Source organism: Verrucosispora sp. WMMA2044, from assembly GCF_027497155.1.
Taxonomy (GTDB): Bacteria; Actinomycetota; Actinomycetes; order Mycobacteriales; family Micromonosporaceae; genus Micromonospora; species Micromonospora palythoicola.
Window position 1 is genome coordinate 342,675 of the sequence record NZ_CP114913.1, and the last position, 57,170, is coordinate 399,844.

A 57,170-nucleotide genomic window follows, 5' to 3' on the forward strand; every position below is an offset into this window, starting at 1 on the left:
ACCGGGGTGTGGCACCCGATGCGACCCTGCTCTCCGGCAAGGTCTGCGAGGAGTACGGGTGCACCGAGTCGGCGATCCTGGCCGGCATGCAGTGGGCCGCCACCGAGGCCGAGGCCGACGTGGTCAACCTCAGCCTGGGCGGGACGGACACCCCGGAGGTGGATCCGCTGGAAGAGGCGGTGAACACGCTTACCGAGCAGACGGGCGCCCTCTTCGTGATCTCCGCCGGCAACGCCGGAGGGACCGGCACGGTCGGCTCGCCGGCCAGCGCCGACGCCGCGCTCGCCGTCGGCGCGGTCGACCGTGACGACCAGCTCGCCGATTTCTCCAGCCAGGGCCCCCGGGTCGGTGACGACGCTCTCAAGCCGGACATCACCGCGCCGGGAGTGGACATCGTGGCTGCCCGGGGGCAGGGCACGCAGCTCGGTGAACCGGTCGGCGAGCAGTACGTCTCGCTCTCGGGCACCTCGATGTCCGCACCTCACGTCGCCGGTGCGGCGGCGCTGCTCGCCCAGCAGCACACCGACGCGACGGCCCAGCGGCTCAAGGCCACCCTGATGGCCTCGGCCCGGCCGCATCCCGAGCTGACCGCGTACCAGCAGGGCGCCGGCCGGGTGGATCTGGCGCGAGCCATCACCCAGTCGGTGGTCAGCGAGCCGGCCAGCGTCTCGTTCGGCCGGACGCTGTGGCCGCACGACGACGACGAGCCGATCCAGCGCCAGGTGACCTGGCGCAACACGGGAGCGGCACCGCTCACCCTGGAGCTCGGCATCGAGGCCACCGGCCCGGACGGGGAACCCGCGCCGGCCGGGGTGTTCACGCTCGGCACCCGGCAGGTCCAGGTGCCGGCCGGTGGCACCGCGTCCGCCACGGTCACGGTCGACACCAGCGTCGACAGCCCGGACGGCCACTACACCGGCCGGGTGGTCGCCCGCGCCGGCGACCTGGTGGCGGTCATCCCGCTGGCGGCGCACAAGGAGGTGGAGAGCTACACGTTGACCGTGCGACACCTGAGCCGCGAGGGTGCCGTGCCGGACGACTACGCGACCTTCCTGCTCGGGTTGGACGACTTCACCGACATCTTCGTGGCCGACCCGGACGGTACCGCCGAGGTGCGCGTGCCCAAGGGCCGGTACGGGCTGGTCAGCTTCGTGCTGGACGTGGAGAGCGAGAGCCTGACGTTGATGAGCCGGCCGGAACTGGTGGTGCGGTCGGACGCCGAGATGGTCGTCGACGCGCGTACGGCGGGGCCGGTGCGGATGACCGTGCCGGATCGGTCGGCGACGCCGGCGCTTGTCGCTGTGGACGCGACCTTCCTGCTCGACGAGGGGTCGGCCGGGTTCGGGGCGCTCGCCGACGACTTCGACGGCATCTTCACCGGGCAGGTCGGCGGGCGGACCGCGGCGGACCACTTCTCTGCCGTGTTCAGCAGCCAGTTTGCCGACCTGGAGGCGGCCAGCAGCCCGTACCTCTACGCCCTGGCCGAGATGGTCCCGGGCCGGATGCCCAACGGGTTCACCCGGCACTATCGCGGCAGTGACCTGGCCACCGTCAAGCAGACGTTCCGGGACGGCTACCCGGGCACCCTCGCCGAGCGGATGTCCTTCGCCCTGTTCGAGCCCGACCTGGGTGGCTGGGCGGTCGGGCTGCCTACCACGGTGCCGGGCCAGCGGGTCGAGTACTACAACACCAGGGCGGTGCGCTGGAGCACCGAGCTGTGGTTCGGCACGCGCAGCGATGACGTGCCGTGGCTGGAACCGGTGGCCGTGCTCTTCTCGGAACCGACGGCGTACCGGGCCGGGCGGACCTACCGGGAGGTCTGGAACGGTGCGCCCCACGGACCGTCGTTCCCGGTGCCGCGCTGGCCGGAAGACGGCCTGACCCGGCAGGGTGACCTGATCACTCTGTCCGTGCCGCTGTACAGCGACGCGGCCGGACACCTGGGTAGTTCGCTCACGGACGCCGGACGTACCGCCCTGTACCGCGACGGCAAACTGGTCGGTGAGTCCGAGGAACCCGGCTGGGGCCAGTTCGAGGTGCCTGCCGGGCCCGCCAGGTACCGGCTGGAGATGTCGGCGAAGCGCAGCGTCTCCGACCTGAGCACCGAGGTCGCCACCGCCTGGACCTTCCGGTCCCGGCACGTGCGGGGCGACGACCCGGTCCGGCTGCCCGCCGCCGCGATCCGGTTCGCGCCGCGACTGGACGAGCGGAACGCGGCCCCGGCCGGCCGGGCCTTCGTGATTCCGGTGGCGGTGCAGCGCCAGCCCGGTGCGCCGGCGGCGAAGACGGCGTCGTTGACCGTCGAGGTCTCCTACGACGGCGGCAAGCGCTGGCAGCGCGCCAAGCTGCGCAAGGTCGGCAAGGGCTGGGCGGCCACCGTGCAGCACCCGCGTGGTGCCGGCCACGTGTCGCTGCGGGCCACCGCCCGCGACACCGACGGCAACACCGTCACCCAGCGGATCATCCAGGCGTACCGCCTGCGGTGACCCGCACCGGCGGGGCGGGCCCGATCAGGGCCCGCTCCCGCCGGGGGGTCTCAGTCGTTGGCGTGCAGGGCGGCGTTCAGCTCGATCCCCCGGCCGGTACGGGGACGGGCCTCAAGGGCGCCGGAGACCGAGTTGCGCCAGAACAGCAACCCGTCGACGCCGGACAGCTCGCGTGCCTTGACGACCCGGCCGTCCGGGAGAGTGATCTTCGAGGCGGCGGTGATGTAGCAACCCGCCTCGACGACGCAGTCGTCGCCGAGTGAGATGCCGACACCGGCGTTGGCGCCGACCAGGCTGCGCTCACCGATGCGTACCTTGTCGGTACCGCCACCGGAGAGGGTGCCCATGATGGAGGCACCGCCGCCGATGTCCGAACCGTCACCCACCACCACGCCCTGCACGATGCGCCCCTCGACCATCGAGGCGCCGAGCGTGCCGGCGTTGAAGTTGACGAAGCCCTCGTGCATGACGGTGGTACCGGAGGCGAGGTGTGCGCCGAGGCGGACCCGGTCGGCGTCGGCGATCCGCACCCCGGAGGGCACCACGTAGTCGGTCATCCGGGGGAACTTGTCCACCCCGTACACCCCGAGGTGGCGGCCGGCGGCCCGCTCGATGACCCGCAGCTCGTCCACCCGTTCCGGTGGGCACGGCCCGGCCGAGGTCCAGGCCACGTTGGCCAGCTTGCCGAAGATGCCGTCGAGGTTGATCTCGTTGGGCCGCACCAGGCGGTGGGAGAGCAGGTGCAGCCGCAGGTACGCGTCCGGCGCGTCCTTGATCGGATCGTCGAGCGAGCCGATGACGGTGACCACCTGGACGGTACGCAGACCCGGCAGGGCCCGGTCGCCGATCGCGCCGGGCGGCAGGTCCAGCACGTCGGCCTTGTCCTCGCCGGCGACCAGCGGCAGCTCGCCGAGGCCGAGCTTGCCGGTCGGGTACCAGGTGTCGAGCACCTGGTCCTCGGCGGTGACGGTGGCCAGGCCGATGCCCCACGCGGATTGTGTGGACGTCACTTACTCACCTCTCGTTCCCCTGCGGGCTGGCTGCTGCTCGCGACTGCGGCTCGCCGGCCCACTCCTCGCGCTTCGCCGAAGGGCTCGCGTCTCGCGGTCGCCGGTTGTGACGGTACCGTGCGGACCATGGAGAACCCGCTTACCCCCGAGGTCCTCGCCGATCCGGTGGCGTTGACCCGCGCGCTGGTCGACATCGAGTCCGTGTCCCTCAACGAGAAGGCCATCGCCGACTGCGTGGAGGAGGTTCTGCGGGTGGTCCCGCACCTGACCACCTACCGGCACGGCAACACCGTGATGGCCCGTACCGACCTGGGGCGGGCCTCGCGGGTGGTGCTCGCCGGCCACCTGGACACCGTGCCGCTTAACAACAACTTCCCGTCGACGCTGCGCGGCGACCTGATGTACGGCTGCGGCACCTCGGACATGAAGTCCGGGGTCGCCTACGCGCTGCATCTCGCGACCACCCTGCCCGAGCCCCGCTACGACGTGACGTACTTCTTCTACGAGGCCGAGGAGATCGAGTCGAGGTACAACGGCCTGCACCTGGTCGCGCAGGCGCACCCGGACTGGCTGGAGGCCGACTTCGCGCTGCTGTTGGAGCCGACGTACGGCATCGTCGAGGCCGGCTGCCAGGGCACCATGCGAGCCGTGGTGGTGACCACCGGGGTCCGGGCCCACTCGGCCCGTTCCTGGCACGGGGTCAACGCCGTGCACGGGGCGGGGGAGGTGCTCCGCCGACTGTCGACGTACCAGGCCCGGCGGGTGACCATCGACGGGTGCGAGTACCGGGAGGGCATGAACGCGACCCGCATCCACGGCGGGGTCGCCGGCAACGTGGTGCCGGACCGGTGCGAGATCGAGGTGAACTACCGCTTCGCGCCGGACCGTACGCCGGCCGAGGCCGAGGCGCACCTGCGCGAGGTCTTCGCGGACTACGAGCTGACGGTGACCGACTGCGCGGCCGGTGCGCTGCCGGGCCTGGAGGCCCCGCCGGCGCGGGAGTTCCTGGCGGCGGTGGGTGCCGCACCCATCGGCAAGCTGGGCTGGACCGACGTGGCCCGGTTCGCGGCGATGGGGATCCCGGCGCTCAACTTCGGCCCGGGTGATCCGAACCTGGCCCACCACCCGGACGAGCACGTCGAGATCAGCAAGATCCGCGACGGTGCGGCGACGCTGCACCGCTGGCTCGCCCCGGCCTGACCACCGACGGCGTGGCCGGCGGCGGCGCGACCAGCGGTGGCGTGGCCGGCGGTTCGGTGCGGGGTCAGACGGTGGTCAGGTGGGACTCGGCACCGGGATCGGCCGGCGGCTCGGGTGGCTTGTCGAGCAGCCGGGCGCGGCGGCGCTCGGCCACCACGTCGCGGATGCGCCGCTGCATCTGCCGGCGGATCCGGACCCGTTCGTCGTTGCTGATCACGCTGTCTCCTCCCCCGAAGTCCGCGTGCCGGGGCATACCCGGTATGTGAATAGTAAGACGTACGGGAAAGCGATTTGGTTGCACAAGATCACGAAGTGTTTGCCGGGTTCTCCGGTCCGACTCCACTACGGTTGCTTCCATGACCCAGAGCAACGGGCGCGAACGAGGACAGGAGCGGCATCGCGGCGCCGTCACACTCCGTCGCCAATCGATCACCAGTAGTACTGCGGACCAGCGGTTGCTGGATTCCCGGGCGCGGGCCGACTGGAAGACGAAGGACGCCTGGCGGGCGCTGCGCATCCTCTCCGAGTTCGTGGAGGGCTTCGACACCCTCGCCGACCTCCCGCCCGCGGTCAGCGTCTTCGGCTCGGCGCGCAGCAAGCCGGACAGCCCCGAGTGCCAGCTCGCCGAGGCGTTGGGCGCGGCGCTGGCCCGCGCCGGCTACGCGGTGATCACCGGGGGCGGGCCGGGTGTGATGGAGGCGGCCAACCGGGGGGCCAGCGAGGCCGGCGGCCACTCCGTCGGCCTGGGCATCGAACTGCCCTTCGAGCAGGGCATCAACGAGTGGGTCGACCTGGCCATCGACTTCCGTTACTTCTTCGCCCGCAAGACCATGTTCGTCAAGTACGCCCAGGCGTTCGTGGTGCTGCCCGGCGGGTTCGGCACCATGGACGAACTCTTCGAGGCGCTCACCCTGGTACAGACCGGGAAGGTCACCCGGTTCCCGGTGGTGCTGATGGGCGTGGACTACTGGCAGGGCTTGCTCGACTGGCTGCGTGACACGATGGCGGCCGAAGGCAAGATCGGCCCGGTCGACCTGGAGCTGATCTGCGTCACCGACGACGTCGCCGCGGCGGTGCGGCACATCGTGGAGGCCGAGGCCGCCCTCAACGCCGAGCAGGAGGCCGTACGCGAGGAAGCGGTCGCCCGGGTCGCCGCCGACCAGCAGGCCGCCGCGGGGTCGACCACCACCGGGCCGGTCGCCGACGATGAACCGGGCGCTGTCAACGAGCGGGCCGCTGCCAACGGACGGGCCGCTGCCGGCGGGCAGGCTGCCGCCGACGCGCAGGCCGCTGCCAACGGACGGGCCGCTGCCGGCGGGCAGGCTGCCGCCGACGCGCAGGCCGCGACCGACGACCCTGCGGGGCGCTGACCGGTGGCCGCGATCTGCGTGTTCTGCGCGTCCTCCCGCACGCTCGACAAGCGTTGGCTCGACCTGGCGGCCGACACCGGCGCGGAGATCGCTCGACGCGGGCACACGCTGGTCAGTGGGGGCGGCTGCGTCGGGATGATGGGCGCGTTGGTCAACGGCGCACGCGCTGCGGGAGGCCGCACGGTCGGCGTGATCCCGCAGGCGCTTGTCGACCTGGAGGTCGCCGACCTCGCCTCGGATGAACTGCTGGTCACCGAGTCGATGGCCAGCCGGAAGATCCTGATGATCGAGAAGTCGGACGCGTTCCTCACCCTCCCCGGCGGGCTCGGCACGCTCGACGAACTCTTCGAGGTGTGGACCACCGCGACGCTCGCCCTGCACCACAAGCCGATGGTGCTTGTCGACACCGACGGCTTCTACGACCCGCTGCTGGCCTGGCTGCGCGACCTGACCGACCAGACATTTCTCAAGCCCGCCGGCTTCGATCTGCTCCGGTCGGTCGACACCGTCCCCGCTGCCCTCGACCTCATCGAGTCCCAGCTCACCTGAACCGCTTGGCCGGGCCCTGGCACCCCGTCGACGCGGTCTGTGGGCGGATGATCGGCTCCGGATGCGGCGAACCGGGCCTTCCCGCCGAGCGCAAGCCCCGACTTGCCGCATGTCGAGCGCGGGTGCTGACCGGACCCGGGTGTGGCGGGTCGGGCGGTGTCGCAGGGCCGTGATGGGATGGCGGGATGCAGGCGTACCGGTTGGTGCGTCGGCCCGCCGGGCCGACCGAGGGGAACGGCCCGTCCGCCGGGTCGCCCTCGGCTGCCGCCCATCCGCAGGCCGCACCGGGTTCCCCGCCGGGTCAGGCGGCCCCGGGTCAGGTCGCGTCGGGTCAGGTTGCGTCGGGCCAGGTCGCGCTGGGTCAGGCGGCACCGGAGCAGGCACCCCCAGGTCACGCCGGGCCGGGGCTGGTCGATCCGCGACAGGCGGAGGTGGTCGCGCACACCGCCGGTCCGATGCTCGTCCTGGGCGGCCCGGGCACCGGCAAGACCTGGACCCTCGTCGAGGCGGTCGCTGCCCGTGTCGCCGAGGGAGTCGACCCGGAGCGGATCCTGGTGCTGACCTTCAGCCGACGTGGCGCCGCCGACCTGCGGCACCGAATCGAGGCGCGGATCGCCGCGACCGGTCAGCGGGTGCTGCGCGAGCCGCTGGTGCGCACCTTTCCGGCGTACGCCTTCGGGCTGCTGCGGCGGGCCGCCGCCGAGCGCGGCGAGCCGTCACCCCGGCTGCTCACCGGCCCGGAGCAGGATCTGATCATCCGCGAGTTGCTTGACGTCGTCGGTGCGGAACCCGACGGGGAGCCCGACGACGACCCGGTCGGTTGGCCGGCGGACCTGCGGCCGGCGCTGGGCACCCGGGCGTTCGCCGCCCAGCTGCGCGACCTGCTGATGCGTGCCGCCGAGCGGGGTGTGGGCCCGGTCGAGCTGGCCCGGCTCGGCGAGCGGCTCGGCCGCGCCGACTGGCCGGCCGCCGCCCGGTTCCTCCGGCAGTACGTCGCCGTGCTGGCCCTGCGCGACGTGGCCAACCGCGGCTCGGTCGCCTACGACCCGGCGGAGCTGGTCCGGGCCGCCACCGGAATGCTGCGCGACGATCCGGAGCTGCTGGCCGCCGAGCGACGCCGGCTGGCGCACGTCTACGTCGACGAGTTGGCCGACACCGACCCCGCGCAGCTGGAGCTGCTGGACACGGTGGCCGGCGGCGGCCTGCCTCTGGTCGCCTTCGCCGACCCCGACTCCTCGACGTACGCCTTCCGGGGCGCCGACCCGGGCGGCGTGACGTCCTTTCCGCACCGGTTCCGCACCGCCTCCGGCGCGCCGGCCGCCCAGGTGTTGCTGAGCACCAGTTACCGCGCGGGCGAGCGGCTGCTGGCCGCCACCGCGCGGCTGGCCCGGCGGCTGCGCGGGCCGGCCGCGCACCGGCGGCTGCGACCGCTGCCGGACGCTCCGGCGGGGACCGTGGAGGTGCGCACGTTCTCCTCGACCACGAGCGAGGCGGCGTGGCTGGCGCACGCGCTACGCGCGGCGCACCTGCTCGACGGCGTGCCGTGGTCGCGGATGGCGGTGCTGGTCCGCTCCACCGCCCGGCAACTGCCGGGGCTGCGTCGGGCGCTGCACGCGGCCGGCGTGCCGACCGTGGTGCATGGCGAGGATCTGCCGCTGCACCTGCAACCGGCGGTCGCGCCGCTGCTGCTCCTGCTGCGCTGCGCGCTGGAGCCGGAGCGGCTCGACGAGGAGGCCGCCGTGGCGCTGCTGCACTCACCGCTCGGTGGTGCCGACCCGCTGGCGGAGCGACGGCTACGGCAGGGCCTGCGCGCCCTCGCCCTGGCGCGGGGTGACCGTCGGCCCTCCGGGGAGCTGATCATCGAGGCGCTCCGCGACCCGGACGAGCTTTCCGGAGTCGAGCGGCGTTGGGCGGAACCGGCACAGACAGTGGCCGGGCTGCTGGCCGTGGCCCGGGAGGCGGCCGACCGGCCGGCCGCCACCGCGGAGGAGGTCCTCTGGGCCGTGTGGCGGGCCAGCGGCCTGGCCGAGCTGTGGTCGGCCGCGCTGACCCGGGGCCCGGCAGTGGCCGGCGAGGGCGATCTCGCCCGGCGTCGCCGGGCCGAGGCGGCCGACCGTGACCTGGACGCCGTGCTGGTTCTCTTCGACGCCGCCGCCCGGTTCACCGACCGGTTGCCGGGCGCGCGTACCGAGGTGTTCCTCGACCACGTGCTCGGTCAGGAGCTGCCGGCCGACACGCTCGCACCGACCGCCGACCGGGGCGACGCCGTGCGGCTGCTCACCGCGCACGCGGCCAAGGGACTCGAATGGGATCTGGTCGCGGTGGCCGGGGTGCAGGAGGGCGTCTGGCCGGATCTGCGGCTGCGTGGCAGCCTGCTCGGCTCGGAGCGCCTGGTCGACGTGCTGGCCGGCCGAGGGGACGGCGCGGTGGCGGTGGCCACCGTGGTCGGGCAGACCTCGGCGTTGCTCGACGAGGAGCGGCGGCTGTTCCACGTCGCGGTGACCCGCGCTCGGCGGCGGCTGCTGGTCAGCGCGGTCGCCTCCGCCTCGGTCGGCGGCGACGACCACGAGGAGCAACCCAGCCGCTTCCTCTACGAACTGGGCCGTACCGACGACCCGGGCGACGCCGTCGACGGGTCCGCCGGTCCGCCGCCACCCCGGCCACCGGACGAGCCACCTCCGGATCACGAGGCCGGCGTCGACGGCTCGCCGGACCCCACGGAGACCGGGCCGCCCGGATCGGGCCGGCTGCCGTTGAGCCGGCCGCCCCGGGCGCTCACGCTGCCCGCGCTGGTGGCGGAGCTGCGTACCGCGGTCGTCGATCCGGCGGCGCCGGTCGCCCGGCGGCGCGCGGCGGCGGCCGAACTGGCGCGGCTGGCCGCCGCCGGAGTGTCCGGTGCGCATCCCGACGACTGGTGGGGGCTGCGCCCGCTCTCCGACGACCGACCGCTTGTCGACGACGGCGAGCCGGTGCGGGTGACCCCGTCGGGAATGGAGAGCGCGCTGCGGTGCAGCCTGCGGTGGCTGCTGGAACGGCACGGCGGCAGCGCACCGGCCAGCACCGCGCAGGGTGTCGGCAACCTGGTGCACGCGGCGGCGATGCTCGCCGAGGACGCCCAGGCGGACCGGGAGACGCTGCTGGAGTACGTGGCCGCGCGCTTCGACGCGATCGAACTGGCCGCGCGGTGGATGGTCGGTCCGGAGCAGGCCCGCGCCGAGGCGATGGTCGACAAGTTGCTGCGCTGGCTGGCCGCCAACCCGCGCCGGTTGCTCGCCATCGAACAGGAGTTCGCGGTACGCCTCGACGATCCGCACCGGCCGGTCGAGCTGACCGGCCGGGTCGACCGGTTGGAGGTCGACGCGGACGGCCGGCTGGTGGTGGTCGACCTCAAGACCGGCAAGTCCACCGCGGTCACCGAGGGAGAGGTGGCCGAGCACCCGCAACTGGGTGCGTACCAGGCGGCGGTGGAGGCCGGCGCGTTCGCCGAGTTCGGCGACGAGCCCGGCGGCGCGGCACTCGTGCAGCTCGGCACCGGCGCGAAGGACGCCCGCGAGCAGGCCCAGCCACCCGCCACCGACGGGCCCGAGGCCGGTTGGGCGACCGCGCTGGTGCGTCGCACCGCCGAAACCATGGCCGCCGCGACCTTCGCGGCGGTCGCCAACTCGAAGTGTCGGGTCTGTCCGGTCCGCAGCAGCTGTCCGGTGTCGGGTCAGGGTCGGCAGGTGGTCGAGCCGTGACCCAGCCCACCCTGTTCGAGCCGGTCCCGCCGGCGCCCCGGGCCGCCGACGCGGGCCCCCGGTACACGCCGGTGGAGCTGGCGAAGCTGCTCCGGCTGCCCGCTCCCACCCGGGAACAGGCGGCGATCATCGCCGCGCCGGTGGAGCCGCTGCTGGTGGTCGCCGGTGCGGGCTCCGGCAAGACCGAGACGATGGCCGCCCGGGTGGTGTGGTTGGTGGCCAACTCGTACGTCCGGCCGGAGCAGGTGCTCGGCCTCACCTTCACCCGCAAGGCCGCCGGTGAGCTGGCGCACCGGGTACGCGTCCGACTCGACCAGCTGGTCCGCCGGTTGGGTCGCCGGGAGCGCAACCCGCTCGACGACCCGCTCACCGGCGAACCGACCGTGGCCACCTACCACTCGTACGCCGGGCGGATCGTCACCGAGCACGGTCTGCGCGCCGGCTACGAGCCCTCCACCCGGCTGCTGACCGAGGCCTCCCGCTGGCAGCTGGTCGACCTGATCGTGCGTAACTACGACGGGGACATGTCCGAGGTGGACCGGATGCCGAGCACGGTCACCGACGCGGTCCTGGCGCTCGCCGGCGAGTTGGACGAGCACCTGGTCGACCCGGACGAGCTGGCCGCCTGGACCGGCCGGTTCTTCGCCGACGTGCAGTCGCGTCCGGGGCGGGTCTACGCCGGGGTACGCAAGGCCCTCGCCCTGCAGCAGACCCGGTTGAAACTGCTGCCGCTGGTGCGCGGGTACGCCCGCCGCAAGGACGATTTCGAGGCGATGGACTTCGCCGACCAGCTCGCCCGGGCCGCCCGGGTGGCCCGGGACCATCCCGGCGTCGGTGAGATCGAGCGCAGCCGTTACCGAGTGGTGCTGCTCGACGAGTACCAGGACACCAGCCACGCCCAGGTGGTGCTGCTCAAGGCGTTGTTCGGCGGCGGACACCCGGTGACCGCGGTGGGTGATCCCTGCCAGTCGATCTACGGCTGGCGGGGAGCCAGCGCCGGCACCCTCGACCGTTTCCCGACCGAGTTCGCCCGGGCCGACGGTGCACCGGCCCGGGTGCTCGGGTTGACCACCAGTTGGCGCAACCGACCGGAGATCCTGGCGGTGGCCAACGCGCTCGCCACGCCGCTGCGCGCGGCCGGGGCCCAGGTGCCCGAGCTGCACGCCGCGTTCGGCGTCGACGACCCGATCCCGCACCGCAGCCCGCGTGGAGCCGCCGCCGGCACGGTGCACTGCGCGCTGCTGCCGACGTACGCCGACGAGGCCGAGTGGATCGCCGACAGCCTGCTGGCCGCCTGGCGGGGCGCGGCCGGCACCCCGGGCGTGCTACCCGAGCAGATCCCGGTGACCCGACGGCCGACCACGGCGGTGCTGGTCCGGCTGCGCAGCCAGATCCCGGCGATCGCGGCGGCGCTGCGCGAACGCGGCCTGCCGGTCGAGGTGGTCGGGCTCGGTGGCCTGCTGGACACTCCCGAGGTACGCGACGTGGTCTGCACCCTGCGGGTGCTGGCCGATCCGACCGACGGTGCCGCGTTGCTGCGGTTGCTGACCGGTGCGCGGTGGCGGATCGGGCCACGGGACCTGGTGGCCCTGCACCGCCGGGCCCGGGCCATCGCGGCGGCGCGTCGCCGGCTCGCCGACGACGGCGCTCCGGAGATCACCCCCGATCGCCTCGACGAGGCGACCCTGGTGGAGGCGCTCGCCGACCTGGGGCCGGCGCAGGCGTACTCGGCCGAGGGCTACGCGCGACTGCGCGCGTACGCGCGGGAACTGGGCCTGCTCCGCTACCGGTTGGACCAGACCCTGCCGGAACTCATCGCGGACGTGGAGCGGACCACCGGGCTGGACGTGGAGGTGGCGGTGCGGGCCGGCCGCGACGGTGCGGGTGACGCCGGACTGGCCCGGGGCCATCTGGACGCGTTGGGTGACGTGGCCGCCCGGTTCAGCGGCGAGTCACCGGCCGCCACGCTCGCCGGGTTCCTGGCCTATCTCGCCGCCGCCGAGGACGAGGAGCGCGGTCTCGCGCCAGGCGAGGTGGAGGTGGTCGAGGGGGCGGTGCAGATCCTCACCGCCCACGCCGCCAAGGGACTGGAGTGGGACGTGGTGGCGGTGGCCGGGCTGAGTCGTGGCGTGTGGCCGGGACCGGTCCGCAACTCGGACCACTGGCTCGGCGGCCTGGGCGTGCTGCCGTTCCCACTGCGTGGCGACGCCGACGGGCTGCCCGAGCTGGCCCTGGCCGAGGTGGACGACCAGCGTGGGGTGGCCCGGGCGGTGGAGGATTTCGCCGACGCCTGGCGCGCCCACGACGAGCGGGAGGAGCGACGGCTGGCGTACGTGGCGGTGACCCGGCCTCGGCGCCTGCTGCTCTGCTCCGGCCACTGGTGGGGTGAGGGCACCAAACGGCCGCGCGGCCCGTCGCCGCTGCTGCGCGAGGTGCACGACGCCTGCCTGACCGGCGGTCCCGGTCACCTGGTCGACGAGTGGACCCCGGAACCCGCGCCGGACGCGGCCAACCCGACCACCGAGGTGGTACTGCGGGCCGAGTGGCCCGCCGACCCGCTCGGTCCCCGCCGTCCGGTGTTGGCCGAGGCCGCCGCGCTGGTCCGCCGTTTCCTGACCGACGGCGACGCCGACGACGAGGACCGGCCGGACGACCCGGCCGAGGCGGATCCGGAGGTGCTCCGGTGGCGGCGGGAGGCCGATCTGCTGCTGGCCGAGCGGGCGGAGTTGAGCCGGCTCGCCGGCCCGGTCGAGGTGTCGCTGCCCGAGCAGCTGTCGGTGACGCAACTCGTCGCGTTGCGCCGGGATCCGGCCGGGCTGGCCCGGGCACTGCGCCGCCCGATGCCGACCGAGCCCAACCCGTACGCCCGCCGGGGCACCGCGTTCCACGCCTGGCTGGAGCAGCGGTTCGGTGCGGACCGGTTGCTCGACACGGACGAACTGCCGGGGGCGGCGGACGCCGACGCGGCGCCGGACGAGGAACTGGCCGAGCTGCAACGGCGCTTCCTGGCCAGCGAGTGGGCGGACCGCACCCCGGCCGAGGTGGAGGTGCCCTTCGCCACGGTGATCGGCGGGGTGGTGGTACGCGGCCGGATGGACGCCGTGTTCCGCCGGCCCGGCGACCGCTTCGACGTGGTCGACTGGAAGACCGGCGCGCGGCCGGAGGGCACCGCCGCCGAGGTGGCGGCGGTGCAGCTGGCGGTCTACCGGTTGGCCTGGGCGGAGCTGGCCGGTGTGCCCGTCGACCGGGTAGGCGCGGCGTTCCACTACGTGCGGGACGGGGCGACCGTTCGGCCGGCGGACCTGCTCGACGTCGAGGGACTGACCGCGTTGATCAGATCGGTTCCCGAGTCGACGTGAAACACTGGCGTGTCGCCGGATCCGTGGTAGGGTTCCCTCGTTGCAGTTTCGGTTACCAGCTCTGTTTGCGCCTGGCGGAATGTGGCCCCAGGCGCTCTTTGTTATGTCCGGACTTCTCCGGGCGGGGCGACCAGCAGCGACAGGCGTTCCGGGCAGGTTCGTCCGGGACATTCCTCTTTCAACTCCGCAACAGGTGCGGAGTTGACGTTCCGTCAAGGAGACGAAACAAGCATGGCTATTGGCACCGTCAAGTGGTTCAACGCTGACAAGGGCTTCGGCTTCATCACCCCGGACGGCGGCGGCGCGGACGTCTTCGCCCACTTCTCGGCAATCCAGTCCTCCGGCTACCGCAGCCTCGACGAGAACCAGCGGGTGGAGTTCGAGGTCGTGCAGGGCCAGAAGGGCCCGCAGGCGGAGAACATCCGTCCGCTCTGACCTTCGGTCACCCGGTGTCGGCCGGGTCGTCGCCGTGCTCTGCGCACCGGTGGCGGCCCGGCCGTCCGTGTTCTCCGTGCGGGGCCGGTTCCGGCGCGCCCGGATGGTTCAGGTCCGTCTCCTCTGACGCGCGCCGACCAGCGCCACGACCCTGAGTCGGTAATCAGCCTGTCGTCCGTCGGGTGGGTGACTGTCTTCCTCGCCCGGCTCCGCGACCCTGGCTGCGGGGCAGGGCCGGGGGCCCCTGATCGCGCGGGGGAGGACGACCATGGTGGGCTCGGCGACTCGTGAGCTGCTCCTGGTGATCGCGGTGGCGGCGGTCGGGCTGTTGCTGGCCACGGCGGTGACGTTCGCGCCGTGGCCGGTCACCCCGGGTGGGTCCGCTCCGTCCGGCCTGGTGGAACTGCACGGCCCTGCACCGACCGACCGCACCGGCAGCGCGTCCGGCTGACGGGCGGGCGCGCCGGGCGGGTGCGGGCCGACCGACCCGCGTGCGCTTCCTCGCCCGCCGGCACCGGCGGGCGTGTCGAGACGTTAGGGTCGGATCCGTGCCGACCCGCAGAGCGAGAATCCCAGCGACGAGGTATCCGGTCGAACGGTTCACCCTCGACAACGGCCTACGGGTCGTCCTGACCCCCGACCGCAGCGCCCCGGTCATCGGTGTGGCGGTCGTCTACGACGTCGGCATCCGTTCCGAGCCGGAGGGACGTACCGGCTTCGCGCACCTCTTCGAGCACCTGATGTTCCAGGGCTCGGAGAACCTGGAGAAGCTGGCCCACTTCCGGTACGTGCAGGGCGCCGGCGGCACCTTCAACGGCTCCACCCATCTGGACTACACCGACTACTTCGAGACCCTGCCGAGCAACGCCCTGGAACGGGCGCTGTTCCTGGAGGCCGATCGGATGCGCGGTCCTCGACTGACCGAGGAGAACCTGCGCAACCAGGTCGACGTGGTCAAGGAGGAGATCCGGGTCAACGTGCTCAACCGGCCGTACGGCGGGTTTCCCTGGCTGACCCTGCCACCGGTGCTCTTCGACACCTTCCCCAACGCACACGACGGGTACGGCTCCTTCGACGATCTGGAGTCGGCCACCGTCGCCGACGCCGCCGACTTCTTCCGGCACTACTACGCCAGCGGCAACGCGGTGCTCGCGGTGAGCGGGGACATCGACACCGCAGAGGCGGTCACGCTCATCGAGCGACACTTCGGTGACGTACCGGCCCGCCCGGCACCCGACCGGCCGGACTTCGCCGAGCCGGACCTGACCGTCGAGCGGCGCACCACGTACCCCGACAAGTTGGCTCCGCTGCCGGCGGTGGCGTCGGCGTGGCGGGTGCCCGACCCGATCGACGACTTCGCCGCCTACCTGCCGTACGTGGTGCTGGCCGAGGTGCTCACCGACGGTGACGCGTCGCGGCTGGTGGAGCGGCTGGTGCGTCGGGACCGCACGGTGACGAGCGTCGGTGGTTACCTGGGCTTCATGGGCGACCCGTTCGACGTGCGCGACCCGACCGCGCTGCTGCTCCAGGCGCATCTGCCGCCCGGTGGCGACGTCGACAAGGTGCTGCGGACCCTGGACGAGGAACTGGACCGGCTCGCCCACGACGGGCTCGGCGACGGCGAGTTGGCGCGTACCCAGGCGCGGATGGCCACCCACCTGCTCCGCGACACCGACGCGGTGCTCGGCCGGGCGCTGCGGATGGCGGTGCTGGAGCAGCAGCGCGGCGAGCCGGGGTTGCTCGGCGAACTGCCCAGTCTGCTCGGCGAGGTCACCGACGAGCAGGTCCGGGCCGCCGCGGCCACCCTGCGCCCGGAGCGCCGCGCGTCCGTCGAGGTCCTCCCCGGAGGTGGGTCCCGGTGAGCGCGAGGAGTGAGCCGGGTTTGCGAGCCCCGCAGTCGCGAACGGAGGGTGGCCGGTGAGCGCGAGGAGTGAGCCGGGTTTGCGAGCCCCGCAGTCGCGAACGGAGGGTGGCCGGTGAGCGCGAGGAGTGAGCCGGGTTTGCGAGCCCCGCAGTTGCGACAGTTGCCGCCGCTGGGTCCGACCCGCCGGCTCAAGCTGCCCCGGCAGGCCGAGCGCACCCTCGGCAACGGACTCACCGTCATCGTGGTACGCCGGCCAGCGGTCCCGTTGGTGGAGCTGCGGCTCTGGATGCCCTTCGGGCGGGCCCACCTGGCCCGGGGGCACCTGCTCACGCAGACGCTGCTCTCCGGCACCGAGACGATGAGCAGCGTGCAGATCGCCGCGGAGCTGCAGAAGATCGGCGGCGGGCTCTCCGCCGGGCTCGACCCGGATCGGCTGATGATCTCCGGCACCGGCCTGGCCACCGGGCTGGACCGGATGCTGGAGATCCTCGCCGAGGTCCTCACCGGGGCCAACTATCCGGCCGGGTGGGTGGGCGTCGAGCGGAACCGGCTCGTCGACGGCATCCAGGTCGCCCGGAGCCAGCCGGCGCACCTGGCCCGTACGGCACTGCTGCGGCGGATCTTCGACGGCCATCCGTACGCCGTGCAGACACCGGAGCCGGAGCAGGTCGCAGCCGTCCGCCCGGCGGCGTTGCGGTCGCTGCACGCCCAGCGGGTGCATCCGGCGGGCGCGGTGCTCGTGCTGGTCGGCGACCTGCGCCCGGAGCGGGCGTTGGACGCGGCCGAGAAGGCCCTCGGCGGCTGGAACGGTGCCGGGCACGCGGCCGACGTGCCGCCCGCCCCACCGCTGGAACCGGGCCCGCTGCTGCTCGTCGACCGGCCCGGATCGGTGCAGTCGTCGGTGCGGGTCGCGTTGCCGGCGGTGCCGCGTACCCATCCCGACCACGCCGCCCTGCAACTGGCCAATCTGATCTTCGGCGGTTACTTCTCCTCGCGCTGGGTGGAGAACATCCGGGAGGACAAGGGCTACACCTACGGTCCGCATTCGTTGATCGAGCACGCGGTGGCCGGTTCGGTACTGGTGGCCGCCGCCGAGGTGGCCACCGAGGTGACCGCGCCGGCGTTGCTGGAGACGAGTTACGAGCTGGGTCGGCTGGCCACCGTGCCGCCCGCTCCGGACGAGCTGGAACAGGCCCGGCAGTACGCCCTCGGCACGCTCCAGCTCGGCATCTCCACTCAGGCCGGGCTGGCGTCGCTGGTCAGCGCCTACGCCGGCAACGGGCTGCGGCTGGACTTCCTGGCCGAACACGCGGCCCGGCTGGCGAAGGTGGGCGTCGACGACGTCACCGAGGCGGCTGCTCGCTATCTCGCGCCGTCACGAGCGGTGACGGTCGTGCTCGGCGACGCCGAACGGATCGCCGCCGCACTGGCCACGCTGGCCCAGGTCGAGACCGTCCCTGTTCCGTGACGGACGTGCGTCGCGCGGTGGTCGCCGGGTGCCGGGATCACGCGCCGTGGTGAGCGGGCGTGGGGACAGCAGCCCGCCGTTGGCCCGGTCCACGCTGGACCGGGTGGCGCACCGGCGTACCGATCCGCAGTGGCTGGCTCAGGCCTGGGCCGGTGCGCGGGTGTTGGTGCTGGACGTCGAGGCGGGCGGGCGGGCGCTGGTCCGCACCGACACCGCCGTACCGGAGTTGGTGCTGGTGGGTGCCGACGGCCTGCCGCCGGCCCTCGCCGCCGGGGCGATGTTCCTCGGCGTCGAGCCGGACGGGACGGCGGTCTTCTGTGTCCACGGCACCCTGCCGACGGTGCCGGAGACCCGGCCGGCTCAGCTGCGGAGCATCGGGCACCTGCTCAGCGACCGGGACGCTGGACTGTTCACCACCGCGCTGGCGTTGACCAACTGGCACCTGCGGCATCTCTACCACCCGGTGACCGGTGAGCCGACCCGGGCCGACGAGGCGGGCTGGAGCCGGGTGGACCGTACCGGTGAGCGGGTGTGGCCGCGTACCGACCCGGCGATGATCGTGCTCGTGCACGACGGGGTCGGTGGCGGCGAGGGCCGGTGCCTGCTCGGCAACAACGCCACCTGGCCCACCACGACGGGCGGACGGCGGTTTTCCTGCCTGGCCGGTTACCTGGAGCCCGGTGAGTCGGCCGAGGCCGCGGTGCTGCGCGAGGTCCGCGAGGAGGTCGGCGTCGAGGTCCGCGACATCACGTACGCGGGCAGCCAGGCGTGGCCGTTCCCCGGCTCGCTGATGCTCGGCTTCCTGGCCATCGCGGACCCGGCGCATCCGCTGCGGCTCGATCCGGCCGAGATCGCCGAGGCGCGCTGGTTCTCCCGGCAGGAGATCGAGGCGGCGCTCGTCGGCCGGCCGGTCGAGGTGGGTGACGCCCGCCTGCTGCTGCCACCGCCCTCGTCGATCGCGCTGTTCCTGGTGCATCGCTGGCTCGACGAACGCTGCTGATCGGCCTGGCGCGGTGCGGCCCCGGTCCGTGACCGTCGTTGCCGCGGCGGTCACGGACCGGGGACACGGGCCGTCGTGGTCGGCTGGGTGAGGAACTCGGCGGGGGAGCCGGTCGACCACGACGGACGTGCGGTGGATCAGGTGCCGGGCCAGTCCGCGACTGCCCGGTGGTGGCGTGGGTCGTCCAGCGGCAGCACCTTGACCCGTTGCTTGCCGGAGCGGACGGAGCCCACGGTGGCGAGCGCGCGGGCCAGCAGCAGTGCGGCGTCGCGGTCGTCGGCGTGGACGACCTGGCGGCGTGGTTCGGGCCGGGCGGTCTCGTCCCGCAGGCGCTGACCGTCCGCCCAGGCGGCGGTGATGTCGGCGTCGGCGGCGGCGCGGATGTCGGTGCGAACGATCAGGAACCGCATGTGGGTCTCCGGATGTGTCGCGACGGGTGGAAGCGTGGAAGTTCCACGTCACTATGCGCCATCGTACGCCCGGTGCTCGTCCCAGCAAGTGAAACGCGCCCATCGGTCGGCAGACCCGACCGATCATCCGATCCCTGCTCAGCGTCGGTGGGACAGACGATGACGGGGCCGCCGGCTGCTGCCGGCGGCCCCGCGGGATGTCCGCGTGCTAGGGCTTCTCGAACTGCCCGTTACTCGCACCGGAGATGAAGCCCTGCCATCCCGCCCGGCCGAACAGCAGCACCGGGCCGCTCCGGTCCTTGCTGTCGCGTAGCGCCACTGCGGCGGGACCGTGGGAAAGCGGCGCGACCTCCACGCAGTTGGAGGTCTGGCTGCGGGTACTCGTGCGCCAGGGTGCGTCCGCGAGTTGGGCGAGGACGGACGGCGTGTTGCGGAACTCGTTCATCGTTGCGCTCCTGAGGTGAACCGATGGACCGAGTGGCACCGCACGTCCCGACGGCGGGCCGGTGCTGGTCACCGTTCCGTCAGGCGCCCGGAGGATCTGCGGCGTTGGGTCGGCGCCGTTGCCGGACCACCCGCCACGGTGGGCGGGATCGCCGCGCCGGACAGCCGTCCCGACGCATCCATCAGCCAGGAGAGGGTGTCCGTTGCGGAGAGTGCCGCCGTGCATAGCCACTCGAACACCACTTTATAGCGATTTAGGGTGATTACCTCGGTCGACATGACGTCGGTGAAGCCACCTTCGATGGCGAGCGTCTCCGGATCGAGGGGATCGGCGAACCGATAGACCGAGAACGCGGTCGGCGGGAGGTACCACTGGCCGATCGGAGTGTCCCGGGGCAGCACGTGCAGCGTGACATTCGGCAGCATGGCCAGCTCGCAGAGCTGCGTCAGCTGCTCCCGCAGCACCTCGGGCGGCCCGGCTCGGCGGCCGAGCGCGGACTCCTCGAGCACCGCCGTGTAGCGGGGCGGGTCGGTCTCCCGGGTGAGCGCCGACTGACGCGCCAACCGGGCCCTGATCTCGGTCTCGATCTCGTCCTCGGCCTCTGGCGCACCGGCGGCCTGGTCGACCTGCCAGGCTGAGGAGATGCGCATCCGCGCGTACCCGGTGGTCTGCAACAGCCCTGGCACCAGCACCGGGTTGTACTCGGAGATCTCGGCGCAACCCGCCTCCAGTTCGGCGAAGCCGCGCTGCTGCTGGGTCATCGCCGGGTACCGCTTCAGCCAACCACGCATGTCGCCGGCCTCATGGGTGATGCCGAGCAGCTCCAACCGGAGGGTGTCGTCGACGTGGTACAGGTCGAGCAGATCCCGCACGTCACCCGGATCGGGTCGGCTGCGGCCGTTCTCCAGCCGGGACAGTTTGGACGCGGAAGCCCAGCCGATGCGTTCGATGACCTGGTCGCCGGTGAGCCCGGCGGCCTCCCGCAGGCGGCGCAGTTCGCCGCCGAGCCGACGGCGGCGCAGGATCGGGCTGGGTACGGCAGGAGGCACAGTGTCCTCTTTTCCGTCGACCGCCGCGGACGCGACGGTAACTGTATGAAATTCGCCCCCCACGGTCAGTATGGACGTCGCGACCGGCGCCGGAGGTACCGGCGGCGGGCGTGTCACCAGAAATACGCAGACCCGACAGCGACTCCGGTCGGCGCGATGAAGCGTCGCCGGCTCCGCCGAACCCGCCGCACCCGAGTCGCGCCACCGGAGGATCAATGCGCACCGTCCTGAGTCGCCCGGACTTCCGTCTGCTCTTCGGCGGACTGTTGGCCAGCATGACCGCGGAGTCGATCCTGCTCCTCGCGCTCGCCGTCTGGGTGAAGGACCTGACCGGATCGGACGGCCTCGCCGGTGCCACGATCTTCGTCGTCCTCGCGCCACGCATGCTGGCGCCGCTGGTCGGGTGGTTCGTCGACAGGTATCCGCGGCGCCCCTGCTTCGTGGTCACGAACCTCGCGACGGCGCTGCTGCTCACCCCCCTGCTCGCGGTCCGCGACGCGGCAGATCTGTGGCTCATCTACGCGGTGGCCGCGGCGTACGGGTTGTCGAACCTGACCGTCGGGGCGGTGCTCAGCCGCCTGGTACGGGAACTGGTGCCACCGGACCTGCTCGGCGAGGCGAACGGGGCGTTGCAGACGGCCCGGCAGGGACTGCGGTTGATCGGCCCGCTCGCCGGCGCCGGCCTCTACGTGGCACTCGGTGGCTGGCCGTTGGCCGTGGTCGGAATGGCCGGGTTCCTCGTCGCCGCCGTGGTGGTCGGCGCGCCTCGGGCGACCACCCGGCCGGGCACGTCGTCCGCGCCGCACCCCGGGCCCGGCCCGTCACCCGCACCGGGCCCGTCGGCCGTCCTGCCCGGGGACGGCGTCGGGCACCGACCGCGTTGGGCGTCGGAACTTCTCGCCGGGCTGCGCCACCTGGTGGGCGAGCCGGCGTTGCGGCGTGCGCTGCTCGGATACGGTCTCGGCTCGCTGGTGATGGGCTTCACCGAGTCGCTGATCTTCGCTTACGTGGACCGGGGGCTCGGTCGGGAACCGGCGTTCGTCGGCGTGCTCTTCACCGTGCAGGGCATCGGTGGCCTGGTAGGCGGGCTGCTCTCCGCCACCGTCCTGCGACGGGTCGGTGAGCTGGGTGCGCTGGCCGTTGGTGTGGCGCTGTTCGGACCCGCCGCGCTGCTGCTGGCGTACCCGAACCTGTGGCTCGGTCTTGCCGCGGTGCTGATGGCGGGTCTGTCGCTGCCGCTGGCCCTGGTCGGGCTGCACACCCTGATCCAGCGGCGGACCCCGCCGGAACTGCTCGGGCGGGTGGCCGCCGCCGCCGAGGCGGCGGTCAGATGCCCGCAGGCGTTCTCGATCGGCCTGGGTGCGCTGGTCGTCGCCCTGCTCGACTACCGGTTGGTGTTCGCGTCGGTCGGCCTGGCGACCCTGCTCGCCGGCAACTACCTCTGGCGCGGTCGCCACCTGAGCCCACCGCCGGGGCCGCCGACCGGACCCCGGGTTCCCGCTCAACGCCGCGCATCCGAGCAGCGGCAGACCGAGGTCGATGCCCGCACCCGAACCCCCGACGCGCTCCGGCACAGTTGACCATGAAGGGTGTCGCCCGGGTAAGCGCTACCTGGGCGACACCATCATGATCGACGCGGGCGTGGTCAGGCGGCGATGCTCGCCAGGTGCTGCTTGACCTGGTTGATCGACGGGTTGGTCAGCGCGCTGCCGTCGGCGAAACGCAGCGTGGGCACCGTCTGGTTGCCGCCGTTGACCTGCATCACGAACGTCGCTGCCGCCGGATCCTGCTCGATGTCGACCACCTGGTAGGCGATGCCCTCCCGGTCGAGCTGCGACTTCAGCCGGTGGCAGTAGCCGCACCAGGGAGTGGAATACATCGTCAGCATGGTCAGATCCTCCAACGTCGCGCCCGGTGGCTTGCCGATCAAGCACAGGCTATCCGCTGCAACGTCCGGGGAAGCTGCGACAATTCCCCGCTGTGGTGGTTAACTCCGCGTCCGTTCGCGTGCTCGCCGGGCTCGATCCGGAGCAGCGCGCTGCGGTGACCGCCCCGGCCGGCCCGGTCTGCGTGCTCGCCGGCGCCGGTACCGGCAAGACCCGGGCCGTCACGTCCCGGATCGCGTACCGGGCGTTGACCGGTGAGATCTCGGCCCGACACGTGCTCGCGGTCACCTTCACCGCCCGGGCCGCCGCGGAGCTGCGCCAGCGGCTCGCCAGGGCCGGCGTGGCCGGCGTGCAGGCACGCACCTTCCACGCGGCGGCGCTGCGCCAGGTGCGCTACTTCGCGCCCCGACTGCTCGACGGTCGAGCCATGCCCGAGCTGCTGGACAGCAAGGTCCGGCTGGTCACCCTCGCCGCGGCGCGAGCCGGGCTACGGGCCGACCGGACGGCCGCCCGGGACCTCGCCGGTGAGATCGAGTGGGCCAAGTCCTCCCTCGTCGAGCCGGGCGACTACGTGGTGGCCGCAGCCAAGGCGTTGCGGGAGACCTCGCACGAACCGGCGAAGGTGGCTGAGGTGTTCGCGGCGTACGAGCGGCTCAAGCGGACCGGCGGAGTGATCGACTTCGAGGACGTGCTGCGCGCCGCGGTCTGGGGGATCGAGGAGCATCCGGACGTCGCCGAGCAGGTCCGCAACCAGTACCGACACCTGGTCGTCGACGAGTACCAGGACGTCAACCCGCTACAGCAGCGGCTGCTGGACGCCTGGCTCGGCGGACGCGACGACCTGACCGTGGTCGGCGACGCCTCCCAGACCATCTACTCGTTCACCGGGGCGACCTCGGCGTACCTGGTCGACTTCCCGCGTCGGCACCGCGCGGCCACCGTGGTCCGGCTGGTCCGCGACTACCGGTCGACGCCGCAGGTGGTCGGGCTCGCCAACGCGGTCATCTCGCAGGCCCGGGGCACCGAGGCGCGGCTGCGCCTGGAACTGGTCGGGCAGCGCCCGGCTGGTCCGGAGCCGGAGCGGCGGATCTTCACCGACGAGCCGGCGGAGGCCGCCGCGGTCGCCGCCCGCTGCCGGGCGTTGATCGACGCCGGCACCCCGGCCCGCGAGGTCGCCGTGCTGTTTCGTACCAACGCGCAGTCCGAGGCGTACGAGAAGGCGCTGGCCGAGGCCGGCGTGCCGTACCAGGTCCAGGGGTCGGAGCGGTTCTTCGAACGCGCCGAGGTACGCCAGGCGATGGTCGCACTGCGTGCGGCGACCCGGTCACTGCCGGGTGAGACCCCGCTGCGGGTGGCGGTGGTCGAGGCACTGGCCGGCGTCGGATGGGCACCCGACGCTCCGCCGCCGGGCGGCGCCGCGCGCGAGCGGTGGGAGGCGCTGGCCGCGCTGGTGCAACTGGCCGAGGAGTACGCGGCCACGCCGGAGATCCTGCCGCTCGGCGTGGCCGCCACGGTGGAGCGTCCGGTCACCCTCACCGACTTCACCGAGGAACTGGCCCGGCGCGCGGCCCAGCAGCACGTGCCGACCGTGGACGGGGTGACGCTGGCCTCCCTGCACGCCGCCAAGGGACTGGAGTGGGACGCCGTCTTCCTGGTCGGCCTGGCCGAGGGCACGCTACCCACCACGTACGCGCGCACCACCGAGCAGGTCGAGGAGGAACGCCGACTGCTCTACGTCGGTATCACCCGGGCCCGGCACTGGCTCTGGCTGTCGTACGCCTCGGCACGCTCGCCGGGCGGCCGGCCCCGGCGGCCGTGCCGTTTCCTGCCACAACTGTCGCCCACCTCGCCGACCGAGCGGGTCGCCGGGGGGCGGACGGTGCGAACCCCGCAGCGGCGGGCCGCGACTCGGATCGTGTCCTGCCGGATCTGCGGCACCACCCTGCTCGCCGGGCCGGACCGCAAGTTGGGCCGATGCGCCACCTGTCCCTCCGACATCGACGACGAACTGCACGAGCGGCTGCGTGAGTGGCGGTCCCGGGTGGCCGGCACGCAGAAGGTGCCCGCGTACGTGGTCTTCACCGACGCGACGCTCGTGGCCCTGGCCGAGCGGCGGCCGGGGCGGGCGGAGGAGCTGGTCGCGATCGCCGGGATCGGACCGCGCAAGCTGGGCCTGTACGGGGAGGCGGTGCTGGCGTTGGTGGGGGGCGCGACCGTCGACGAGATCTGCCCACAGAAAAGTTTCTGAATCTGGCCGTTAATTCGTTTGCCCTCGCCCCACCGGCCGGCATAGCCTCAGGGCACACCTCGGAAGGGGGCCCTGTTCGGGCTGCTCACGGGGTCTGTGTCCGGGTCGACCACGAGTGAACGTCAAGGAGGTGGCACCAATGGAGAGCTACATCTACCAGCGTCCGACGGCGCTACCCGTTGCCGTCGCTCCGCTGTCGGCTGCCCCGACGACCGTCGCCGTGCTGGCGGACGTCCGGGCCACCGTCGTCGCTGCGCGACCGTGGGCTCCGCAGGTGCACCGGGCCGAGATTCAGGCCGAGCTGATCCTCGCACCGGTCACGAACGGGCTCCAGGGGAGCAGTGGCTTTACGGGCAAGGGCGTCGATGGCGCCAACAAGCGGATGGACGTCCGCGGTGTTCCACCTCGAGGTAGACCGGTCTGACCACAGACCACCGGCTCACCTCGAGGCCGCGGAACCCGCACACCGGGATCCGCGGCCTCAGTTTTTTTTGCACCGCCGAAGTACGTCGGAACAGCGATCCACGAGATCGCAGCGAGAGAGAGGTGACCGGGCGATGAGTCTGGCGCTGGCCCCGCTCGACCTGAGCGTCGAGATGGAGGCGAACCTGCCCTGCCGGAAGTTCGACCCCGACCTGTGGTTCTCCGACTCGCCCACCGAGCTGGAACTGGCCAAGTCGCTCTGCGGGGACTGCCCGCTGCGCGTCGAGTGCCTGGCCGGCGCGGTCGAGCGGGCCGAGCCGTGGGGCGTCTGGGGCGGCGAGATCTTCGAGCGTGGCGCGGTCGTTCCGCGCAAGCGGCCCCGTGGTCGTCCGCGCAAGGAGGACCTCGCCCGTGACGCCGAGCTGCGGGTCGAGGCCGAGGCGCGACTGGCGGCCAATGGTCTCGCCCCGTCGCGCAGCGCTGTCCGGCTGGCTGCCTGACATGTTCCCGATCCGGACCAACCCCGCCGGTGTCGCACCGGCCGACCGAAAGCTGACCACCATGCTGCACCTTCCGAACGGAGCCGAGATGTACCTACTCCACGAAGCGTTGTCGAGGGCTCGAATGCTCCGGCCTCAGGCCGGTCGCACCACCACGAGCACTGAGGCAACCCGATCCGCCCGCACCATCGCCATGACCGGCCGTGCCCGGTCAGCCCGCGAGCTGGGCGTTCTGTAGGACGAACACCGCAGACGGCGGGCGGGGACCGATGTGGTCCCCGCCCGCCGTCGTCATGTCCGGGTCAGCCGACCGGGGCGAATCCCGGCAACCAGCGCTCCAGGATGCCCCGGTAGGGCGCCTTGGCCTCCAACTGGCACAGCACCCCGATCGACCCGAGCGTCACCCGATGGATGAGCAGGTAGGACGGCGGCAGGTTGAGCTGTCGGCTGAACTGGTACGCCGGGGAGCGCGGGCTGGCCAGCCGGGTGGCCTCGGCACGCAGCCAGGCCCGGGTGAACCGGAACTCGTCGGCGGCGATCGGCTCCAGCATCGGACGGAGGAACTCCAGCAGCGCGTGGGCGTCGATCGGCTCCGTGCCACTGACGAAGCCCTCGGCCCGCAGCCCGGCCTCCACCTCGCCGGCGTCACCGCGCAGGGCCAGTCCGGCGATGCGGCCGATCGGCTCGGGCGTACCGTCCGGCATCCGGGCCACCGCGCCGAAGTCGATCACGCCGAGTCGGCCGTCGGGCAGCAGGCGGAAGTTTCCCGGATGCGGGTCGGCGTGCAGCAGCCCGGTCCGCGCCGGCGCGGAGAGGTGCAGGGTGGCCATCAACCGACCCGCCTCGTCGCGCTGCTCCTCGGTGCCGGACCGGATGATGTCGGCCAATGGGGTGCCCGTTATCCACTCGGTGACCAGGACCCGAGGCGAGGCGTGGAAGACATCCGGCACGTAGATCTCCGGATCGTCGGCGTATCCGGCGGCGAAGGCTCGCTGTGACTCCGCCTCCAACTCGTAGTCCAGCTCCTCGGTGATCCGCTCCCGCAGCTCGGCCAGGAGGGGCTTGATGTCCAGCCCGGGCTGGATGGCCCGGAACATGCCCCCCAGCCGGGAGAGCTGCTTGAGGTCGGCGAGGAGGGCGTCGCCCGCGCCGGGATACTGGATTTTCACGGCGACGTTCCGGCCGGTGCCGTCCGGCAGCCGCCACACCGCCCGGTGCACCTGCCCGATGCTCGCCGCGGCGGCCGGGGAATCGTCGAAGCTCACGAACCGGTCCCGCCACGCCGGCCCCAACTGCTCGGCCAACACCTTGTGCACGCTGGCGGCAGGCAGCGGCGGCGCGGCCTCCTGGAGTTTGGTGAGCGCCTGCCGGTAGGGCGCGGCTATCTCCTCCGGAAGGGCGGCCTCGAACACCGACAGCGCCTGACCGAACTTCATCGCCCCACCCTTGAGCTGGCCGAGGACGCTGAACAACTGCTCGGCCGTGCGTTGCTGGATCTCGGCGGAGATCACGTCGGAGGCGAGCCCGGTGACGCGCTTTCCCATGCCGAGGACGGTCCGGCCGGCGAAGCCGAGCGGCAGAGCGGCGAGCTTGGCGGTACGGGACACGGCCCGGCGCGGGATGTCGGTCACTTGCTCATTGTTACCGACTCGGCCGGCCCGCTGCTGCCGTCAGCCGTACCCGCGCTACCTGTGCACCGACTCACCCGCCGCACCGGCAGCGCGGGTGCGGCGGCCAGTAGCGTCGCCGGAGGGTGCCCGGGGCCACCACCTCGACCGACCCGCCGAGGGTTTCGGGGGTGCCGCCGTCGAGCTGGCTCAGTGCCTCGCCGACGGCGTACCCGGTCGCGGTCAGCAGCAGACTCACGGCGCAGGCCGTGGCGGGCGGGGTGCTGGCGAGTTGGGCCGCGAGCGCCGGCCAGCCGGGATCCCGGTCGGCCCGGTGCAGGTCGAGACAACGCAGACAGGGACCGACCGGCGGACGGACCAGCGGGCCGACCGCCGGAACCCCCTCGTGGACGTCCACCAGCAGGTGCGGTTGTCGCCGTTGGGCATGCCCCGCGGCCAGCAGCGCGGCCGGCCGGTCGGAGCCGAGTTGCACGACCAGGTCGGGACGGGGTCGCCGCAGTGGGCCGGTGCCGGTGCCCGGGGCGGCCCGCTGGACCGCTGCCCGGGTCGCCGCGTCGAGCGGACGCCCGATCTCCGTGGCGGCGATCCCGGTGCCGACGAGATCGAGCGGACGGACCGCTCCGGGCAGGTCGGGGTGGACATGACCGACGCCCGCCTGGGCCAGCGCGACCGCGATGGCGGGACCGAGCGGACCGCCGCCGGTGATCGTCACTCGGGCCGCCAGGCGGCGTCGGAGCAGCTGGGCAGGGGTGCCCGGAAGTCGGGCGGTTGCCATCGCCAGCGCACCGGCCTCGGCGGCGAGCCGCGTCCGTCGTGGTCCGGTGAGATCCCGGGGCAGGAGGGTGTGCGCCGGCACCACCAGACCGGCGGTACGCAGGGCGTCGAGCAGGGCACGAGCGTGGTCCGGGCGGACGTCCGTTCCGGCCAGCACCTGCCGCTCGCTGCGGGTGCCGTCGAGCAGGTCGAGCAGCCGGACCGCCCGGGGGTCGGCCACCTCGACCAGGACCGCCCGCTCTCGGCCGAGGCCGAGCTGAAGGGTGTGCCGGTCGCGCCAGAGACGGGCGAGCCCCGGTAGTAGACAGGGACGGGGAGACGGCGGAAGTTCGGCGGTTCGCGTCATGGACACGAATAGTGACCGCATCCGCGCTGTCCGTCGATCGTTGTCCACAGGTGGTTGAACCCAGATCCTGGGTTGTCCACAGGATTCGGCGAGTTATCCACAGCCTACGAGTGGTGCTGTCGGTGGGCTGACAGTCACCGCGCGCACGGACGGGGGGTGGCCGCAGGCCACCCCCCGTCCAGGTACGTGTTCGTCAGACCTTCGCCTTGCCCAGGATGCGGTTCACTGTTGTGCCACATACCGGACACTTGCCCTTGGCCATGTTCATGCCGGTCTTCGAGACCTCGACACGGCCCTCGAAGTCCCGCTTCTCCTTGCACTTGACGCAGTAACCGTTGTAGGTCTGGGCCTGGTCGGCCACGGTGTGCCCTCCTCGTGTCGTCCACCGGTCGATAACGACCCGGTGGGTCTCCGGTGGCGGTCGCTCAGGGCGCCCGGCGCCGGTCCTGTCCGGCGGCCACCTACGTGACCACCGGTTGGCGGACCCTACCCAGGTGTGGGCGGTTCCATGTCAGCTGCGCATTGCCACTGTGAGCAAGGCGACGTCGAGAGTGTGCACGTCGAATTGGGTTAGATAGGTCAGTTTGCCGGGGACACGCCGACCGGTACCTCGCAATTGCGCTGGTGGTGCCGCCGAGGCGGGTGCGGGACCTCGATTTGAGCCGCCCGACGATGATCACTTACCGTGTTGGTCGGTCCGGGTGTGACACCTCCCCGGCCACCACGAAGGGTGACCGTGACGGCCACCCCGGGTTTGGCAAGAAATTTTTCTGGACTCCTGGCGACCAATCCCCATTTTCCGGACGCGTGTCGGGGGGTTGACTCTTGCGGACCCCTGGTCACAACGCATTAGCTTGCCATCGTGACAGCAAACCGAGGCTGCGCGGTCCACTGATGGCTGGGCCGCGGAAGCCGGTCGTCGAGGTACGGCGCAGCCAGCGCCGGCGACGCACGGTGTCCGCCTACCGCGACGGGGAGCGGGTCGTGGTTCTCATACCCGATCAGTTCTCCCGGGCCGAGGAGAGCGAGTGGGTCGACCGGATGCTCGCCCGGCTGGCGGCCCGCGAGGGGCGCCTGGTCCGCTCCGACGCCGAACTGCTGGCCCGCGCCGGTCGGTTGATCAAGCTGTATCTCACCGAGTACGGCGACCAGGCGCTGCCGGCCAGCGTCCGGTGGGTGAACAACCAGAACGGGCGGTGGGGCTCCTGCACGCCGGCGGACCGCTCGATCCGGTTGTCCCACCGCATCCAGGAGATGCCCGACTGGGTGATCGATTACGTGCTCCTGCACGAGCTGGTCCACCTCATCGTGCCCAGCCACAACACACAGTTCTGGGCGCTGGTCGGCAGGTACCCGAAGACCGAACGGGCGCGTGGTTACCTGGAGGGTGTGGCGGCCGTCGCCGGCACCCCCTGAGCGTCGAGGTATCGCGGCGGTAGGGTCGGTGAATGGCTCGACGTGTGGTGGTGGCGTTGCTCGCGCCGATCGCCTGGGCGCCACCCGGTGTCGACCCGGTGCGGTGGCGCAGCGCGCTCGCCGAGGACGTGGTGGATCTGCTCGCCATGCTCAACGAGGTGGACACCGCGGTGGCGGTCACGAGCGCCGACCGCTGGCTGGCCGACGAGGTGATCTGGCCCGGCACGAGAGTGTACGAGGTGCCCGAGCCGAGCCCGAACGCGGTGTTCGCCGCTCTGTCCGCCGCCCGGACCCCGTTCGGCACGGACCCGCCGCCCGGCGCCGGGCCGGCGGGCGAACCAACCTCGGCGACGAACGACGGCTACGAGCAGGTGGCGGTCGTCGCGGGGGACGCACCCGACCTGCCCGGACTCACCGTCGGCAAGCTGCTTCGACCGCTGACCAGCCGGCCGGTCGCCCTCGCCCCGGCCGAGGGTGGTCTGCCCGGCTTGCTCGGAGTGGCGGCCCGGCTACCGGTGCCGTCCTGGTTGCCGCCGCTGGACATGGACGCCACGGTGCCGGCGACCGTTCGGGCGGCGGCACCCCGCCCGGGCGACCTCGCGGTGACCCCTTCCTGGCACCGGCTGCGCGGCCCGGCGGATCTGGCCCGGCTCGATCCGGCCCTGAGCGGCTGGGAGCACACCCGGTCACTGCTGTCCGGTGCCGGCCACAGCGGCTGACACCGGCGCACCATTCCCGCGACCGCCGATCAGCTGCGGCCCTCGCCGCCCTCGGCGTCGTCGGGGCGCTCCGTGTCGCCCGGAGCCTTCTCCTCCGGGCCACCCGGCGCGGAGAAGTCGAAGTTCTCCAACTCGGTCATCAGATCCACGTCGGCCATGGCGAAGGCCACCGGGTCGGCGAAGTCGTCGTCGGAGGGAAGCAGGTCGGGGTGCCCCCACAGCGCGTCCCGGCCGGCGATCCCCCGGTGCTCGGTGAGCGCCGCCCAGAGCGCCGCGGCCTCGCGCAGCCGACGGGGCCGCAGCTCCAATCCGACCAGGGCCGCGAAGGTCTGCTCGGCCGGTCCACCGGCCGCCCGGCGGCGGCGGAACGCCTCGCCCAGCGCCACGACGTTCGGCAGCCGGCCGGCGGCCGCCCCGTCGACCACGTGGCAGACCCAACCCTCCACCAGGGCGAGGGCCGTCTCCAGCCGAGCCAGCGAGGCCTTCTGGGTCGGGCTGTCCTCCGGTGTGAAGATCCCTTCCAGGGCGATCGCCTGCATCGACTCCGGGTCGGTCGGGTCGACCCGCCCCATCGCCTCCTCGATCGCCTCCCGATTCACCCGGATGCCGGCGGCGTACGTCTCGACGGCGTTGAGGACGTGCCCCCGCAGCCACGGGACATGCTCGAAAAGCCGCTGGTGCGCCGCCTCCCGCAGGGCCACGTAGAGGCGGACCTCGTCCTCGGGCAGCTCCAGACCCTCGCCGTACGCCTTGATGTTGGCGGGGATGAGCGCGGCCGTGCCGGCCGGTCCGAGCGGCAGACCGATGTCGCCGGCGGAGAGCACCTCCGCGGCGAGCGACCCGAGGGCCTGACCGAGCTGGCCGCCGAAGAGCGCGCCACCGAGGGTGGCGACCATCGACTGCATCGGGCCGAGCTGGGCCCGGGCCTCCGGCGGGACCAGGTCACCCATCGCGCCGACCATCCGGCTGGCCACCGGGTCGCACAGCTTGCGCCAGACGTCGAGCGTTCTGAAGATCCACTCGTTGCGGTTCCAGGACACCGTGTTCCGGATGCCCGAGGGCAGCGCGGAGGCCGGCTCCAGCCAGAGGTCGGCGATGCGCAGCGCCTCCTCGACCGCGTGGCGCTCGTAGGGGCTGACCGCCGGGTCGCCCGCCGCGGCGAGCTGGCTGGCCGCCACCTGACGGGCCAGGTCCCAGTTGACCGGCCCGCTGCCCGACGCGGAGAGCAGGTGCTGCAACTGCGACATGAACTGCTGCATCTGCGCAGGGTCGTTGGGGTCGGGCGGCTGCCCACCCGGTAGCGCGAAACCGAACGGAATATCAGGCACGACGTCTACGGTACGCGCGCTCGGCCCCGGGCCGCCGTCACCGCGGTTGCGCTGAGGGCGAAGTCGTGCCTCGTGCCGGCCGGGCGCCGCGACCGGGATCGGTACGCTCTGCCGCATGAGACGTCGCGGCCTGACCGTCCTGCTCGGTGCCCTGCTCACCGCACTGCTCAGCATCGGGGTGCTCGGCGCGCCCGTTCCGTACGTGGTGCTCGGTCCCGGCCCGACCGTCGACACGCTGGGCCAGGCGGACGGCAAGGAGGTCATCCAGGTCACCGGCCGGGAGACTTCGACCTCCGCCGGCCAGCTGCGGCTGACGACGGTGGGGGTGCAGCCCGGCGTCAAGCTCCGCTCGGCGATCCAGGGCTGGCTCTCCGACGATCAGGCCGTGGTGCCGCGAGAACTGGTCTACCCGCCGGGGGAGACCCAGGAAGAGGTGGAACAGCGCAACGCCGAGGACTTCCAGGTCTCGCAGACCAGCGCGGAGACCGCCGCGCTGCGGGAACTCGGGTACGAGGTGCAGGTCGTGGTCAAGACGGTGGCCGCCGACGGGCCGTCGGCCGGCGTGCTGCGCCCCGGTGACGTGGTCACCTCGGTCGACGGTGAACCAGTGCCGTTCGCCTCCCGGCTGACCGACCTGGTCCGGGCCAGGCCGGCGGGCACGGCGCTGCGGATCGGGTACACCCGGGACGGCACCGCGCGGACCGACACCATCACCAGTCAGGAGCAGGACGGTCGGCCCCGGATCGGCATCGAGATCGAGCAGCAGCAGCCGCACCCGTTCACCCTCTCCTTCGACCTGAAGGACATCGGTGGTCCGAGCGCGGGGCTGATGTTCGCCCTGGGCATCATCGACAAGCTGACCGCGGACGACCTGACCGGCGGTCGGATCATCGCCGGCACCGGCACCATCGACGACGCCGGGCAGGTCGGCCCGATCGGCGGGATCCCGCAGAAACTGGTCGGCGCGAAGCAGGCCGGCGCGACCACGTTCCTGGTACCGGCGGCCAACTGCGCCGAGGCGGTGCGTAACCGGCAGCCGGACCTGCCGTTGGTGAAGGTGGGCTCGCTCGACGAGGCGTTGGACGCGCTGGAGACGCTGCGTTCCGGGGGCGAGCCGACGTACTGCTGAGCCGCGCGGCATGACCTTGCGCTCACGCTTTCAGGAACACCCCGTACTCTGGGTGCCTGGTCGGAGCCGATCATAACGAGCGTGCGGAGCCAACAGTGGTCATGCGTAGCAGCAGCCCCCTGCCGAGGATGAGCCGACGCGGACGCGTCACGATCGGGGTCCTGATCGGGGTGTTCGTGCTGTTCACCCTGCTCGGCTGGGGAGTGCAGGCCTGGACGGACTGGCTCTGGTTCTCCGAGGTCGACTACACCGAGGTCTTCCGGGGCGTACTGGTCACCCGGCTGCTGCTCTTCCTGGGCGCGGGTCTGGCGATGGCGGCGATCGTCGGCGGCAACCTCTGGCTCGCGCAACGGTTGCGCCCACGGATGCGGCCCCACTCGCCGGAGCAGGCCACCCTGGAGCGGTACCGCATGCTGCTCGGCCCCCGTCTGGGCCTGTGGATCACGGCGGTCGCCGCCGTCGTCGGCCTCTTCGCCGGCCTGTCGGCGCAGAGCCGCTGGAACCAGTGGCTGCTCTTCCTGCACGGCGGTGACTTCGGCGTGGACGATCCGGAGTTCGGCGTCGACGTCGGCTTCTACGTCTTCCAGTTGCCGTTCTGGCGGTTCCTGCTGGGGCTCGGCTTCACCGCGGTGGTCCTGGCGCTGCTCGGCGCGCTGGCCGTGCACTACCTGTTCGGCGGGGTACGCCTGCAGGGCGTCGGCGACCGGATGAGCAACGCCGCCCGGGCTCACCTGAGCACGCTGGTCGCGGTCTTCGTCCTGCTCAAGGCCGTCGCGTACGTGCTGGACCGGCGGGCGATGCTGTTGGAGTACAACGACGGCGTGAACGTCTACGGCGCCGGCTACGCCGACATCAACGCGCTGCTGCCGGCCAAGGAGATCCTCGCCTACATCTCCGTGGTGGTGGCGATCGCGATCATCATCTTCTCCAACGCCTGGATGCGGAACCTGGTCTGGCCGGGCATCTCGTTGGCCCTGCTCGGCGTCTCCGCGGTGGCGATCGGCGGCATCTACCCGTGGGCGGTGCAGACCTTCGAGGTCAAGCCCAGCGCCCGGGACAAGGAGGCGCCGTACATCCAGCGCAGCATCGACGCCACCCGCGCGTCGTTCGGGCTGGACATCACCCAGAGTTCGGCGTACTCGGCGAGCAACCTGAACCCACCGGAGAGCCTGGCCACCGACACGTCGGTGGTGCCGAACGTCCGGCTGCTGGATCCGCAGCTGGTGAGCGAGACCTACACCCAGCTCCAGCAGGTCCGTGGCTTCTACGACTTCGGCCCCAAGCTCGACATCGACAGGTACACGCTCAACGGCGCGACCCAGGACTACGTGGTCGGCGTACGTGAGATCAACTACGGCGAGCTGACCGATCAGCAGAACAACTGGATCAATCGGCACACCGTCTACACCCATGGCTACGGGGTGGTGGCCGCACCCGCGAACCGGGTGGTCTGCGGTGGGCAGCCGTTCTTCGTCTCCGGTTCGCTCGGCGAGCGGTCGCAGGAGTCCTGTGCGGCACCGACCGACCTGATCCCGGCGAGCCAGCCCCGGATCTACTACGGCGAGCGGATGGCGGCCGGAGACTACGCGATCGTCGGCAAGCCGAGCGAGGACGCCAACCCGGCCGAGTTCGACCGCCCGGCCGGCGAGAGCGGCGAGGACGGCGAGGGGCCCGAGTCGTACTACACCTACACCGGCTCCGGCGGCGTCGAGATCGGCTCGTTCACCCGGCGCCTGCTCTACTCGATCAAGGAGCAGGAGGCGAACTTCCTGCTCTCCGAGGCGGTCAACGACAACTCCAAGCTGCTCTACGTGCGTAACCCCCGGGACCGGGTGGAGAAGGTCGCGCCGTTCCTCACCCTGGACGGTGACCCGTACCCCGCCCTGGTCGACGGCCGGGTGCAGTGGATCGTCGACGGTTACACCACCGCCGCGACCTACCCGTACGCGGAGCGGGTCAACCTCCAGCAGGAGACCACCGACGAGCTGACCGGCCGGGGCACCATCCAGCTTGCCCGGGAGAACGTCAACTACATCCGCAACTCGGTGAAGGCGACCGTCGACGCGTACGACGGCACCGTCGTGCTCTACGAGTTCGACGAGAACGACCCGGTGCTCAAGGCGTGGAACAAGGCGTTCGGTGGGGATCTCATCACCCCCCGCGCCGAGATCCCACCGACGCTGGCCGACCACTTCCGGTACCCGGCCGACCTGTTCAAGGTGCAGCGAAACCTGCTCACCCGGTTCCACGTCACCAACCCCGGCGACTTCTACTCCGGCCAGGACTTCTGGCAGGTGCCGAACGTGCCGGACGCGCCGGACAGCGGGCAGAAGCAGCCGCCGTACTACCTCTACACGCAGTTCCCCGGCCAGGAGGCGCCGCGCTTCCAGCTGACCAGCGCGGTCACCCCCAACGGTCGACAGAACCTGGCGGCGCTGATCTCCGGGTCGTACCAGGACGGCAGGCCCACGTTGCAGGTGCTGGAGCTGCCGGACCAGACGGCGATCTCCGGGCCGGTGCAGGTGCACCAGCGGATGACGAACACCAACGCCACCATCCGGCAGCAACTGAACCTGCTCTCCTCCAACCAGGCCCAGGTGCAGTACGGCAACCTGCTGTCGCTGCCCTTCGGCAACGGGATGCTCTACGTCGAGCCGGTCTACGTCAAGAGCAACCAGCAGGACGCATATCCGCTGTTGCAGAAGGTGCTGATGTCGTACGGCGACGGTGGTTCCTACGTCGTGCTGGCCGACAACGTCGCCGACGGCATCAAGCAGCTCGTCGAGCAGGGCAAGCAGGCCGCGGCCGGTAACCCGCCGCCGACCGGGGGCGAGGAGCCACCGCCCGAGGGCGAGGAGCCGCCGCCGCCGTCGCCGTCGGCCACCCCGTCGCCGGGTGACGCTCCGCCGCCCACCGGCGAACTCGGTGCGGCCGCCGAGCGGGTACGGGCCGCGATCACCGAGGTGCGGGCCGCGCAGGCGTCCGGCGACTTCGAGCGGTACGGTCGTGCGCTGGCGGCACTGGACGAGGCGCTCACCGCGTTCCAGCAGGCTCAGCAGGCGTCGGGCGGCAACGGCACGCCGAACCCGCCGGCTCCGTCCGGCAGCCCCTCACCCACCGGCTGACCGACAACCACGATGCGGCCCGCGGCCCCGGCGTTCCTCGCCCGGGGCCGCGGGCCGCACCGTGTCCGCGGGGCGACCCGCCCGGACGCCGACCGGAGATCGGCGCGGCGGTGCGCCGGCACGAGGCGTTCCGTGGGTCGTTTTGCGGGCGACGCGGGTGGTGCGCTACGGTGGATCTACCGACGCGGGGTGGAGCAGCTCGGTAGCTCGCTGGGCTCATAACCCAGAGGTCGCAGGTTCAAATCCTGTCCCCGCTACTGCACGGAAACGGCCCCGGAGATTCCTCCGGGGCCGTTTCCGTTTGTCGGCCGGGTCCTCGGGCCCGCTGGGCCGTGGCCGGGCGCCCGCGTGTTTCCAGGGCCGTCCGGCTCGGTACCGACACCCGCTGACCCGGAGATCAGCTGTCGGGCGGTGGGGCCGACAACCGGTCGGGGCGGTACGGGTGGGGCTGCCGACGCGGACGATTACCGATGGGGTAGGCTGGTTCTACCGACGCGGGGTGGAGCAGCTCGGTAGCTCGCTGGGCTCATAACCCAGAGGTCGCAGGTTCAAATCCTGTCCCCGCTACTGCTACGACAGCGGCCCCGGATCCGTCCGGGGCCGCTGTCGTTTGTCCGGCACCGTCCCCGACGTCGACACGCGCGGTCGTTCGGACGGCCAGGGTTGCACCTCTCGGCAAGGATGAACGCATGTCTTCCTTCGGTAAATGGTGGGGGCGGCTCGGCACGCTCCTTGGCACGGTCGTGCTGACGGTCTTCGTTCCGGTCGCGGCGTGGGCGTCGACCGGCACCGGCGAACTGGTGGTGGAGGCGGCTCGCCGGCGCGGGCGCGGCGTCGGCGTCTTCGGCTTCCTGAGTCTGCTCTGCTGCCTGGCGGTGGTGGCTGTGATCGTCCTACTGGTGATCCGGATGACCCGCCGCCGGCGCTGACCGGCCCGGGCAGCCGGTTCCGGCGGGACCGCTCGCGCCGCTGGCGGTCGCGCTGCGTACCGCCAGCGGCGGTACGCCCCGCGCGTGGTCTACTTGTCCGCGTGGAACTTCTGCACTCGGGCAAGGTGAGGGACGTCTACGCCGAGGGCGATGACCTGATCCTGGTCGCCTCCGACCGCATCTCCGTCTACGACGTGGTCCTGCCGACTCCGATTCCGGACAAGGGCAAGCTGCTCACCGCGCTGTCGCTGTGGTGGTTCGAGCAGCTGGCCGACCTGGTGCCCAACCACGTGATCTCGGCCACCGACGTGCCGCCGGAGTTCGCCGGCCGGGCGATCCGGTGCCGCCGGCTGGAGATGGTCCAGGTCGAGTGCGTCGCCCGTGGCTTTCTCACCGGCGGCGGCCTGAAGGAGTACGAGAGCACCGGGAAGGTCTCCGGTGTCGAGCTGCCGCGCGGGCTGGTGGAGGCGTCCATCCTGCCCGAGCCGATCTTCACGCCGTCCACCAAGGCGCCGGTGGGTGAGCACGACGAGCCGATGACCTTCGCCGAGGTGGCCGACAAGGTCGGCGCCCAGACCGCCGACCGGTTGCGGCAGGTGACCATCGACGTGTACTGCCGAGGCGCCGAGCTGGCCGCCGATCGGGGCATCCTGGTCGCCGACACCAAGATCGAGCTTGGCTGGGCGCCGGACAGCACCCTGGTCCTCGGCGACGAGCTGCTCACCCCGGACTCGTCCCGGTTCTGGCCGGCCGAGTCGTACCAGCCCGGACGTGCCCAGTTCTCCTACGACAAGCAGTACGTGCGGGACTGGGCGGCGCGCAGCGGGTGGGACAAGCGGCATCCGGCACCGGAGGTGCCCGCCGACGTGGTCGACGCCACCCGGGCCCGTTACGTGGATGTCTACGAGAAGCTGACCGGCAACCGCTGGTAGGTTCCGCCGCTGTTACTCGCCGCTGCGGTGGCGGCCGACGTGCTGCTCGGCGGGGACGGTCGCGCTGGTGATGCGTACCGTGGTGCCGGCCGATCCGGTCTCCACGTCCATCGCGTCGGTCAGCTCGCGGGCCAGCCAGAGACCCCAGCCACCGGCCGTGTCGGGCGCGGGTCGGCTGCGGTTGCCGAGGTCCTGCGTGCTGATGCCGGGACCGTGATCGGCGACCTCGCACAACACCAGGCCGGGCTCTTTCCACAGCCGCAGCCAGCCCCGTCCGCCGCCGTGCCGGACCGCGTTGGTGATCAGCTCGTTCACGGCGAGCACGTAGTCGTCCAGTCGCTCGTCGCGCAGCCCGGCGGCGCGCGCGCAGGCGGCGACCGAGTGTCGGAGCTCGGTCACCTGGGCCTGGTCGAAGGCGTCGGCGATCAGGAGGGCGTGTTCGATGGGCACCACCGTACGCGGTGGGGGAGATCCTGCGTTCGTCATGGCCCCGTCCCGACAGAGATCGCAGAGTTTTACGCGGCTTTTACCACCGTACGTCAGGGTTGTTCGAGGTGCATCGGCCGTCGGGGGCCACGGCGGCCTGTGGCATCGTGGCGCACGTGCCTGCTGCCGGTGGTTTCGCGGTGCCGCTCTGGCGGGCCGTCGCGGTCTTCCGGGTGGCGTCCCTGGCGTACGTCTGCGTGGTGTTGATCCGCGACGGGGACCGCTACGCACATCCCCTCGCCGCCGGGGCGTTGGTGCTGGTCATGGCGGTCTGGACCGGCGTCACCGCCATCGGGTACGCGGTCCCGGCCCGGCGCGGCTGGCCACTGCTCCTGACCGATCTGGGCGTGGTGGTGGCGATCCTGCTGGCCACTCCGTGGGTGATGGGCCGACCGGCGCTCGACGCCGGGCTGCCGACCCTGCCGGTGGCCTGGCTGAGCGGGCCGGTGCTGGCCTGGGCGGTCGCCGGTGGGCGGCGGCGCGGCGCGGTCGCGGCGCTGGTGCTCGGCGCGACCGACCTGAGCACCCGGGGCATGGTCACCCCGAGCGCGTTCAACGGCGCGATCCTGATGCTGCTGGCCGGCGTGGTGGTCGGGCACGTCGCCCGGCTCACGGTGACCGCCGGGGAACGGCTGCACCGGGCGGTCGAGTTGGAGGCCGCCACCCGGGAACGCGAACGGTTGGCCCGGGACATCCACGACTCGGTGCTCCAGGTGCTCGCCCTGGTCCAGCGGCGTGGTGCCCACCTTGACGGGGAGGCGGGCGAGCTGGCCCGGCTGGCCGGCGAGCAGGAGGTGGCGCTGCGGTCGCTGATCTCCGGTGCCGCAGCGGTCCCGGCCGCTGCCGCCGACGCACCGGTGGATCTGCGCACCCTGCTCGGCCGGCACGCCTCGGCCACCGTCTCGCTGTCCGCACCGGCGGGCCCGGTGCCGCTGCCTGCGGCGGTGGCCCGCGAGTTGGCGGCGGCCGTCGCCGCGGCGCTGGACAACGTGACCCGGCACGGCGGCGGTCGGGCCTGGGTGCTGGTCGAGGACGAGGGGTCGGCGGTCACCGTGTCGATCCGGGACGAGGGGCCGGGTTTCCCGCCCGAACGCCTGGCCGAGGCGGCGGCCCAGGGGCGGCTGGGCGTCGCGCAGGCCATCCGGGGCCGGCTGACCGACCTGGGCGGTACCGCCCGGATCAGCTCGACGCCGGGTGCCGGCACCGAGGTGGAACTCACCGTGCCGAGGAGGCAGCCGTGAACGGCGTACGCGTGATGGTGGTGGACGATCACCCGATGTGGCGGGAAGGGGTGGCCCGCGACCTGGCCGAGGCTGGTCACGAGGTGGTGGCCAGCTGTGGCGAGGGCCGCCAGGCGATCCGGGTGGTCGCTGCGGCCCGCCCCGACGTGGTGGTGCTCGACCTGCAACTGCCGGACATCTCCGGCGTCGAGGTGATCCACGGCCTGCGAGCGGCGCACGCCGGGGTGCGGGTGCTCATGCTCTCGGCCAGCGGTGAGCAGCAGGGCGTGCTCGACGCGGTGAAGGCCGGTGCCACCGGCTACCTGCTGAAATCCGCCGGGCTGGCGGAGTTCCTGGCGGCGGTGCGGCGCACCGCGGCGGGCGAGCCCGTCTTCACGCCGGGCCTGGCCGGGCTGGTCCTCGGCGAGTACCGCCGACTGGCCGCCGGCGGTGGCCACGCGGCGACCGGGGCCCGGGCGGCGGCGGCACCCCGGCTCACCGACCGGGAGACCGAGGTGCTGCGCCTGGTGGCCAAGGGGATGTCGTACCGGCAGATCGCCGAGCGCCTCGGGCTGTCGCACCGTACGGTGCAGAACCACGTGCAGAACACGCTCGGCAAGCTTCAGCTGCACAACCGGGTCGAGCTGACCCGGTACGCGATCGAACGCGGCCTGGACGACTGAGCGCCGGCGCCGGCTGCTCAGACCGAGTGCGGCGGCCGGGTCTCGTGCACGGCCAGTTCCTCGGCGCTGGCACCGCCACCGGCGGCCCCCGCGTCGTACGCGATCGAATCGGTCTCCTGATCGGTGTGCGCCCCCTCGTCCGGTTCGACCAGCCGGCCCACGGTCGCGTCCGCACTGGTGCCCAGCCGGTCGTGGTCGTAGAGCGAGACCGGGGAGTTCGGGTCGGAGGTGGGGCCCGGATCGATCACGTCGGCGTCGAGCTGCGCCTGCGCCGCCTGCTCCCGGCTGTCCGCCTCGGCCGCGATGTCCGGATCGACCGGACCGGCCAGCGGGTCGTCGACCGGCAGCTCGAACCGTTCCCGGCTCAGCTTGTAGTCCAACGACTCGCCGTCGAGCTGCTCCTCGGCGGTGGTGCCGAACTCGTCGACCGCCACCGGCGTCCGGTCACCGGGCAGCTGAGCCGGCGCCGGGCCGTCCGCTTCCCGACCGGTCAGCACGTCGTCCCCGGCCGTCGAATCGTCGTCGGCGGTGTCGGGCAGGCCGTCGGCCTCGGGATCGGACACGGGGGTCGGGTACTCGTCGTCGCGCATGACTGACCACTACCCGCTGCCCTCCCGCCGTAACCGGCCCGGCCGGGCGAGGTCGCCACGTCCCGTCCTCAGCGGGTCAACCGCCGGGCCAGCGCGGCGGCGGTGCCGACGGCGGTGCCGGCGGCGGCCAGCCCGAACGCGGCGGAGATCCGGACCAGTTGGCGACGCCGGCCGTGCCAGCCGCCGTCGGTGCTCGCCGCGGCGTCGGGGCGGAAGACGTTGCCGGTGGTGTCGGCCGTCGGCGGCGGCCCGAACTGGGTGTACCGGCCATACCAGCCGAGGACCCGTTCGGCCAGTGCCGGCGCCAGCCGCCACTGCATGCCGATCAGGCGGGCGGCACCGCCGGCGTACGCCTCCCGGCGGGGTCGCCTGAGCAACCGGACGATCGTCTCCGCGACCACCTCCGGCGGATAGACCGGTGGTGGCGGCAGGACCTGCCGGCCGCTGTGGTTGGCGGCGTGCCGGAAGAACGGGGTGTCGATGGTGGCCGGCAGCACGGTGCAGATCGAGACCGATCCCCGTCCGGTGGCCCGCAGTTCCTGGCGAACCGTGTCGGACAGTCCCCGCACGGCGTGTTTGGCGGCGTTGTACGGGGACTGGTATGGCATCGCCACCTCGGCCAGCACTGAGGCGTTGTTGACCACGACGCCGCCACCGGCAGCGCTGAGGTGCGGCAGCGCCGCCCGGATGCCGTTCGCCGTACCGAGCAGGTTGACCTCCAGCACCCGGCGGAACTCCGCCACCGGGATCTCGTCGAACAACCCGATGGTGCCGACGGCGGCGTTGTTGATCCAGGCGTCGATCCGGCCGAACTCCGCCACCGCGGTCGCGGCGAGCCGGCGCATGGCGTCCGCGTCCGTCACGTCGGTGGGCACCACCAGGGTGCGACCGCCCAGCTCGCGACAGTGCCGGGCCACCTCGCGCAGAGCCGGCTCGGAGCGCGCGGCCAGCACCACGGTGCTGCCGTGACGCGCCAGGGCGTACGCGGTCGCGGTGCCGATGCCGCTGGACGCGCCGGTGATCACGATGGTGGCGTCGGCGAGGTTTCGGGCGAGGGGCATTCCTCATCGGTACCCCGTCGGGTGCGGGTCATGCCGCCGAGTGTGTTCCCGATCTGCGAGGTTTCGGCTCTTCGGAGGCCGGTTAATGGGACGCTCTGACCGGAGAGCACCGCCCCATCCGCATGGAGGTGACCCATGCGCGTCGGCCTTGTCTGTGCCCACGCCGCTGCGCCGCCGTTCGGCGACGGAACCGTCGTCGGCACCTACCAGCACATCGCACGGGTCGCGGCCGAACTGGCCGGGCGAGGACACGACGTGCGGGTGTACATCCGCCGGGACGACCCAGAGGCCAGCGAAACCGACATCCTGGACGGCTACCGGGTGGAACGCGCACCGGTGGGCCCGGTCGCGCCGATCCCCACGGCCGAACTGGTGCCCTACGTGTCCGCGTACGGCGAATGGCTGGCCGACCGGTGGGCCGGCGACTGGACACCCGAGGTGGTGCACGGTCACTACTGGATCGGGGGCCTGGCCGCCGCGCACGCCGTGCGGGAGACCGACATTCCGATGGTGCAGACGTTCCACTCGATCGGGATGGAACAGCTGCGCCACCTCGGTGCCCAGTACGACGGGCCGGGCACCCGGATCCCGCTGGAACGGGCGCTGACCCGGGCGGTGGACATCGCGGTCGCCCAGTGCAACGACGAGGTCGACGAGTTGACCCGGATGGGCCTGCAACGTGCCTCGGTCGCGATGGTCCCGACCGGGGTGGACACGGAACGCTTCCATCCCGACGGTGAGGCCGCCCCCCGCGAGCAGCGCCCCCGGATCCTCTCGGTGGGCGGGCTGGGGCGAGGTCACGGCCAGGAGGACCTGATCCGGGCGATGCGACTGGTCGGCGACGCGGAGTTGGTCATCGCCGGCGGGCCGCCGACGGACCAGCTGGCCAACCACGCCGAGGCCCGCCGGCTGCGTGAGCTGGCCGACCGGGCCGGGGTCGGCGACCAGGTGCACCTGGTGGGCGCGGTGCCGCACGAGCAGATGGCCACCTGGTACCGCTCGGCCGACGTGGTGGCCTGCACCCCGCACTACTCCTCGGCGGGGCGGGTGTCGCTGGAGGCGATGGCCTGCGGCGTCCCGGTGGTGGGCTACGCCATGGGCGGCATCGCCGACGCCGTGGTCGACGAGGTGACCGGCAAGCTGGTGCCACCGGGCGACGTACGCACCCTCGGGATGACGCTGCGTCGGCTGCTCGCCGACAACGCCAGCCGCTTCGCGTACGGGCACGCCGCGGTCGACCGGGTGCGGTGCAGCTACACCTGGGAACGCACGGCCAGTGCCCTGGAACGCCTCTACGAGCGGGTGGTGGGCCGGCGCAAGCCGGTCGAGGCGGCCTGAGTCAGCGGATCACCCGCGCCACCGGCCGCGGCGACCTCGCAACCCGCGACGGCGGAATGCGGCACGAGCGGCGGCCGGGGGCCCACCACCGCCCGGGTGGTCTCCCGGGCGACGGCGTGGTGGTGCTGCGGCTCCGCGTACCGGGTGAGCCCGACGACAGCGGCGAGGGTGACCAGGAAACCGATCCCGGCCAGCCACTCCCGGCCCGGCCAGATCTTGTCGTTGAGCAGCAGCAGCCCGACGATCGCGGCGGGTACCGCGCCGGCAGCGTCCATGGCGGCCACCGCAGCCGTGGTGGAACCGCGCTGCATCGCCAGCCCGAGCAGCAACTGGCCGACCACCGAGTGGCCGACGAGCAGGTAGAGCAGCGGGTCGCTGAGAAAGGCGTCCCAACCCGGCGCGGAGGCCAGTGGGCGGGCCGCCACCGCGGCGGCGGAGAAGGCCAGCCCGGCCAGCGACCCGAGCGCCACCGACCCCGGCGCGCCGTGCAACCGGACCGCGAAGAACCCCAGCACCGCGATCACCGCCAGGGCCACCAGCAGGGCGACCGTGCCCCCGGTGCCGAGCCCCTTCGACGGTGCCGGGCGGGCGGCGAGCACCAGCGCGGTGATGCCGGCGAAGAGCAGCACCAGCAACGCGACCTCGGCCACCGGCAGCCGCCACTTCAGCAGGATCACGCCGAGCAGGGCGGTGACGCCGAGCCCAGCAGCCACGCTCGCCTGCACCAGGAACAGTGGCAGATCCCGCCGGGACAGGAAGGCCAGGACGAAACCGGCCACCTGACAGGCCAGCCCGACCAGGTAGGTGCGGTGCCCGGCCAGGCGCAGCAGCAACCCGGGATCGAAGGTGCGGTGCACCGTGGTGCGGGCGGCGGCGACCGACTGCAACAGGTTGGCGACGCCGTACGCGACGATCATCGCCGCCAGGAAACACCAACCGGAGGTAGCCACCTGGCGAGGATAGAGGTTACCGGGCGTCAATGCGCGGCGGGCTACCGAGGCGCTGGAGGATGTCGGGATGCAGCGCGCCGTTGCTGGCCAGGGTGCTGTTGTCGCCGCCTGCCGGGGCCGGGTGGCCGGCCAGATCGGTGATCGTGCCGCCCGCTTCGGTCACGATGGGTACCAGTGCGGCCACGTCCCACAGGGACAGCTCGGGCTCGATCATCACGTCCAGCGCGCCCTCGGCCAACAGCATGTAACCGTAGAAGTCGCCGTAGGCCCGGCTGCGCCAGGTGTCCCGCATCAGTTGCAGCACGGCGTCGAGCCGGCCGGCCTTCTCCCAGCCCTCCAGCGACGAGTAGCAGAGGCTGGCGTCGGCCAGCCGGGTCACCCCGGAGACCCGGATGGGCACGCCCCGGGAGGCGTCCGGTCCCGCGTACGCCCCGGTGCCTCGTGCTGCCCACCAGCGGCGCCCCAGGGCCGGCGCGGAGACCAGCCCGGCGACCGGACGGCCGTCCTCCAGCAGGGCGATGAGCGTGGCCCAGATCGGCACACCCCGGACGAAGTTCTTGGTGCCGTCGATGGGGTCCACCACCCACTGGCGCGCTCCGGCGGTCGGCGTCGCGCCGTACTCCTCGCCGAGCAGCCCGTCGTCGGGCCGGTGCTCGGCGAGCAGGGCGCGGATCTCGCGCTCCACGGCGGTGTCCGCGTCGGAGACCGGAGTCAGGTCGGGCTTCGACTCGACCCGCAGGTCCAGGGCCCGGAACCGGGCCGTCGACAGGGCGTCGGCGGCGTCGGCGAGCCGGTGGGCGAGGGTCAGGTCAGCGGCGTACCCGGTCATGCCGGACACGGTAGCGACGCCGGTACCGCGTCGACGCCGGGGGCCGGGCTACGGCACGTCGGCGGCGCGACCGCGCCGCGCCGGCGGACCCGCGCACCGCCGGGTCACTCCGGGCGTCCGCGTGGGTCGGGCTCGGTCCGTTGGTCGGTCTCCCCGGCGCGGGAGGCCAGCAACCGGCGGTACGAGGCCAGCCGGCGCGGGTCGGCCCGCCCGGTCGCCACCCAGGCGTCGAGTGCGCAGTCGGCCTCGTCGGCGGTGTGCGGGCAGTTCGCCGGGCAGTCGGCGGTGGCCTCGACCAGGTCCGAAAAGCCGTGCAGCAGACTCTCGGCCGAGACGTGGGCCAGCCCGAAACTGCGTACGCCCGGAGTGTCCACGATCCAGCCGGGATCCTGGTCCGCGTCGGGTGGCGCGGGTAGCCGCAACGCCACCGCGCTTGTCGACGTGTGCCGCCCCCGGCCGATCGCGCTCACCGTGCCGACCGCCCGTTCGGCCTCCGGCACCAGGCGGTTGACGAGCGTCGACTTGCCCACCCCGGAGTGACCGACGAGCACCGAGACCCGGCCGGTCAACAGGCTGCGCAGCGCGTCCAACGAGGAGTCCGGACGGATGAGCAGATACGGCAGTTCCAGCTCGGTGTAGTAGTCGAGCACCGTCTCCGGCCCGGCGAGATCGGCCTTGGTCAGGCAGAGCAGCGGTTCGATGCCCGCGTCGTACGCGGCGACCAGGCAACGGTCGATGAATCCGGTGCGCGGCGGCGGATCGGCGAGCGCGCTGACGATCACGAGCTGGTCGGCGTTGGCGACCACCACCCGCTCCAACCGGCCCTCGGCGGTGCTGGCGTCGTCCTCGGCGGTGCGCCGGAGCACGGACCGCCGTGGTTCGATCCGGACGATGCGGGCCAGCGCCCCGGACGAACCGGAGGTGTCACCGACCAGCCCGACCCGGTCACCGACCACCACCGACTTGCGGCCCAGCTCGCGGGCGCGCATCGCGGTGACGGTCGGGTCGTCCGGCCCGGCGCCGGGCAGTACGCAGGTGTAGCGCCCGCGGTCCACCGCGATGACGAAACCGTCCTTGGCGTCGGCGTGCCGGGGTCGGGTCCGGGTACGCGGGCGGGAGGACCTGCCGGGCCGGACCCGGACGTCGTCCTCGTCGTACTCGCGCCGCCTGGTCGCCAGGGCCGACCCTTCTTCCGCTCAGCTCTTACCGGTCACCAGTGCCGACCATAGTGCCGGGAACTCGGGCATGGTCTTGGAGGTACACGACACGTCGTCCAGCTCGACGCCCGGCACGACCAGCCCGGTCACCGCCGCCGCGTGCGCCATCCGGTGATCATGGTAGGTGCGGAACACGCCGCCGTGCAGCGGTCGGGGTCGGATCTCCAGCCCGTCCGCCGACTCCGTGATGTCCGCGCCGAGCCCGGTGAACTCCCGTGCCAGGGCGGCCAGCCGGTCCGTCTCGTGGCCACGGATGTGGCTGACGCCGGTGAAGACCGACGGCGAGTCGGCGAGCATGGCCAGCGCGGTGAGCGCCGGGGTCAGTTCGCTGACGTCGGACAGGTTGGCGCGCAACCCCTTCACCGGGCCGGTGCCGCGTACCGCGAGCCCCTCGGTGGTCAGGGCGACCGTCGCCCCCATCTGCTGCAGCAGTGCGCGCAGCCGCTCGACCGGCTGGGCGCTGCCCCGCGCCGGCCAGCCGCGCAGGGTCACCTCGCCGCCGGTGACCATGGCGGCGGCGAAGAACGGCACCGCGCCGGACAGGTCCGGCTCGATCTCCCAGCTACGCCCGGTCAACGGCCCGGGCTCGACCGCCCAGACGTCGGGGGTGCTGTCGTCGACCGCGGCGCCGGCGGCGCGCAGCATCTGCACGGTCATCCGCAGGTGCGGTGCGGAGGGCACCGGCGGGCCGACGTGCCGGACCACCAGCCCACGGTCGAAGCGGGGAGCGGCGAGCAGCAGCCCGGAGACCAGTTGGCTGGAGGCGGAGGCGTCGATCACGACCTCGCCGCCGGTCACCCGGCCGGCGCCCAGCACCACGAGCGGCAGGCTCCCCGCGGGGGGAGTGTCGACGCGTACGCCGAGCGAGCGCAGTGCCTCGATCAGCGGGCCGAGCGGGCGGGTACGGGCGTGCGGGTCACCGTCGAGGGTGACCTGCCCGTCGGCCAGCCCCGCCACCGGTGGCACGAAGCGCATGATCGTGCCGGCCAGCCCCACGTCGACGTGGGCCGGGCCGAACAGCCGGTGCGGCCGGACCAGCCAGCGCTCGTCGTCGGCGATCGAGACGTGCGCTCCCATCGCCCGCAGCGCGGCGGCCATCAGTTCGGTGTCCCGGGCCCGCAGCGGCCGGGACAGGGTCGAGGGTCCGGTGGCCAGCGCGCTGAGCACCAGGGCGCGGTTGGTCATCGACTTGGAACCGGGCAGGCGCAGCGACGCCGACACCGGGTCACTGGCGGTCGGTGCGGTCCACGGCTGTAGCGGCCGGGTCGCGGTCACATTCCCCACGGTTACATTCTGCCGTGCCGGGGTCCCGGTGGCGCTAGGGTCACCGCCACTCCCGGTGAGCGGGACAGCCGCCCGGCGGACCGCGCGCTAGCGTGAGCGGCATGTGCGGTAGGTACGCCACGACCCGCGGCGCCGGTGACCTGAGCGGCCTGTTCGAGGCGGTCGACGAGACCGCGGGCGGGCTGGTCGCCGATCACAACGTCGCGCCGACCGATCCGGTGCCGCTGGTCCGCATCGGTGCCGCGGGGCACCGGGCGCTCTCGCGGGGCCGCTGGGGTCTGGTACCACAGTGGTCCCGGTCGCCCACCGGCGCGGCCCGCATGATCAACGCGCGTGCCGAGACCGTCGCCACCAGCCGGGCGTACGCGCCGTCCTTCGCCCGCCGCCGGTGTCTGGTACCCGCCGACGGCTGGTACGAGTGGGTGCGGCTGGCCGACGGTGCGAAGCAGCCGTACTACATGACCCCACGCGACGGCTCGGTGCTCGCCTTCGCCGGCATCTGGTCGGTCTGGGACCGCCCGGACGCGACGCTGCTGACGTTCAGCGTGCTGACCACCACGGCCCTCGGCGAACTGGCCGAGGTGCACGACCGGATGCCGTTGCTGCTGCCGCCCGAGCGCTGGGCGACCTGGCTGGACGACGGCGCGGACCGGGCCGAGCTGCTCGCACCGCCGCCACTGGACTGGCTGGCCCGGTTGGAGGTGCGGCCGGTGGGGCGGGCCGTGGGCGATGTACGCAACGACGGTCCCGGACTGACCGCCCGGGTGCCGCTGACCCGTCCGGGTGAGCCGGCGGAACCGACGCTCTTCTGATCGCGCCCCGGCACATTGTCGCGAGTGATTTGCTGCGATTGTGGGTGAAAGGTGACTCGAACCTTCTGCCAACTTCCCGGCGAAGTCTTGTCCCCGTGTGCGCAAATGCGATACAACACAGCGCCGGTGGTGGGTGTCGTTCACGTCGGGTGAACGATCTCTATCGATGTTGCTGGTCCCACGGGGGAGGTGGGTGGATGACACGGGCGCGTATGCCCCGTCCGCACGAGGTGGCCGCCGCGCGACGTGATCCGCGACTGTTGCGGGCGTTGCGTGAGCGGCGACAGGACGAAGCCTGGCGTACCAGGGGCACCTGTCAGAGTGTCGACCCGGAGACGTTCTTTCCGGCGCCGAACGAGCCGGCCGACGCGGCGGTGGCCCTGTGCCGCAGCTGCGACGTGCAGGGCTCCTGTCTGGCGTGGGCGCTCGAGGTCGGCGACTGTCACGGGGTCTGGGGTGGCACCACCCCACGGGAGCGGCGGGCGATGCTCGTCGCCTGGCGCAGCGAGGTGCAACCCGATCCCGATGCCGCCGGTGAGCCCGGCCCGCCGGTGCGCGACCGGCTGCTCACCCTGGTGCCGTTGAGCTGACCGACGGGCGTGGTCCCGGTCGAAACGGGTTCAATGGGGCGGTGCCGCATGACGTCCTCGACACTCCGCGCGGACCCGCTCGGGTCGACACCGACGAACCGTCCGGTCCGTCCCGAGCCCTGCTGGTGCTCGGGCACGGGGCCGGTGGCGGCGTCGACGCCCCGGATCTGACCGCCCTGCGCGACGCGGCGGTGGCCGCCGGGTTGGTGGTGGCGCGGGTGACCCAGCCCTACCGGGTCGCCGGCCGGCGCGCACCGGCACCGGCCGGGCACCTCGACGAGGCGTGGTCCGTCGTGCTGACGGCGCTGCGGCAGCGGCAGCCGGGCGTACCGCTGGTGGTGGGTGGCCGTTCCAGCGGTGCGCGGGTGGCCTGTCGGACGGCGCGCACGGTGGGCGCCGCCGGGGTGGTGGCACTCGCCTTCCCGCTGCACCCGCCCGGTCGACCGGACCGGAGCCGGGCCGGTGAGCTGGTGACCGGTGTGCCGACCCTGGTGGTGAACGGGGATCGGGATCCGTTCGGTGTGCCGGAGCCGGGCCCGGGGGTGCGGGTGGTGGTCCGGTCGGGAGAGCGGCACGACCTGCGGGGCGACCCCGTCGGTACGGCCGCCCTGACGGTGGACTGGCTGCGTGAGCACGGTTGGGCCGGTGCCTGACGCCACTGGGCTGCCTTCGGGCCACCACGTCACCGGTGCCGTGTCCGCCGGCCGCGCCGCTTCGTTGCACCCGGTGGTGTCCCAGTGCCCGGTCCGGGCGGCGACACCGGGCTCCCAGGCCCTTCCTGGTCCCAGCTTCGGTCGCACCGCCGGGGCGGGGACCAGGAACGCCCGGGTCCGAGCCGGAATGTGTCGGCCCATGGCACGCGTTGAACACCTCGGACAACCACTGTGCGAGGGGGTGACCGGTGCCGACCGAGATCCGGAACCGGGGACAGGACGAGCGGGAGGCACGGCAGCTCAGAAAGCTGCTTGCCGGCCCGAACTGGCCGGCGGCGGTACCACCGGTCGAGGTGGCGACGGGCACACCCGTCGGAACCGAATCTTCCGGAAGGTCGGTGCGCGTATCCTCGGCGGGGAAGCATCCAACCCGAGGGGATGTGCGGTTGACCACGGAGAAGACGGACGAGCGCAGGGCCCGGTTCGAACGGGACGCGATGCCATTCGTCGATCAGTTGTACGCGGCCGGCCTGCGGATGACGCGTAACCCGGCGGATGCCGAGGACCTGGTCCAGGAGACCTACCTGAAGGCGTACGCCGCCTTCCACCAGTTCGAGCAGGGCACGAACCTGAAGGCCTGGCTCTACCGGATCCTGACCAACACCTACATCAACTCGTACCGCAAGCGGCAGCGCCAACCGGTGCAGGCGCCCACCGACGAGATCACCGACTGGCAGTTGGCCGAGGCTGAGTCGCACACCTCCAGCGGGCTGCGGTCCGCCGAGACCGAGGCGCTCGACCGGCTGCCGGACAGCGACGTCAAGGAGGCCCTCCAGCAGCTGCCGGAGGAGTTCCGGCTGGCGGTCTACCTGACCGATGTCGAGGGCTTCTCCTACAAGGAGGTCGCCGACATCATGGGCACGCCGATCGGCACGGTGATGTCGCGGTTGCACCGTGGACGTCGTAATCTGCGCAAGCTGCTTGAGGGGTACGCCGCGGAGCGGGGCTTCTCCGCGGCCCAACCGGCCCGGAGCTCGACCGCCGCCACCGGCCGGGAGGTGTGACGTGAGCTGTGGAGACCCGCACGAGACGGACTGCCGTGAGGTGCTCGCGGAGGTCTACCTCTACCTCGACCTGGAATGCGCGCAGGAGCGGCGGACGTTGATCCGGCACCATCTCGACGAGTGCGGCCACTGCCTGCGCGAGTACGGCATCGAGCAGGAGGTCAAGGCGCTGGTGGCCCGCTGCTGCGGCAACGAGTCCGCGCCGGACGAGCTGCGCGAACGGCTGCGGGTACGGATCAGCGAACTCGTCGTCTTCGAGACCAGCGAGTCGCGCGAACTGGCCGACTGACACACGCCGGTGCCCGGGTCGATTCCGACCCGGGCACCGTTGCGTCCGTCGTCCGATCGCGGCGGGCAGCCGCCCGCCGGCTCAGGAGTTGGGGCGCTTGCCGTGGTTCGCGGCGCTCTTCTTGCGGGCCTTCTTCTTGCGGGCCTTCTTCGCCATGGTGACCTCCTCGTGATGGCCGGATCGGGCTGCGGACGACCCCCGTCACCGGAGCCGGTCGCCCTCGCCGACGTCGGGTCTGACCCGTTGATGCTAGTGCCGACGGTACGGGCGGACCGCTGCCGGGGCCGCTCCGCGCCCGCTGGCCGTCCGCTCATGATTGGATACGTCGCAGGAGCCGCGAGGAAGGGGCCGCAGAGATGGCCGAGGAGATCCGCGCCGAGATGGTGGCGAACGTCTGGAAGGTCGTCGCGTCGGCCGGGGACGCCGTGTCCGAGGGGGACACCCTGGTGATCCTGGAGTCGATGAAGATGGAGATCCCCGTGATCGCCGAGTCCGACGGCGTGGTGCAGCAGCTCGCGGTCAACGAGGGCGACGTGGTGCAGGACGGTGACCTGATCGCGGTGATCGGTTGAGTGGCCTGCTGATCCGTCCGGCCGAGCCGGCCGACTACGCCGGGGTCGCCCGGCTCACCGTCGCGGCGTACGAGGCCGACGGTCAGCTCAAGGGCGAGACCGGCTACGCCGACGTGCTGGCCGACGTCTCCGCCCGGGCGGAGCACGGTGACGTGCTGGTGGCCGTCGACCCGGCGAACGGTCACCTGCTCGGCTCGGTCACCTTCGTGCTGCCCGGCACCCGGTACGCCGAGATGTGCGCCCCGGGGGAGGCGGAGTTCCGGATGCTGGCGGTGGACCCGACCGCGCAGGGACGGGGAGCCGGCGCGGCGCTCGTCGAGGCGTGCGTGGTGCGCGCGATCGAGCTGGGCTGCACCGCGGTGACCATCTGCGTACGCGACGGCCACGCCGAGCCGGCGCACCGCCTCTACCGCCGGCGCGGCTTCGTCCGCCAGCCCGACCGGGACTGGAGCCCGTTCCCCGGGGTGGACCTGCTCGCTCTGCGGCTGCCCCTCGGCTAGCCGACGTCGCGGCTCACGGCCGGGCGGGCGGCGCGGCGATCGCGGCGAGCAGCTCGTCGGCGACCTCCAGGGCCACCTGCTTGCGCTCGGTGTCGGTGATGTCCGGTGTGCGTACCGCGAACCAGCTGCTGTGCACGGCGAACAGGGCCAGCACGGCACGGAGCTGGGCGCCGGGGGAGTCGTCGCCCTGACAGAGGGCGGTGGCCAACCGGAACATCCGGTCGCGCAGCTCCCGGCCGGCGGACAGGCTCTTCAGCGCCGTCTGGTTCTGCTCGAAGAACCGCATCACCGAGGGCTGCTCGCCGCTGAACATGGCGTCGGCGTACCGCTCGATGACGGCTCTGCGGGTGGCCAGCGTGGCCGGCTGACTCTCGGCCCAGGCGATCAGCGCGTCCATCCGCTCCAGCCGGTCCTCCACCACGCTGGAGACGATCTCGTCCTTGCTCTTGAAGTGGTAGTAGAGCGCGGCCTTGGTCACCCCGAGCCGCTCGGCCACCTCACGCAGGGACGTCGCCTCGTAGCCCTGCTCGGTGAAGAGCTCCAGCGCCACGGCCTTGATCCGCTCGCGGGTGCCGCCTGTGCTCTGACTCACCCCTACCTGCCAATCCGGTTGACCGTCGTTGCCTGTCCAACTTACCGTCCGGCTAGTAAGGTAACTAGCCGGGCGGCAAGTAAGTGCGCCGCATCTCGGGGGGAGAGCTTACCGATGGCCCAGCAGAACCAGACCGCCGTGCGACCCAATGTCCGGGTCGTGCTCTTCGGTCTGATGATCGCCATGATGCTGGCGATGCTCGACAACATGATCGTCAGCACCGCGTTGCCGCGCATCGTGGGCGAATTCGGCGGGCTCAACCACTTCACCTGGGTGGTGACCGCGTACGTGCTGGGCACCACCGTCTCCACCCCGATCTGGGGCAAGCTCGGCGACCTCTACGGCCGTAAGGCGGTCTTCCTCACCGCAGTGGTGATCTTCCTGGTCGGTTCCGCGCTGTGCGGCATGGCCGGGTCGGGCTTCCTCGGCGGCGCCGACGACGGCATGGTCCAGTTGATCGCCTTCCGGGCCGTCCAGGGTCTGGGCGCCGGTGGCCTGATGGTCGGTGTCATGGCGATCATCGGCGACCTGGTGCCACCCCGCGAGCGCGGCCGCTACCAGGGCATGATCGCCGGGATCATGGCGATCGCGATGGTAGCCGGTCCGCTGGTCGGCGGCTTCATCACCGATCACCTCTCCTGGCGCTGGGCCTTCTACGTCAACCTGCCCCTGGGTGGTGTGGCGCTGGTGCTGCTGATCGCCACCATGCACCTGCCCAAGTACCGCACCGAGCACCGCATCGACTGGGTCGGTGCCGCCCTGCTGTCGATCGGCATCACCGGGATCGTGCTGATCACCACCTGGGGTGGCAACGAGTACGCCTGGGTCAGCCCGCAGATCCTCGGCCTCGCCGTACTGGCTGTCGCGGCGCTCGTGGTGTTCGGGTTCGTCGAGCGGCGGGTTCCTGAGCCGATCCTGCCGCTGCGGCTCTTCGCCAACCGGAACTTCGCCCTCATCTCGGTGATCGGCTTCCTGCTCGGCTTCGCGATGTTCGGCGCGATGAACTTCCTGCCCCTGTACCAGCAGACCGTGCAGGGTGCCTCGGCCACCAACTCCGGCCTGCTGCTGCTGCCGTTGATGTTCGGCATGCTGCTGGTCTCGCTGGTCGTCGGCCGGGCGATCACCCGCACCGGGCGGTACCGGATCTTCCCGATCGTGGGCGGCGTGGTGATGACCGCCGGGCTCGCCCTGTTGAGTCTGCTGGAGGTGGACACCAGCAGATTCTCCTCGTCGCTCTACATGCTCGTGCTCGGTGCCGGCATGGGCTTCCTCATGCAGACCTCCATGCTGATCGCGCAGAACAGCGTCGCTCAGAAGGACCTGGGGGCGGCCAGCGGCGCGGCCACCTTCTTCCGCTCCATCGGCGGGTCGTTCGGGATCTCCCTGTTCGGCGCCATCTTCGCCAACCGGCTGGCTGGTTCGGCCGCCGGTGGCGCGTTCAGCGGTGGCGGCGAGGCCGGCGCGGCGATGAACATCGAGCAGTTGCGGGAACTGCCGGCGCAGGCCCGCGAGGTGGTGCTCGGCGGGCTCGCCGACGCGATCTCGCACGTGTTCCTCTGGGCGGTGCTCTTCGCCGCGGTGGTTCCGGTGCTGGCCTGGTTCATCCGGGAGATTCCGCTGCGCACCAGCAACGAGCCGGAGTCGGACGCGAGTCGGCAGGAGCAGGCCGAGACCGAGCTGGCCCGGGCACCGGCCGTCTGACGGCGACCAGGGACCGCCGCGGCGCGTCCGGAGGGCGCGTTCCGGCGGCGGACGTCCCCGGCGGGGTGTCACGGCGCTCGGGACTCGTCACGCCGATCGACGGAGCAGACGGCGTAGCAGGGCGCGTAGGGCCCGCGTGGCGCCACGCCGCTTGCGGACGGTCACTCCGGCCAGCGTCCGCGCGGTGGCGATGGTCTCCGGATCGAGGTCCGGCGTGGCCAGCGCCAGGTGTGCCAGCGAGGCCGCGGTGGGCACCGGATGGTGCCGAACCGCCGTGGCCACCGCCGCCAGCCGCTCGGTGACCAGTGCGGCCACGTCGGTGCGGACCGACGGATCCACCCAGGCGGCGGTCACCAGGGCGAACAGGGCCGCCTCGGCGACCTCCGGCACCTCGTGCGCCAGCTCCACGAGCACCCGTCGCCGGGTGGAATCGGGCCACGGCTCGTCGGTGCGGTGGTGCAGCAGCCCGAGGCAGGTCCAGACCTGCACGCAGCGCAACCACAGCGCCGGGTCCTGGCCGGCGAGCACCCGCCCGAGCGCGGTCTGCGGTGTCTCGGGCGGATGGGCCAGCAGGCCGAGCAGGTCGGCCAGGTCGAGCGTGGCCAGGCCGACCGCCGCGTCGTAGGCCGCCGGTGGGTGCGGCCAGGCGGGGTGGGCGAGCTGGCGCAGGCGGCGGGCGGCCTCCGCCGACGGCGGCGACGTTAGACGCGCCGCCACCGTCGGCTTTGACCCGTCGGCGGGCCCGGTGCCGGGTCGCCCGACCGTTGCGGCGGTCCCGGTTGCCGGTGGTGCCGGCGTCACCTGCCCCAGCCAGGGACGGCCACGGCAGCATTCGGCCAGGTCGCCGTGTTCGTGCGAGTCGTCCGGGTGGTCGCGGACGAAATCCGCCAGCGCCACCAGGTGCCGCACCTCACCATCGCGTTGGAATCGCAGGCGGTGTGCCGTGTGCACCGCACAGTCGAAGGACGGGTTGCGGGCCAGGGCGCGCTCGATCCACCTGAGCGCCTCGTCGAGCCGGCCGTGGTCGGCCAGGGTGCCGGCGATGTCGGCGTACACCGCGAGGTCGTCCGGGTCGTGCTCGACGGCGCGGCGCAACGCGGCGAGCGCCTCCCGGGTCCGGCCGGCGCTGCGTAGCGCGTATCCGAGCCACACCTCGCCCATCTTCGACGGCGCTGCCCGTACTCCCCGGCTGGCCCAGCGGACCGCGAGCGGCACCTCCTCCACCCGCCGGGCCAGCGCGGACGCCGTGCCCAGCAGCAGCGCGTGCTCCGGGTGGACGGTGATCGCGTTGCGGGCGAGCGTCAGGTACGGCGACAGGGCGGCCCGGTTCGGTGGCGCGACCGGGTCGGGCACGGCGGCGCAGACCTGCATCAGCACCCGGGCGGCCTGCTCGGGTCCGAGACGCTCGGCCAGCTCTGGCGAGGTCACCCAGGGCACGCCCGCCCAGTCCGCCCCCGGTGCGTGGGCGGTGGCGGCGACCAGCAGATCGAGGCCCTCGGCCGGTCGGCCGGCCGCGGCGAGCAGATGTGCCCGGGCGACCACGGCACCGACGAAGGTGTGGTGCTGCAACGGGAACAGGCCGATCCCGCCGTCGCCGCTGGCGGCGGCCAGCCGGGCGAGGGTCTCGTGCACCTCGGGCAGCGTCGGTGCCCGGGCCAGCGCCGCCGCGACGTGGTCGGCGGCATGCGTCAGCTCGCCGGAATCCAGGGCCCGCCGGGCCAGGATCAGTTCCTCCGTCGCCGGCAGCGCCCGGTCGTCCGTTCCCTCGGCCACGTGGTCCTCTCACTCGTTGGTCCCGGCTGCGCGGTGAGGTCGGGTCAGCGTAGGTGACGAACCCCAGTTTTGGTGATCCACTGCGCACTACTGCTCATTTGATTGCTGAGACTGGATCAAAGATGCAAGACTGAGCAGCAATCGCGCGGATATCGCGCAGGGGAGGAGTTTTCGTGACGCGCCCAGGCAGCGGCATGGCCGCCGACATCGACGAGCAGCCGGCCGGTTACGAGCGATTGCTCTCCACCGAGCACGCCACCCCCATCGCCCGGGTGGCCGCGGCCATCGCCGAGCGTCGCCCCCGGCATGTGGTGTTCACCGCACGGGGCACCTCGGACCACGCCGCGCTGTACGGCGCCTATCTCAGCGAGATCCGCCTCGGCCTGCCTGCCGGCCTGGCCTCGCCGAGCGCGGTCACCCTCTTCGGTGCCCGGCCGGACCTCTCCGACGCCCTGGTGGTCGGGGTCAGCCAGAGCGGCGGATCCCCCGACCTGACGGAGGTGCTCCGGGCCGCCCGCGACTCCGGTGCCCTCACCCTGGCCGTCACCAACGCACCGGACTCCCCGTTGGCGACCACCGCGGAACTCGCCATCGACATCGCGGCCGGGCACGAGCGGGCGGTGGCCGCCACCAAGACCTACACGGCCGAGCTGCTCGCCCTGCTGATGCTGGTGGAGGGGATCCGGGCCGGTGACGGCGCGCTGCCCGCCGAGGAGCGCCGGGCGCTGGCCGACCTGCCTGAGTTGGCCGCCCGTACCCTCACCGACCCGGTCGCGGCACAACTCGCGCCGCGCTACCGCTTCGCCGCCCAGATCGTCACCACCGGCCGGGGGTACGCGTACCCGACCGCCCGGGAGGCGGCGCTGAAGCTGATGGAGACGTCGTACCTGCCGGCGCTGGCGTTCTCCGGCGCCGACCTGCTGCACGGCCCGTTGGCCATGACCGACCCGGACGTGCCGGTGCTGGCGGTGGTCGGCTCGGGACCGGGCGGACGGTCGATGGGCGAGGTGCTGCCCCGGCTCGGTGAGCGCCGCGCCGACGTGGTGGTGGTCGGCTCCGCCGCGATCGACGGAGCGACCCGCCTCGCGGTGCCCGAGGTCGACGAGCGGTACGCCCCGCTACTGGACATTCTGCCGTTGCAGCGGCTGGCCCTGGCGCTCGCCCTCACCCGGGGGGAGGATCCGGACGCGCCGCGCGGGTT

The 57,170-nt window shown here is 72.6% G+C and carries 51 protein-coding genes, 2 tRNA genes and 1 pseudogene (2 of these 54 cut by a window edge); 35 read left to right on the forward strand and 19 right to left on the reverse strand.

Annotated features, from left to right (window positions below; translation table 11 throughout):
• Positions 1-2,486, forward strand: partial view of a S8 family serine peptidase gene (locus O3597_RS01610; RefSeq protein ID WP_281603077.1) — the 3' portion only. 844 nt of this gene lie to the left of the window's left edge; the window shows 2,486 of its 3,330 coding nt (coding positions 845-3,330); the start codon falls outside the window, past its left edge; the stop codon is at positions 2,484-2,486.
• A gap of 50 nt (positions 2,487-2,536) precedes the next feature.
• Here the strand turns inward: O3597_RS01610 and dapD are convergent, their stop codons facing one another.
• Positions 2,537-3,496, reverse strand: a complete 960-nt coding sequence (gene dapD / locus O3597_RS01615) for a 2,3,4,5-tetrahydropyridine-2,6-dicarboxylate N-succinyltransferase (RefSeq protein WP_164447755.1) — start codon at positions 3,494-3,496, stop codon at positions 2,537-2,539.
• 126 nt (positions 3,497-3,622) lie between these two features.
• Here dapD and dapE point away from each other — a divergent pair, with 126 nt between their 5' ends.
• A complete protein-coding gene (dapE, locus tag O3597_RS01620; protein ID WP_281603078.1) occupies positions 3,623-4,696 on the forward strand; it encodes a succinyl-diaminopimelate desuccinylase in 1,074 nt (357 codons plus the stop codon).
• 64 nt (positions 4,697-4,760) lie between these two features.
• Here dapE and O3597_RS01625 read toward each other — a convergent pair whose 3' ends face one another.
• Complete coding sequence (locus tag O3597_RS01625) at positions 4,761-4,913, reverse strand: hypothetical protein (protein WP_216592876.1); 153 nt, start codon at positions 4,911-4,913, stop codon at positions 4,761-4,763.
• A gap of 139 nt (positions 4,914-5,052) precedes the next feature.
• Between O3597_RS01625 and O3597_RS01630 the strand changes: the two are divergent.
• The 9 genes and pseudogenes from O3597_RS01630 to nudC all read left to right on the forward strand — a co-directional run.
• A pseudogene (locus O3597_RS01630) lies at positions 5,053-5,871 on the forward strand (TIGR00730 family Rossman fold protein); the annotation flags it as partial.
• Positions 5,872-6,069: 198 nt separating this feature from the next.
• Positions 6,070-6,615: a TIGR00730 family Rossman fold protein gene (locus O3597_RS01635; protein WP_164447753.1), complete on the forward strand. Its 546-nt coding sequence runs from the start codon at positions 6,070-6,072 to the stop codon at positions 6,613-6,615.
• Positions 6,616-6,800: 185 nt separating this feature from the next.
• Positions 6,801-10,352 carry a PD-(D/E)XK nuclease family protein gene (locus tag O3597_RS01640; protein ID WP_281603079.1) on the forward strand — a complete coding sequence of 1,184 codons (3,552 nt, stop codon included), beginning with the start codon at positions 6,801-6,803 and terminating at the stop codon, positions 10,350-10,352.
• Positions 10,349-13,711 (forward strand): ATP-dependent DNA helicase, encoded by a 3,363-nt coding sequence (locus O3597_RS01645; protein ID WP_164447752.1) that lies wholly within the window; start codon positions 10,349-10,351, stop codon positions 13,709-13,711. Before O3597_RS01640 ends, O3597_RS01645 begins: the two co-directional genes overlap by 4 nt.
• A 231-nt stretch (positions 13,712-13,942) precedes the next feature.
• On the forward strand, positions 13,943-14,146 hold the full coding sequence (locus O3597_RS01650) for a cold-shock protein (RefSeq protein ID WP_013735772.1): 204 nt from the start codon (positions 13,943-13,945) through the stop codon (positions 14,144-14,146).
• A gap of 268 nt (positions 14,147-14,414) precedes the next feature.
• Positions 14,415-14,597 (forward strand): hypothetical protein, encoded by a 183-nt coding sequence (locus O3597_RS01655; RefSeq protein WP_164447751.1) that lies wholly within the window; start codon positions 14,415-14,417, stop codon positions 14,595-14,597.
• Positions 14,598-14,694: 97 nt separating this feature from the next.
• Positions 14,695-16,008 carry a pitrilysin family protein gene (locus O3597_RS01660; RefSeq protein WP_164447750.1) on the forward strand — a complete coding sequence of 438 codons (1,314 nt, stop codon included), beginning with the start codon at positions 14,695-14,697 and terminating at the stop codon, positions 16,006-16,008.
• 138 nt (positions 16,009-16,146) lie between these two features.
• Complete coding sequence (locus O3597_RS01665; protein WP_281604445.1) at positions 16,147-17,478, forward strand: pitrilysin family protein; 1,332 nt, start codon at positions 16,147-16,149, stop codon at positions 17,476-17,478.
• 46 nt (positions 17,479-17,524) lie between these two features.
• Positions 17,525-18,478: an NAD(+) diphosphatase gene (nudC, locus tag O3597_RS01670; RefSeq protein WP_164447928.1), complete on the forward strand. Its 954-nt coding sequence runs from the start codon at positions 17,525-17,527 to the stop codon at positions 18,476-18,478.
• Between the two features lie 137 nt (positions 18,479-18,615).
• On the opposite strand, the gene O3597_RS01675 is transcribed toward nudC, so the two are convergent.
• The 3 genes from O3597_RS01675 to O3597_RS01685 all read right to left on the reverse strand — a co-directional run bounded on the left by O3597_RS01675 (position 18,616) and on the right by O3597_RS01685 (position 20,382).
• The gene (locus tag O3597_RS01675) at positions 18,616-18,888 is read right to left on the reverse strand and encodes a hypothetical protein (RefSeq protein WP_164447749.1); all 273 of its coding nucleotides are present in this window, start codon (positions 18,886-18,888) and stop codon (positions 18,616-18,618) included.
• A gap of 208 nt (positions 18,889-19,096) precedes the next feature.
• Positions 19,097-19,333, reverse strand: coding sequence for a DUF397 domain-containing protein (locus tag O3597_RS01680; RefSeq protein WP_164447748.1), 237 nt, complete (start codon positions 19,331-19,333; stop codon positions 19,097-19,099).
• Positions 19,334-19,401: 68 nt separating this feature from the next.
• A complete protein-coding gene (locus O3597_RS01685; RefSeq protein WP_164447747.1) occupies positions 19,402-20,382 on the reverse strand; it encodes a helix-turn-helix transcriptional regulator in 981 nt (326 codons plus the stop codon).
• Between the two features lie 215 nt (positions 20,383-20,597).
• On the opposite strand from O3597_RS01685, the gene O3597_RS01690 reads away from it, so the two are divergent.
• Complete coding sequence (locus O3597_RS01690) at positions 20,598-21,962, forward strand: MFS transporter (protein ID WP_281603080.1); 1,365 nt, start codon at positions 20,598-20,600, stop codon at positions 21,960-21,962.
• 65 nt (positions 21,963-22,027) lie between these two features.
• Here O3597_RS01690 and O3597_RS01695 read toward each other — a convergent pair whose 3' ends face one another.
• Positions 22,028-22,270 carry a mycoredoxin gene (locus tag O3597_RS01695; protein ID WP_164447927.1) on the reverse strand — a complete coding sequence of 81 codons (243 nt, stop codon included), beginning with the start codon at positions 22,268-22,270 and terminating at the stop codon, positions 22,028-22,030.
• Between the two features lie 92 nt (positions 22,271-22,362).
• Here O3597_RS01695 and O3597_RS01700 point away from each other — a divergent pair, with 92 nt between their 5' ends.
• From O3597_RS01700 to O3597_RS01710, 3 genes are all read left to right on the forward strand, one after another.
• Positions 22,363-24,516, forward strand: coding sequence for an ATP-dependent DNA helicase UvrD2 (locus O3597_RS01700; protein ID WP_281603081.1), 2,154 nt, complete (start codon positions 22,363-22,365; stop codon positions 24,514-24,516).
• 139 nt (positions 24,517-24,655) lie between these two features.
• Entirely contained in the window at positions 24,656-24,940 is a 285-nt protein-coding gene (locus tag O3597_RS01705) for a hypothetical protein (RefSeq protein ID WP_164447745.1), read from the forward strand.
• 133 nt (positions 24,941-25,073) lie between these two features.
• Positions 25,074-25,439, forward strand: a complete 366-nt coding sequence (locus O3597_RS01710) for a WhiB family transcriptional regulator (RefSeq protein ID WP_164447744.1) — start codon at positions 25,074-25,076, stop codon at positions 25,437-25,439.
• A gap of 302 nt (positions 25,440-25,741) precedes the next feature.
• On the opposite strand, the gene O3597_RS01715 is transcribed toward O3597_RS01710, so the two are convergent.
• The 3 genes from O3597_RS01715 to O3597_RS01725 all read right to left on the reverse strand — a co-directional run bounded on the left by O3597_RS01715 (position 25,742) and on the right by O3597_RS01725 (position 28,548).
• Complete coding sequence (locus O3597_RS01715; RefSeq protein WP_164447743.1) at positions 25,742-27,070, reverse strand: AarF/ABC1/UbiB kinase family protein; 1,329 nt, start codon at positions 27,068-27,070, stop codon at positions 25,742-25,744.
• A gap of 70 nt (positions 27,071-27,140) precedes the next feature.
• Positions 27,141-28,187 (reverse strand): hypothetical protein, encoded by a 1,047-nt coding sequence (locus O3597_RS01720; protein ID WP_281603082.1) that lies wholly within the window; start codon positions 28,185-28,187, stop codon positions 27,141-27,143.
• Between the two features lie 193 nt (positions 28,188-28,380).
• Positions 28,381-28,548, reverse strand: coding sequence for a DUF5679 domain-containing protein (locus tag O3597_RS01725; protein WP_012014940.1), 168 nt, complete (start codon positions 28,546-28,548; stop codon positions 28,381-28,383).
• A 533-nt stretch (positions 28,549-29,081) separates the two neighbouring features.
• On the opposite strand from O3597_RS01725, the gene O3597_RS01730 reads away from it, so the two are divergent.
• Together O3597_RS01730 and O3597_RS01735 are read left to right on the forward strand one after the other, a co-directional pair.
• A complete protein-coding gene (locus O3597_RS01730; RefSeq protein WP_164447742.1) occupies positions 29,082-29,603 on the forward strand; it encodes a M48 family metallopeptidase in 522 nt (173 codons plus the stop codon).
• Positions 29,604-29,635: 32 nt separating this feature from the next.
• Positions 29,636-30,322 (forward strand): hypothetical protein, encoded by a 687-nt coding sequence (locus O3597_RS01735; RefSeq protein ID WP_281603083.1) that lies wholly within the window; start codon positions 29,636-29,638, stop codon positions 30,320-30,322.
• 29 nt (positions 30,323-30,351) lie between these two features.
• Here O3597_RS01735 and O3597_RS01740 read toward each other — a convergent pair whose 3' ends face one another.
• Positions 30,352-31,650, reverse strand: a complete 1,299-nt coding sequence (locus tag O3597_RS01740) for a zinc-dependent metalloprotease (RefSeq protein WP_281603084.1) — start codon at positions 31,648-31,650, stop codon at positions 30,352-30,354.
• Between the two features lie 115 nt (positions 31,651-31,765).
• On the opposite strand from O3597_RS01740, the gene O3597_RS01745 reads away from it, so the two are divergent.
• The 6 genes from O3597_RS01745 to O3597_RS01770 all read left to right on the forward strand — a co-directional run bounded on the left by O3597_RS01745 (position 31,766) and on the right by O3597_RS01770 (position 37,765).
• Positions 31,766-32,779, forward strand: coding sequence for a PDZ domain-containing protein (locus O3597_RS01745; protein ID WP_281603085.1), 1,014 nt, complete (start codon positions 31,766-31,768; stop codon positions 32,777-32,779).
• Positions 32,780-32,880: 101 nt separating this feature from the next.
• Entirely contained in the window at positions 32,881-35,904 is a 3,024-nt protein-coding gene (locus O3597_RS01750) for a UPF0182 family protein (protein WP_281603086.1), read from the forward strand.
• A 183-nt stretch (positions 35,905-36,087) separates the two neighbouring features.
• A tRNA-Met gene (locus O3597_RS01755) sits at positions 36,088-36,161 on the forward strand.
• A gap of 236 nt (positions 36,162-36,397) precedes the next feature.
• Positions 36,398-36,471: transfer RNA gene (locus O3597_RS01760), tRNA-Met, on the forward strand.
• Positions 36,472-36,593: 122 nt separating this feature from the next.
• Entirely contained in the window at positions 36,594-36,833 is a 240-nt protein-coding gene (locus O3597_RS01765) for a hypothetical protein (RefSeq protein ID WP_164447738.1), read from the forward strand.
• Between the two features lie 101 nt (positions 36,834-36,934).
• Positions 36,935-37,765 (forward strand): phosphoribosylaminoimidazolesuccinocarboxamide synthase, encoded by an 831-nt coding sequence (locus O3597_RS01770; RefSeq protein ID WP_281603087.1) that lies wholly within the window; start codon positions 36,935-36,937, stop codon positions 37,763-37,765.
• Between the two features lie 12 nt (positions 37,766-37,777).
• Here the strand turns inward: O3597_RS01770 and O3597_RS01775 are convergent, their stop codons facing one another.
• Positions 37,778-38,251, reverse strand: a complete 474-nt coding sequence (locus O3597_RS01775) for an ATP-binding protein (RefSeq protein ID WP_164447736.1) — start codon at positions 38,249-38,251, stop codon at positions 37,778-37,780.
• Positions 38,252-38,367: 116 nt separating this feature from the next.
• Here O3597_RS01775 and O3597_RS01780 point away from each other — a divergent pair, with 116 nt between their 5' ends.
• Both O3597_RS01780 and O3597_RS01785 read left to right on the forward strand, forming a co-directional pair.
• Positions 38,368-39,492 (forward strand): DUF5931 domain-containing protein, encoded by a 1,125-nt coding sequence (locus O3597_RS01780; RefSeq protein ID WP_281603088.1) that lies wholly within the window; start codon positions 38,368-38,370, stop codon positions 39,490-39,492.
• Positions 39,493-39,506: 14 nt separating this feature from the next.
• Positions 39,507-40,154, forward strand: a complete 648-nt coding sequence (locus tag O3597_RS01785; RefSeq protein ID WP_281604446.1) for a response regulator transcription factor — start codon at positions 39,507-39,509, stop codon at positions 40,152-40,154.
• A 17-nt stretch (positions 40,155-40,171) separates the two neighbouring features.
• On the opposite strand, the gene O3597_RS01790 is transcribed toward O3597_RS01785, so the two are convergent.
• Entirely contained in the window at positions 40,172-40,744 is a 573-nt protein-coding gene (locus O3597_RS01790) for a DUF5709 domain-containing protein (protein ID WP_164447735.1), read from the reverse strand.
• A gap of 68 nt (positions 40,745-40,812) precedes the next feature.
• The gene (locus O3597_RS01795; protein ID WP_281603089.1) at positions 40,813-41,805 is read right to left on the reverse strand and encodes an SDR family oxidoreductase; all 993 of its coding nucleotides are present in this window, start codon (positions 41,803-41,805) and stop codon (positions 40,813-40,815) included.
• A gap of 135 nt (positions 41,806-41,940) precedes the next feature.
• Here O3597_RS01795 and O3597_RS01800 point away from each other — a divergent pair, with 135 nt between their 5' ends.
• A complete protein-coding gene (locus tag O3597_RS01800) occupies positions 41,941-43,143 on the forward strand; it encodes a glycosyltransferase (protein WP_164447733.1) in 1,203 nt (400 codons plus the stop codon).
• Here the strand turns inward: O3597_RS01800 and O3597_RS01805 are convergent.
• The 4 genes from O3597_RS01805 to aroA all read right to left on the reverse strand — a co-directional run bounded on the left by O3597_RS01805 (position 43,098) and on the right by aroA (position 47,423).
• Positions 43,098-44,060 (reverse strand): hypothetical protein, encoded by a 963-nt coding sequence (locus O3597_RS01805; RefSeq protein WP_166458653.1) that lies wholly within the window; start codon positions 44,058-44,060, stop codon positions 43,098-43,100. The two genes, O3597_RS01800 and O3597_RS01805, sit on opposite strands and share 46 nt — an antisense overlap.
• Positions 44,061-44,109: 49 nt before the next feature.
• Positions 44,110-44,922: a histidinol-phosphatase gene (hisN, locus tag O3597_RS01810; protein WP_281603090.1), complete on the reverse strand. Its 813-nt coding sequence runs from the start codon at positions 44,920-44,922 to the stop codon at positions 44,110-44,112.
• A 104-nt stretch (positions 44,923-45,026) separates the two neighbouring features.
• Complete coding sequence (rsgA, locus tag O3597_RS01815; protein ID WP_281604447.1) at positions 45,027-46,100, reverse strand: ribosome small subunit-dependent GTPase A; 1,074 nt, start codon at positions 46,098-46,100, stop codon at positions 45,027-45,029.
• Between the two features lie 18 nt (positions 46,101-46,118).
• Positions 46,119-47,423 carry a 3-phosphoshikimate 1-carboxyvinyltransferase gene (gene aroA / locus O3597_RS01820; protein WP_281603091.1) on the reverse strand — a complete coding sequence of 435 codons (1,305 nt, stop codon included), beginning with the start codon at positions 47,421-47,423 and terminating at the stop codon, positions 46,119-46,121.
• 101 nt (positions 47,424-47,524) lie between these two features.
• Between aroA and O3597_RS01825 the strand changes: the two genes are divergently transcribed.
• From O3597_RS01825 to O3597_RS01855, 7 genes are all read left to right on the forward strand, one after another.
• A complete protein-coding gene (locus O3597_RS01825; protein WP_281603092.1) occupies positions 47,525-48,235 on the forward strand; it encodes an SOS response-associated peptidase in 711 nt (236 codons plus the stop codon).
• 197 nt (positions 48,236-48,432) lie between these two features.
• A complete protein-coding gene (locus tag O3597_RS01830; RefSeq protein ID WP_093405204.1) occupies positions 48,433-48,825 on the forward strand; it encodes a WhiB family transcriptional regulator in 393 nt (130 codons plus the stop codon).
• Between the two features lie 41 nt (positions 48,826-48,866).
• Entirely contained in the window at positions 48,867-49,478 is a 612-nt protein-coding gene (locus O3597_RS01835) for an alpha/beta family hydrolase (protein WP_281603093.1), read from the forward strand.
• A gap of 248 nt (positions 49,479-49,726) precedes the next feature.
• Positions 49,727-50,542, forward strand: a complete 816-nt coding sequence (locus tag O3597_RS01840; RefSeq protein WP_281603094.1) for a sigma-70 family RNA polymerase sigma factor — start codon at positions 49,727-49,729, stop codon at positions 50,540-50,542.
• Position 50,543: 1 nt separating this feature from the next.
• Positions 50,544-50,831 carry a mycothiol system anti-sigma-R factor gene (gene rsrA / locus O3597_RS01845; protein WP_164447727.1) on the forward strand — a complete coding sequence of 96 codons (288 nt, stop codon included), beginning with the start codon at positions 50,544-50,546 and terminating at the stop codon, positions 50,829-50,831.
• A gap of 356 nt (positions 50,832-51,187) precedes the next feature.
• Entirely contained in the window at positions 51,188-51,403 is a 216-nt protein-coding gene (locus O3597_RS01850; protein ID WP_164447726.1) for a biotin/lipoyl-binding carrier protein, read from the forward strand.
• The gene (locus tag O3597_RS01855; protein WP_281603095.1) at positions 51,400-51,903 is read left to right on the forward strand and encodes a GNAT family N-acetyltransferase; all 504 of its coding nucleotides are present in this window, start codon (positions 51,400-51,402) and stop codon (positions 51,901-51,903) included. Before O3597_RS01850 ends, O3597_RS01855 begins: the two co-directional genes overlap by 4 nt.
• Before the next feature lie 13 nt (positions 51,904-51,916).
• Here the strand turns inward: O3597_RS01855 and O3597_RS01860 are convergent, their stop codons facing one another.
• The gene (locus O3597_RS01860) at positions 51,917-52,495 is read right to left on the reverse strand and encodes a TetR/AcrR family transcriptional regulator (RefSeq protein WP_164447724.1); all 579 of its coding nucleotides are present in this window, start codon (positions 52,493-52,495) and stop codon (positions 51,917-51,919) included.
• A 114-nt stretch (positions 52,496-52,609) separates the two neighbouring features.
• On the opposite strand from O3597_RS01860, the gene O3597_RS01865 reads away from it, so the two are divergent.
• Entirely contained in the window at positions 52,610-54,196 is a 1,587-nt protein-coding gene (locus O3597_RS01865; protein WP_281603096.1) for an MDR family MFS transporter, read from the forward strand.
• A gap of 87 nt (positions 54,197-54,283) precedes the next feature.
• Here the strand turns inward: O3597_RS01865 and O3597_RS01870 are convergent, their stop codons facing one another.
• Entirely contained in the window at positions 54,284-55,969 is a 1,686-nt protein-coding gene (locus tag O3597_RS01870) for a tetratricopeptide repeat protein (RefSeq protein ID WP_348650320.1), read from the reverse strand.
• 194 nt (positions 55,970-56,163) lie between these two features.
• Between O3597_RS01870 and O3597_RS01875 the strand changes: the two genes are divergently transcribed.
• Positions 56,164-57,170, forward strand: partial view of an SIS domain-containing protein gene (locus O3597_RS01875; protein ID WP_164447922.1) — the 5' portion only. The gene runs 25 nt beyond the window's last position; 1,007 of the gene's 1,032 nt are visible here — the first part of the coding sequence; it begins with the start codon at positions 56,164-56,166; its stop codon lies beyond the right edge, outside the window.

Bases quoted from the DNA above. Each gene is read 5' to 3' on its own strand.
- O3597_RS01730 (WP_164447742.1), top strand. From the start codon at position 29,082: ATGGCTGGGCCGCGGAAGCCGGTCGTCGAGGTACGGCGCAGCCAGCGC.
- O3597_RS01865 (WP_281603096.1), top strand. From the start codon at position 52,610: ATGGCCCAGCAGAACCAGACCGCCGTGCGACCCAATGTCCGGGTCGTG.
- O3597_RS01705 (WP_164447745.1), top strand. From the start codon at position 24,656: ATGGAGAGCTACATCTACCAGCGTCCGACGGCGCTACCCGTTGCCGTC.
- O3597_RS01640 (WP_281603079.1), top strand. From the start codon at position 6,801: ATGCAGGCGTACCGGTTGGTGCGTCGGCCCGCCGGGCCGACCGAGGGG.
- O3597_RS01785 (WP_281604446.1), top strand. From the start codon at position 39,507: ATGGTGGTGGACGATCACCCGATGTGGCGGGAAGGGGTGGCCCGCGAC.
- O3597_RS01675 (WP_164447749.1), bottom strand. From the start codon at position 18,888: ATGCGGTTCCTGATCGTTCGCACCGACATCCGCGCCGCCGCCGACGCC.
- O3597_RS01690 (WP_281603080.1), top strand. From the start codon at position 20,598: ATGCGCACCGTCCTGAGTCGCCCGGACTTCCGTCTGCTCTTCGGCGGA.
- O3597_RS01775 (WP_164447736.1), bottom strand. From the start codon at position 38,251: ATGACGAACGCAGGATCTCCCCCACCGCGTACGGTGGTGCCCATCGAA.
- O3597_RS01790 (WP_164447735.1), bottom strand. From the start codon at position 40,744: ATGCGCGACGACGAGTACCCGACCCCCGTGTCCGATCCCGAGGCCGAC.
- O3597_RS01795 (WP_281603089.1), bottom strand. From the start codon at position 41,805: ATGCCCCTCGCCCGAAACCTCGCCGACGCCACCATCGTGATCACCGGC.
- O3597_RS01720 (WP_281603082.1), bottom strand. From the start codon at position 28,187: ATGACGCGAACCGCCGAACTTCCGCCGTCTCCCCGTCCCTGTCTACTA.
- O3597_RS01655 (WP_164447751.1), top strand. From the start codon at position 14,415: ATGGTGGGCTCGGCGACTCGTGAGCTGCTCCTGGTGATCGCGGTGGCG.
- O3597_RS01805 (WP_166458653.1), bottom strand. From the start codon at position 44,060: ATGATCGTCGCGTACGGCGTCGCCAACCTGTTGCAGTCGGTCGCCGCC.
- O3597_RS01750 (WP_281603086.1), top strand. From the start codon at position 32,881: ATGCGTAGCAGCAGCCCCCTGCCGAGGATGAGCCGACGCGGACGCGTC.
- O3597_RS01735 (WP_281603083.1), top strand. From the start codon at position 29,636: ATGGCTCGACGTGTGGTGGTGGCGTTGCTCGCGCCGATCGCCTGGGCG.
- O3597_RS01765 (WP_164447738.1), top strand. From the start codon at position 36,594: ATGTCTTCCTTCGGTAAATGGTGGGGGCGGCTCGGCACGCTCCTTGGC.
- O3597_RS01825 (WP_281603092.1), top strand. From the start codon at position 47,525: ATGTGCGGTAGGTACGCCACGACCCGCGGCGCCGGTGACCTGAGCGGC.
- O3597_RS01680 (WP_164447748.1), bottom strand. From the start codon at position 19,333: ATGAACGAGTTCCGCAACACGCCGTCCGTCCTCGCCCAACTCGCGGAC.
- O3597_RS01800 (WP_164447733.1), top strand. From the start codon at position 41,941: ATGCGCGTCGGCCTTGTCTGTGCCCACGCCGCTGCGCCGCCGTTCGGC.
- dapE (WP_281603078.1), top strand. From the start codon at position 3,623: ATGGAGAACCCGCTTACCCCCGAGGTCCTCGCCGATCCGGTGGCGTTG.
- O3597_RS01745 (WP_281603085.1), top strand. From the start codon at position 31,766: ATGAGACGTCGCGGCCTGACCGTCCTGCTCGGTGCCCTGCTCACCGCA.
- hisN (WP_281603090.1), bottom strand. From the start codon at position 44,922: ATGACCGGGTACGCCGCTGACCTGACCCTCGCCCACCGGCTCGCCGAC.
- O3597_RS01710 (WP_164447744.1), top strand. From the start codon at position 25,074: ATGAGTCTGGCGCTGGCCCCGCTCGACCTGAGCGTCGAGATGGAGGCG.
- O3597_RS01830 (WP_093405204.1), top strand. From the start codon at position 48,433: ATGACACGGGCGCGTATGCCCCGTCCGCACGAGGTGGCCGCCGCGCGA.
- O3597_RS01695 (WP_164447927.1), bottom strand. From the start codon at position 22,270: ATGCTGACGATGTATTCCACTCCCTGGTGCGGCTACTGCCACCGGCTG.
- O3597_RS01650 (WP_013735772.1), top strand. From the start codon at position 13,943: ATGGCTATTGGCACCGTCAAGTGGTTCAACGCTGACAAGGGCTTCGGC.
- O3597_RS01850 (WP_164447726.1), top strand. From the start codon at position 51,188: ATGGCCGAGGAGATCCGCGCCGAGATGGTGGCGAACGTCTGGAAGGTC.